Source organism: Paenibacillus hebaui (genome assembly GCF_051934385.1).
Taxonomy (GTDB): domain Bacteria; phylum Bacillota; class Bacilli; order Paenibacillales; family Paenibacillaceae; genus Paenibacillus.
In genome coordinates this window covers 980,414-1,038,084 of record NZ_CP196836.1, presented here as the reverse complement: position 1 = coordinate 1,038,084, position 57,671 = coordinate 980,414, and the positions used below count along the sequence as shown (strand labels likewise).

The following is a 57,671-nucleotide window of genomic DNA, read 5'->3' as shown; positions in this document are numbered from 1 at the left end:
TCAAACCCTGGGGATCATGCTGCCCCGGCCTGCTGAGGAACTGTTTCAGAACTACTTTTTCGGAGAGTTGCTTCGGGGAATCATTACGCATGCCACCCGCATGAATTATGAACTTCTGCTCACCACCGAAACATCTTCAAGCAGTGAATTGAATGCCATATCCCGCCTAGTCCACGGGCGACGAGTAGATGGAATTTTGCTACTTGGCTCCAAACGGGAAGATCCGATCATCTCTTTTTTGGAGGTGGAAAAGTTTCCCTTTGTACTGATTGGCCGCAGCGAAACACATCCCAATGCACCGATGGTGGACAATAACAATGTACAGACCGCATTCGATGCGACAACACATCTGATTGCCCAAGGACATAAACGAATCGGATTTGTGAGTGGTCCGCCGGATCTGACGTTATCTCATGATCGGATGTTAGGTTACCGAAATGCGCTTGAAGAAGCGGCCCTTGACGCCAACAGTGACTGGATCGTGGAAGGAGAATTCCTGCAGGAGAGCGGCTTCCGAGCCATGTCCTTGTTCATGTCGTTACCGGACAGGCCAACCGCCATTGTTGTCATTGACGACAATGTTGCCTTTGGTGTACTCCGCGCTTTAGCTGAGCTGGGATATAACGTTCCTGAAGATATAAGTGTTGTGAGCTTCAACAATATTGCCTTGTCGGAACTTGCTTCTCCTCCGCTTAGTTCCATTGATATCGGAACTTATCAGCTGGGCTACACCGCAGTTCAGGTACTGTTGAAAATTCTGCACGGCGAGCAGCTGCCCCAAAATCCGGTCATTATCCCGCACCGTTTGATTGTTCGGGATTCGTCCCTCTTTACACTGTCCGAGAATGTATAAACATACTTGTGCAAACGTTTGTCCTTATGATCTAATGTTCAACATCCTTACGCGTTTGTGAGTATGCAAAAAGGGGATGTCCCATAAGTCATACATGTGACGGGGGACAGCCCCTTTTAGCGTTATTTTGTTTTAATGAACCTAACACACGCTATTCACTCCCATTTTCCCTGATCTGAGATCCAACAAATCACAGAGACGTTATTTCGTCGATTCGGTCGATTTTTTAGATTTTGACACCGACTTATGACGGAATAGCGTTACTGAGGTTCGTTAACGCTTGGAGCAAGGAGGAATTCCTTTTGAGACACCCCCTTCTTTGCATGTTCCGGTTATGAACGCTGAATTTTAGTACGAGCTCCAACCTGCATCTGCCGTAATGACGGTTCCATTCAAAAGATTGACAACCATATTTATGTAAATACATTCCTGTAATTTCCGGTATTTATATGTTAGATTATCCAATGGAATAGAACAAAAGGAGGATGACATTACTTTTGAAGAAGTCGTGGATTATATCATTGATTACCAGTTTTGTTTTGCTTGGTGGAGCGCTTCTCTCTCCAGCCGCTTCTGCAAATGCAGTCAAAGTAGCAACCTCTACATATTCAGATCAGAGTTATAGTGAAGACGAAGATTATTTCAGCGAAGAATTGATGAGCGAGTCGGAATTGGATGAGGCAGAACAGGAGCTCACTAAAGAGCAAAAAGAATTCGAACAATACCTTGAACAGATATATGCTCTTGAGTCGTATGAGACTAAAGCCCTTGACGCGTTGGAAAGCGTCGGCTCACAGGTAACTTCAGCGAATCGCAAGTCTATGTATCTCAAACTTACGAACACGGTGATCCCCAATTATACGAAACTGGTATCCAAGGCAAAACAAATCAAGCCTACCAATCGAGAAATCAAGAAAATACATGCCTATTTCGTCAAGGGGAGTTACCTTCAGCTTGAAGGATACCTGTTGTACAAACAGGCCGTTTCCAAGAAAAAAGTGAATTACACGATACTGAAACAGGGCAGTGCCAAAGTAAAAGCCGGTGGCGATCTCATTAACCAATGCGAGCAGTTGTTATATGCTTATGCAAGAAGTATGGGGTATGGTTTCTAGCATAGTCCCTAATTCCATTCCAAAAAGCGACCATCCCCAAGTGATTAAAAGGGAATGGCCGCTTTGTTTTTTGTTATCAACCTGTAAAGATCACAACCCCAGCTTCTGCCCTTTCTCCAAACGCTGAATCTGTTGCTCCCCGGTATCTGCCAGTTCACGGAACTGGTTAATGGTCTCACGCATCCGAGGCAGTGCCTCCTGCTTATAGACACTAATCGAGTCGAGCGCAGACAACACATCCGTGAAAGCCTGCTTCATCGTATCGACCGAAATACTCGCCTCGTAAGCCTGTTTCTGAATGGCAATACCCTGGTCTTTCAGCATTCTGGACGTACCTACGATCAAATCGTTGGTCGTCCGGTTGAGCAGTTCGATTTTTTGCAATACAATCTTCTGATTGTAGAGCGCACTCGCCACGGTTACGGCAATTTTTAATGCCGAGATTGTGACGTTTTTAGCCCGATCCACACCGCGGATCAGCTCCTTATTGTTGCGAATGACGACTTCAATAGCCATAATGCCTTGCTGGTTCACCACCAGCATTTGCTGCAAATCCATAACCCGCTGACGCAGCGGGAACAGCACTTCTTCGGTGATGAAGCGGACTTTCTCCGGGTCCTCGTTACGCACCTTGGCGGCTTCGATTTGCGCGTCGATCGACTCATCCATCAGCACACCGAGCTGAATTTCCTTTTGCAGTCGTTTGGTCAGCTCTCGCAAGTTCTGCTGTTCAATCTCCAGTGTGGTGTTGTCGTTTCTCAAAGTCGCTCTGCCTTTGTCCAGAGAGGTCACGATGTCAGCGATGACCGCATCGGCCTTCTGATATTTCAGGAAATAGGCCCGCAGCGGATTGAACAATTTGCCAAGGAAGCCGGTTTTGGCGAAATCGACCACGCTTGGGTCGAGATCCTTCAGTTGCATATGCAGCTCGGTCAAGCCTTTGGCGACCTGACCGCCCTCGTCTCCCGTCTTGGACAGATGTCCAACAGAGACTTGAAGCAACGCGTTTTTCTCGGAAGAGGATCTCATTGTGTTCATGCCAAAGCCGTCAATGGATTGCAGAATCTCCTTGCGTTTCTCCAAAGATTCGAGATCCAGGGTCATGATCATCTCTACGTTGGCATTCGCGACTTGCTGCAGCTCCGCTACCTCGGCAGGTACAGGTTTTATTTCTTCCTCAATCACCTTCTGAATTTCCTTCTGGCTAGGTATTTCCATCGAAAACGACATCCATGTTCCCCCTTCACTTACGTGCTATTTAAATCGAATAACGAACTTTACACTAGGTCACTTCGAGTGCATGGTTACATCTGTACGTTGAAAAGGTTTCCGATTTTGTACACCACATCGTCGGTATCCGCATTAATGCTTGCCGCTTCGTTAATGCTGGAGATGCTCTCCAGCGCCTTGATGTCCGCATTGTAACCAATCGTGTAGATCGGCACTTTGTAGGTCTCGACCAGATCACGGATATCTTTCAGTGTATGGCCTTCGTTGGTCTCTCCATCACTCAGAACAAAGATCAACGGCTTCACATTGGGATCAGTCGCCATATAATCTTCCAGCATCTTCATCGCCACAACGATGCCATCAAAGGTTGCTGTACCGCCACCTGCTTGCAGGCTATCCACCGTACCCACAAACATGGATTGCTGGTTCGTATCATATTTGGCAATCGGCAGATTCACCGTTACTCCGCTAGAGTAGGAAACGAGTCCGATACTATTGTCTGTGCCCAGGAATTTCTGTCCCTTGCGCAATGATTCCTTGAGTCGGTTCAGCGGTTCGCCGGCCATGCTACCAGACACGTCGGTTACAAATACGGCTGCGATTGGTTTACTGCCGTTCTTTTTCTCTTTCCATACTTTCTGCGCAGACAGCAAGGTACCACCATCCACTGTTTTCAATTCAGATTTGTAATCCTGTAGTCCGTTGAATCCGAATTCCTCAGCCGACTGCTGATACTTCGCTTGGGTTACAAATTCGGCGTACTTCTTGATAATCTCCTGCTTGTTCTGCGGCAGTTGCCCCAGTGCATACAGCGGACTGTCATGTCTCACGCCAAAAGGGGTAAAGACGTATCCGCTTTTCAGATCTGCGGTGTTGACGTAAGTCTGGTATTCCAGTACAAAGGCGTCCAGTCGCCCTGACTTGGCTGCCTCACGCATCTGAATCGTTGTTGATGCTGTAAACGGTACATTGGCCTGGAACTTCTCAAAGCCCTGGATCGCCTTCTCTCCAAGCGGATTGGAACTGTCATACGTGTTCAGCGCAGTTACTAGAAAGTTCAATCCCGTGGAACTGGCAAACGGATCAGTATACCCCATTGCAAGCTCATTGTTGGCGATGGCTTCGGTCACGGTTTTTACATTCACAGAGCCGTACGTGTCGACCAGTGCATCATATTTTGCTTTGGAGATGACGATACCAGGAACATTCCCCACCAGTCTTTTGGACACCAGGTCTGTCTTTACACCGCTTGCGGCTACCATCTCGCCCCATAACTCATTCGAAGGGGTGTACGCATCAGGTACGTATTTGCCTGACTTGATATAATCGGCTGCCGTACCGGATGCGATATTGCGGATTTTTACCGATACCTGTTTGCCACCTACGGTAATGTTGGCCTTGTTGAATTCTTCACTCACCTCGGTTAACCAGCCATCCGCACCTGTACCTGCTTTCTCGATGGATGAAAAAATTTCTACATAATCATTCGTGGTATTCTCGACCGTCACTGGAAATTTGGAAATGTCCGGCAGTGATTCTGCCACATCGACCGGATCAAGATCAATCTGCCCCTTCACGGGTTCAGCCGTTGTCGGTGCAATGTCCGCATACAGTTTGCCTAGCTCTTTGCCTGCGTTCTCTGTGGTCACCTGTGTACTGGATTTACCAAAGTTCGATGTCAGCGTAATCCCTGCATATACCAGACCAAACACAAGTACCAACATCATGATCGATATGAAAAAAAATTTGCCCTTCTTCGCCATACGTACAACCCCTCACTGTCTGTATAATTTGGTGTGCTTGATTAATTGATCAATCTCCTGCATACAAGGCATCTGTTCGATATCTCCGGCTTCAAAGCTGTCCAGGCGGGAGATTTCCAGCATTAGCTGGTCGAGCTTCAAGAGGATTTCCTCATTGGTATGAAGCGAGTTTTTTACATAGCTCAGATAATCGTTATATACTTTAGTCTTTTCCTGGAAGAGCTTCTGGGGTAGTGTGGCGGATTTAGATTTCATCAGGTTGGCATACTCGGCTTCATCGAATACATTCAGTCGGTGAAGTACACTTCGGATGTTGAGGTATAACAGCTTCTCCACCTCAAGGGTGACGGAAGCAAATTTCTTGTAGCTCAGTTCCCCCGGATCAAAACGCTGATTCAGCACGTTCAGAAGGGTCTCTTTCTTTCTCTTCATACGGCTCAGTTGGGACAACCCCAGCGTAATATCCTCCTCCAGCACTTTAATACGTCGATAAAAGGATAACGCTTCCACATAATCTTCATGGGTTTCGATCTGTTTCACAGGCAAGACTACTGGCTGTCTGAACAATAAGGTGTAGCTTCCATAAAAGAGAGCAAGCACGCTGCCGAACAGACATGTCACCGAAAGCGCTGTTGTAAAGGCTCCCCCACTAAACCCCAGTCCGATGAATCCTGGCGAGAACAGCAGCACATCCATCACTACAACGCCGAAGATCAGTCCCAGCAGTTTTATGTACTTTATCATGTAAATCATCAGACCTCCTTTCACGTTATGTGCTGGACTTTTATGTCGATATTTTCCATTGGAACTTTATTTCATTGTACATGATGTTGTTGCATTCGGGTGGTTTAATATGGATATTCATAATATACGTGGCTTGGGCTTATCCCATCTCATCTTTACAGGGACAACGTGGAACCGATTTTGTAACCTCTGGAAATCGAGCCGTGTATGTGGAACAATCGGTGGGAGAAAAAGAAAAGTTATCAGGTAATACGTGGAAATGGATCGGGCGTGTCATTTTATATATCGGGCTTATTCGATAAAAAAAGAAAAACACCCCGACGCCAGCGCCGGAGTGATGATGATGTCGTATTCTTCTTACAAACTCCTTAAAGCCTGAATAAATTCCGAAGTGGAACCTCCAGTTCCGGATACAACATGGATTGAATCGTTTCTTGCTCGGTGAACAAATGACGGTTCTGATAACTGCCATCTTCCAATGTGTATACATGAACGGTCTGATTGCCAGGGTCAACAATCCAGTATTCATTCACACCATATTTCTGATACAGATTAAACTTTTCGTTAAAATCCTTCAGCGCAGTTGAAGGAGACAGCACTTCTATAATAAGAGACGGCGCACCTTGACAGCCATTCTTGGATATTTGGTCTTTGGAACAAACCACCGACAGATCCGGTTGTACCACATGATCAGGTACGTCATATTGTTCATTCTCGCTGAAATACACATCAAAGGGGACAACAAAAACGAAACATTTCCGATTCTGAAAAAAAGTACGCAAGGAGAAGTGCAGCTCACCCACAATAAACTGGTGTAATGAGGTGGGTGCTGGCGACATATTAAAAGGTTTCCCGTTAATTAATTCCCATGCCCCTTCCCATGTTAACCAATCCTGATAGCTATAAGTACCTTTATCATCGGGTTTTGCCACACTTCCAACCTCCTCTTTTACCTAATCCTTATTTTTGCTTTCATTATACCATTGTGTTCGCGCGTTTTCATACAATGCCTCTTTTTACGAAAAAACAGATTCCGCTTTGCTCCGGGTGGTGCGTACCTCTGTGACTTTCCCGGCGCAGCCCGTATCGCCCTTCGCCTGAAACGTCACCGTAACACTGTCTTTACCCGAAGTGACGGTCTCAGGGATATCATAGCTCACATAAAACACTTCACCGATCTTGTTCATATGAATTCGCTGCTCTCCGATGATGGTTCCATCCACGGTAATGCTGAATTGTCTGTCGTATAACGTACCTTCCCGATCAAACGGGGAATGATCCCCGCCCCAATAGCCCACGCACAGATAGTTGAATGTAGTCCGATCCACCCCCAGTTGGTAACTGAAGTAAGCCCCGCGGACGCCATAAGCCTCCCGCCACATATGCAGTTTGTTGCGGCTATCCGTGGTTGAACCGTTATGATGCTCCCCGCGGCAATTGCTATCCAGATGATGTCCAATTTCATCTTGCTGACCGTCCGGCTGAACCCTGTCGATGGTGATATCATTTAACTCCTTCTCCAGTGCATCCCCTTCATCGTTAAGCGGCCAATAGACTGTATAGAACTCATGATGCACATCATAGAAGGGAATCAGCTTCACCGGGTTGCCATCTGAGGTGACGTCCTTGCTGATCTCAAACGTCAACGTACTTGCATCCACCACCTTGATCCACTCGCGGATATCCTCCTGCTCTGTCCAGATCACAGGTACCGGTGCGGTTTTGGGATTCAGTGCCGTTTCGTCCACGATGGTATCCTCGGGCAGCCCTTCGCTTCCGAGTGCTCCTGCCAGTACAATCGGGCCGTACAGGAAGGCCACCTTGTGTGCATCATCCCGGGACGTGTATTGGTGGAGCGACATCGGCAGCGTGATCGTGATGACATCACCGGCGGTCCATGTGCGGTCGATGGAGAGATATCCGGGTTCCATCCGGGTATGCGGATGGCCCGAGTCCCCATTTACGGTTGCCGTCATGGGCTCCTGAAGCCAAGAGGGCACGCGTAGTTTAAGATTGGCCGAGGCGCTGCCTTCGGTGATCGTCAAGGTTACCTTTTCCGAATAAGGGAAATCGGTTTCAAGTTTCAGCGTTAATCCCTGGGATGCCCAGTCCAATCGGGAAGCGATATACAGGTTGACGTACAGATCCTGTTCATCCTCAAAATAGATCGCCTCGGCGTATTTGCCCGGGTTCTCCATGCCACTTCCTGTACAGCACCACCAGGCGGTGTCGTGCGTTCCATAGATTTTGTAGTGTCCTTGCAGAGTTGATGCAAAATACGTTTTGTTCCCCGTATCTGGGTCCTGTGCGCCCAGGATGTGGTTGTAGATAGCGTTCTCATAATAATCCATATAGGCACTGTCGTGGTTCCAGGCGTAGAGTTGTTTCGTCAAATGCAACATGTTGTGGGTACAGCAGCTCTCTCCGGTTTTGATGCCCAGACTTTCCATACCTTTGGCTTCATAATGCTCAGAAATACTCGTCGCACCAAATACGTAAGAACGATGATGAACCGTGGTATCCCAGAAAAACTCCGCCGCTGTCCGATAACTCTCATGGGTATGGTCCTGGTTGTAAATTTCGGCTGCACCGATGACTTTCGGGATTTGCGTATTGGCATGTTTGCCCTGAAGATCGTCCTGCTTGTATTCCAACGGTCTGAGAATCAATTGATGGGTGAACTTATTGGCTATCTCAAGATATAAGGCTTTGCCCGTGATCCCATACAAATGTGCAAATACTTCATTCATACCCCCGTGCTCGCTTTGAAGCATCGTCTGCATCTGCTCTTCTGTCATCGGCAGCAAACCTTCTACCGCCCAGTCAGCAAAACGTGTTACCACCTCAAGTGCCTGCTGATTCCCCGTTAGTTTATAAGCGTCAATGAGACCGCGGTAGATTTTGTGTACGCTGTACCAAGGCACCCAGTACTCACCGATGTTAAAGCCACCGATATTTTCCGCCCGAAAAGCCATGTGGAAAGGTTCTTCGGACAAACCGCCGATATAACCGCTACCTGTATGTTGTTGAATGGATGCAAGCTCACTGACGGCATAATCCAGAGTTTGTTTTAGCATTTCATTGCCTGTCGCCTGATAGGTTACAGCCAGGGCAGACAGATAATGTCCGAGAGAATGCCCACTGATGGTGCGTGCTTCCCAACCCGCGTAGCGTTCCTTTTTGGCAGGTAACCCGTGAACCTCAAAGCATGGCGCCAAAAAACGGTCAATGTCCAGCGATAACAAGTACCGTTCGCCCACCTGTTGTGATGTTTGAAAAACACCATTTAATAGATCCACATGCTCAGGTCCCAAAAAACCCTTCTTCGTTTCAATCATCAAGCTCACTCCTCCTTGGTATGTAGTCGAGATTTGGATATACTTTAGTGAATGTATAGAGGGTAAAATCCGTGTTGCGATTCATATGTTCCTTATGTCTAATTTCAGTATAAACCTTGAACATCCTCATATTATCAAATAAAATATAACTACATCAGACTCATAATCCAAGAAAAGGTGGAGAAATCCGACCTATGCAAAAGCCATTGGAACATTACCTGTGCGGCAAGTTCATATCCGAAGGCAACTGGAGCCACATCAAGCGCAGCATGCCTGTTCACGAGGTCATTTTGATGCTGGAAGGTGAGATGTACATTGCGGAGGAGGAAAAACCGTTTGTGGTTCGTGCAAACGATCTGCTGTTTCTGAGGGCTGGGCGCACCCATTATGGCTATCAGGTCAGCGATGCTCCCGTCAGCTTCTATTGGGTTCATTATGATTCGCTTGAGGAAGAGTTCGACCGCTATCCGACTCATGCGACCATTCAGGTTCCATCCACGGCTAATCAGCTGTTCAAGCAATTACTTCATAGTTCATCGTTCTCATCGGAAGAAGCGGATGCGGCATTGCTGCTGCTGCTCAAAGAACTGGAACGCAACACACAGGCAGACTATCGGCCCCACAATGCGGTCGTTGACCATATCTGCAAGTGGGTGGATATTCATCTCCACACAGACATTTCAGTGGGCAAAATTGCCGAGATTTTTAATTTTAACAAGGACTACATCTCCAAAATGGTGAAACGCGAGAAAGGCATTGGCCTCAAAACCTATATCCTTACGGAACGGATTCGCCGGGCCAAGCAGATGCTGCTCAATACCAATGCCAGTGTAAAAGAAATTGCAGGACAATGCGGTTTTTCGGATTACAAACTCTTCCTGCGCATGTTCAAACAATACGAGGGCAATACACCAACCGAATATCGTAACAATCTGTACTCCACACAGCTCAATCGCTTATGAAGCTTGTAATATACAAACATTGGATGTGCTTGTGGTTTGTGCAGATACATTAACCTATAGAATTTCATGAGTCATCTATAAAACATTTGAATAAATCTAAATACATCGGGTGTGTTAAAATTCAAGACAACGATATCTCTCAGCAAACCCATATCAGAAGGAGTATTTGAGATGACAACGGCAGTAACGATTCATCCCGCTACAGAAGCTGACCATGATGAGATTGTACATATTCTCGTTGAAAGTTACTCCGAGTATCGGGACACGTTCCAACAAGAGGAACAATGGCAACATTATTTGAAAGATATTCGAGAATCGCCGAGCAACCCTTATATCAAACAACTATGGGTTGCCAAAATCGATAATCAGATTGTCGGAACGGTTCAATTGTTTGAAACCGCACATAAGGCATACCCGAACTTCGAGTTGCCCATTGATTATCCGTTTATTCGCTTGTTAGGCGTTGATCCGAAGTGGAGAGGTCACGGCATTGCCAGAGAATTGCTTCAACAATGTGTTGAATCTGCCAAAGACATGGGCAAAAATACGGTGTATTTATATACGGGTGGCCAAATGGTCAACGCGATCCGGTTATACGAACGTTTCGGTTTTGTAGAGGACGCGGAATTCAGTTCCGAGAGTACTGGAGGCAAAGCGATCTGCTACCGTTACGATGCATAAGGATGGCAGAAGGTAGAAAGCGAGAACAGCGAATATAACCAAAGTAAGGTGTAATTAATACATAAAGGGGTGTCCCCTACGTCATAAGCATGACGGGGACACCCCTTTTGAACCGAGAAAAAATACGGTCAGAATAGCCTCAAAGTTTAACCGCTGATTTCCACCAGAATCTTCGCATGGCTCTTGTCTGTCATCAACAGCTCAAGCCCTTCCTGTACGATGTCGTCCAGCTTGATCTTTTTGGTGATCACCTGTTTCACATCAAGTGCTCCCTCAGCAATCAAGGAGATGACTTCAGGGAAGATATGGCGGTAGGCCAGCGTTGCTGTCAGATTCGCTTCTTTCACGAGCAGGTCGAGGAAATTCACCTGTAAAGGATTCGGAATAGCTGCGATGACAACAACTTCTTCTCCACCTTTTTTGACCACGGCTACGGCACTGTCCATCGTTGGCTGTACACCAGCCGCTTCATACGCCACGTCGATGCCACCCGATTGTTGCACAATCACTTCAGTTGCATTGACTTTGGCACTATTGACCGGAATTGCACCCAGCTTGGCTGCCAGATTTAAGCGCTCTTCGAACACGTCTACCGCATAGATTTCGGAGGCACCTGCTGCTTTGGCTGACAGGATCGTCAACAGTCCAATCGGCCCTGCGCCATACACGGCAACCTTCTGTCCCACTTTCAGTTTACTGTGGCGAACGCATGAAAAGTCACTGCCGTAGGCTCAACCAAGGCGCCCTCTTCAAAGGATACATCTCCATTGAAGAGAAAGGGTCCATGGAAATTATTGAGGATATCCGCAACAACAGAACCCATTTGGGCTTCATCGCCATCTACACCAAACAATTGCGGCAATTCGATGGACTTCATTTCAGCCCCATGTATTCGGGCAAACTGGTGGTATGCACTCATCATCTGTCTGAACTTGCCAAGCACAGCCGCATTACACCTGATCAATTAAAAGAACATAAACTCGCACTCTATCGGGACGGTTTCATCGAAGACTTCATCCAGGAGTTCACCTATGATCATGGACCTCTATCCATCCTGTTCAAAACGAATAATTCAGAAGCCATCAGCACGGTGTTACGGAACAATATTGCTGCAACTATTGGTCACGACTTCTCCTTTCACCAACATCCGTTGTGGAAAGAAGGCATCGTGAAGATGGTAGAGATTACTGCAATTGATCAGCCCGAAATGCAGATTGGCTTCGTGCAGACGGAATTCAAGGAAGCTGCCGTAGCCGCAGAAAGGTTCGCCCAACGTTTTAGACAGGCCATTGAGCTGGGTCATCTGTAATGGTTGAAATACCAAAAAAGTGCTCCACACTTTGAAGGAAGTTTTGGATGAGCATCCACTTCTCAAAGAACGGAACACTTTTTTGCCTTCACAGTCGCACAACACCCTATATTCTATACTCTTTTCTAACTACCTCTTGCGTTACTTTTGCTACACTTTACTCTCTTAACTATACTTCCACTTTTCTCACAGCTTCGCTCATCTCGTTTGTCTGCTGCTCCAGCATCGTGGAGGTCTGCGCCACCCTGTTGAACATGGCCGACTGCTCACGCATCAGGCGATAGATTTCATCCGAATGATCCGACACCCCGACTGAGATCTGGGAGATGGTGTTGACCGAGGCTGCCGCCTCTTCTGAACCTGCCGAGATTTCCTCTGCTGCTGCGGAGACTTCCTGAATGCGACGGGTCACCAGTTGGAACGCATCAACCACATGAGAGAATGCTTGCTCCGCTTCTGCTGTAATCGTAACACCTTGTCCAATCTCCTGTGCGGTAACCCCCATCTGGGAGCCAATCTGCTGCGATTCTTGTTGAATGCGAAACAGCAGATCTGAGATTCGTTCCATGGAAGTACTAGAGGCTTCTGCAAGCTTCCGAACTTCGTCCGCCACAACCGCAAAACCTTTGCCATGTTCTCCCGCATGCGCTGCTTCGATGGACGCGTTAAGCGCGAGCAGCTTCGTCTGACTTGCAAAATCACGAACCGTATGCAGTGCACCACCAATTTCCTGGGAGTAGTTGTTCAGCACCTGAACCATCCCTACAACCTCACCTGAAACAACCGAGATGCTCTCCATCTGTTTTTTCATCAGTGTCATGCTTTGTTTGCCGGACTCAGCCGTAGCAAGTGCACTAGATGCGGAATCCGATACAATCATCGAGGATTCGGATATATCTGTTATACCTTTTGCAATCTCTTCCATCGCATTCGCGCTATCGTTTGCACCCTGCTTCTGAGTATGGGCCCCTTGCCTAATCTGTTCGACAGATTGGTCAACCGTCTTGCTCATCTCAAGCATCTCTTCAGTACTGCGATTAAATTCTTTAATCGATTCTGATAAAATATCTGTTGTTACTGCTACACCTTCAACCATGTCACTCACAATCTTATTCAAGTTCCCGGACATATGTATCATCGCTTGGTAAGTCGTTCCAATCTCATCTTTGCTCCGCAAACGATATGACGTCAGAATTCGGTTGGCTTCTGCAAGTTCACCCTGTGCCATTCTCTCGACACTGGCCTTCAGCGGTTGAAGTGGACGCAGCCCCCTTACGATAACCCACATGACAATGACAATACCTGCAAGTGTGATCAATAACAACAAAGCATAGAAGAGAATACTCGATTTCATAATATCGGTCTGAATGTTTCCAATAACCGATACTGCCGTGTCGATTCCAATCACACCTGCCAGGTTACCATTACTGTCCAGCATGGGAGCATAAGAAGATATATAGTCGCCATACTCCTCATTGTTAATAATCGAGGAACTGGCTTTTTCTCCTTTTAACAACTTTTGCACAGCTTCTGCCGGGATATCCGTCACTTCATTAATCGGTGAGGCTTTAGCCGTATCCTTCATACCATCCACCATAATGAGGGGTGTACCTTTGTCATCTATTTTGACGAAATATACATACATTGCACCAATCCGTTCGCGAAAATCATCCAATTCATCACGAATCTTCAGGAACTCGTCATTCTCCTCGGGGTCCTTGGCAAACTCAGCATACGATGCGGTATCCAGCTTGTTCACATAACTCTGAGCAATTTGGATATTGTAACTCGAGATGGCCTCCTGCGCAGCTAGCTTCATATTGGCCACCTGTAACAGCATGCTACCAACGGCTATAATCGTAATGACCAGTGTAACTACGGCAACAATACTACTACCAAACGTTTTCTAAAAAAACCGACCATCCGCTCCTCTTCCTCTCCCGTGAACCCAAGCCTTTTTGCCTAGGCACTACCCAAAAACGACATGCTTGAAGCACTAAGTATGGGAAAATAGTAAACGAATATGTCGAATTAGGCAAGAAAATATTGGATTGCAAGATAACGCTATCATGACTGTGTTAGCCTAACTTTTGCACAAAAGTTGATACAAAAACACCGACAGTCCTCGACTGACGATGTTTTGAACTACAATTTACCGTTAACTCAAGCGAAGTTTGAGCTTAAAATTTGTCTACCACAGCCCCCAAAGTTACACCTCTCACATAAGGCTGTCCACTTAACACTTGGAGTTCTTTTGCTGTTCCTGTAAGCACTACTCCCAAAATACGAATATCACTCTCCTCAGGTTTGGACTTGTCTTTTTTTAAATAATTGTATATCCGGTTGAACTCGTACTGATATTGTCCTTTCAGTTGAACTCCCTGTTCCAAGGCTTCCAAGAAAGTTTTCTCACTCACTTCACTTGAATCGGGGTCCGAGTTCCCAAAGCCTTTTACCCAACCTTCTGGGTCCGGTGTTGCGTAACTCTTATTTCCATTGCCATCGATGTACGGATCATAAAATGCTTTGTTATCATACGTATCCACCCAATACCATGTCTGGGTTAACTCGGGAGGAAGCAGCTGCTTCACCTCTTTTAAAGAATAATCTTTGTCAAAGGATACTGCCATTTCTACAAGCTTATCTTGATTCGTTTCTTGAAGTAAGGGAAGATCATTCAGAACTTTATCATTATAATTTACTTTGGGAATGTAAAATAACATTTCTCTCTGCCCATTTAATCCATTGTAGCTACGTGTATACTCATAGCCTTGTTTTTTCATGTTCTCATCCTGCAACGAAACAGATGGTGACGTATTCCCCCCAAAGGAAACAAAGTTAAGAAAGGGAAACACTTGATAATTGATTTTTTTATCCGCCCAAGGGATGGGTACGCCCTCTATCACTTTAACGGTATAATACTGAAAGGTGCCATTCAGGAAACCGCTGTAATTGACCTGTCCTGTCTGCTTTGCATCGGGTCCACTAATGAGGTTCATGATCTGCTCGCTATGGTCTGCACGACTGTAACTCCAGCTTGTCAAATATTGATTGCCCAGCATTACTCCACAAAACGCGATTAAAGATACCAGGAGGGAAATCACAACTGTACGAATCGTCGTTGCCCTCTTTGCTTTCCTGACCATCTTGCTTATATTCACTGAATCACTCTCTTTATGTTGTCCGTTCATTTTATCTCACTCCTATACCTCTTTTTAAACTGCTGCCTCGCCTGATATAACGACGATTTGACATGTTCGGTCCGCATCCCGAGCAAATTCGCTATTTCTTGGTATGAAAGCTCCATCTCATATTTCATAATTAGAAGCTGCTTATGCAGTGGAGCAAGCTGACTGAGAACAGCCTCCACTTCCTCTTTCTTTTCCTGTTGTAGCAGAGCATCTTCAGGCAGTTTAGAATCCGGTATTTCCATGTCGTCTATCGGTACGGTATTCCATTTTTTGCGACGGCAAAGATCATAATAGCGGTTAATAGCAACTTTATACAGCCATGCACTTAGCTTGTCATTTTCAATTGAGTCTATATATAGAAAAGCTTTATAGACAGTCTCCTGCAATATATCCTCTGCATCAGCCGGATAAGCGCCAAGTCTAATCAAATAATGCCGGATTTCAGTTAGCTTTGGCTGTAACAATTCATTGATTTGTCCGGCGTCCATGCTTCACCACCTTTCACAGGTATAACGGACAGACATCTGAAATGTTAGAAGTTCCGAGAAAAATTTTCTTAATCCGATATTCTGTTAATTGTGTTTCGATGAAACGGGTACACTTATATACAAAGAAAAACCCCGACATAAACGTCAGAGTTTAGTTAATATTGTTAGGTTTAAGTTTGATTTTGTGGGTGATCACCCTTCATTTGTTCAATTTAAGTATCTTTTCAAACACTACTTTTATAGTGTCATCTATGAGAATAGTAAGACCTTCGACTTCAACCTCACTATTTTTTTACGAAACTTTTCACTGATAATTGTCAGTTTATCGCTCATGATTGTCTTCTTAAACTTATCCTGTTCTGTTTATATGGCTCAGATTATCGAGATCCGGATTCAGCACTGGGTAGCCCCTCTCTAAACAATTACATGAAACAAGATTTAATTTTATTTTCGATATCAATGTCCATACCGTAAACTTCAAAATACGAAGTATCAAATGGACGAATTTCTAACTCTGCCTCAGGATGTTGTAATCCTTCACTTTCTTCTGTTTCCGGTAATGTATTGGTATTCCATGCAATTTCTTTACCTTTCCTAATCCCGATGAACACTCCCGAATGGAACTGCACTATCTCTTCTGCTTTTTTAATCAGTTCATCTGTACTTAGGATTTCTGAATATGGTTTTGGGAACAATACTTCAGATGGTTGGTTACTGCTACCAAACACATCAAAAGCATACCAAGTAAAATTGGAAGTTTCATGTCGAATACAGGCTAGTATTTGAACAAGTTGTTTTCCCAAACAACCTATCTCACTTTGGAAATGCTCCCCACTTAATCTAAGAATAAATGTAGGTCTTTTAAGATAATTGTCCTCCAACTTTCCCACCTCCATTACTTAAAACTCCATGAGCCATCTTGAAAGACTGAAGGATGGTCATGTGGATTGGTATGATTCTGCGGACGACCATGGTCAGTCCAATCTGTACGTTTCACTGGAACACCATTCTCCCCCCACTCAAGGGTTTGGATATAATCCCCTTTTCTACCTTTTTGCCACCCAATCTGTGTATGAGGATTCATTGATTCAGGCACATGAACAGTTCCATTTATCATTTTTCCGTCTGTTCTAGGAAGAGGCATGATATTACCGCTAGCGTCCTTTGGAACATACTTTGGTGTTCGAGTTTCACCCGTCCCCTTACTAATCTCCTTCTCCACAAATCCAGAAAATTTTGAGGATTCTCTAGCCTTTTTACTTTTGGCAATGTTTTCAGTGACTCGCAAGCGTTGATCTTGAAAACCATTAAAGCCCCCCGTTATATTTCCTGTTCCGGGACGGGAAAAGGAATTGATTCTCGCTCCCCCTCCTGTAGATGTTAATAGATTATGTGGTTTAATCATTGAAGAAGCATAACCCCCTCCAACCATTAGCCCTCCCATACCGATCATATTCGCCCAGTGTTCACTGGACCAGGCATTGGTAGGAAAGGTGGCTTCACGGATCGTACCATGAATACCGAATGTAAGCCAATTGGCCGTATCATTGGGGGAATTGAATGCTTTATCCGCCCTGTCTACATAGCCCTGAACCAGACCACTAGGGATGCCGAATGTCCAATAATCCAAAAAACCGCCTACACTATCATATCGCTTCTGATATCGATCATCCGCAGATTGTATAAAGGCTTGTCCCAATTCGACCAAACTGTCGGCAGATTTCTGAAAAGCATTACGTGTATCAGCTGCTGGTGCCCTGCATTCATCCGGCGGTGGTGCTGCACAGCTTGGATCATAGGATTGCAGAGCTTGCTGATCTGCAAGTCTGAATTTCTCTGCATGCCCTTGAAGCTCTTTGGCAATGGACAGAGATAATGAAACAAAGTTATCCATGACCTTCTGCGCCACTATAAAATCATAATAAAACTTCTCCTTCGTGCTGCCATCCCACTGTCTTTCGATTTCGAATAAGTGTTGTTTCAGGATGCTGTTCATCTGAAAAACCTGGTGTTGGGCTGCTTCAAACTGTCTAGAGACGGATAACAGTTGTTCCGGGGTTACTTTTATCGTTGTCATGTGGTACCTCGTTAAAAAAAATATTCGTTGTTATATGAATCCAAAGAAGTAATCTGATTTATGTAAGATTCAAACGTACCTCTGGCCCTTTATTATAAAAGGAGCTCAGGTAATTTCGTAGCTACTCGCGATTTATTTATCTAGTTCGTATTACCCTTAATTCATCCATAATATAACAGTCCTATTTCAAACCTGCCCCCATTAAACCTCCTTCTTTCCAATAAAAAACACCTCAGCGCGAACGCTGAGATGTCTTGTTACTGCACATCTATTAAGATACTTCTACAAATACTAAACTGTCCGTCCATTCCTCTTCCTGAATCGGATCAGAGACCAGATAATCAGCACAGCAAGAACAGACAAGCAGATGCCAATGCTGAAACGATTGCCTTCATCGAACACAAACATCACTGCAATCACACTGAGACACAGTACCACCGCTCCAGTGATATAAGGAAATCCCCAGACTTTAAATGTCGGTTGAACTGGATATTTCTTCCGCAGTTTCAGCTGTGAAGACGCGATACATATCCACACAAGCATCACCACAAACCCCGGAACCGCCAGCAATATGCGGAACAGCTGATCCTGCGCGAACAATCCCAACATGGAACCTCCAAGCAAGACTACGGCACATACCAACAGTGTGTTAATCGGGCTACCGTTGCGATTTATTTGTGACAATGCTTTGGGGGCTTCTCCCCCCATCGCCATGGAGTGCATCATCCGGGATGCACCGTAAATGCCGGAATTTGCAGCAGACAGAACCGCTGTCACCAGAATAAAGTTCATAATATGGGCGGCTCCCGGGAGTCCCGTAGAGTTAAGTACTTGCACAAACGGACTGCTCTCCGGCCCCAGTTCATTCCACGGAATCAAACCACAGATGATAAGAATCGGTAACGTGAAGAACAAGATAATTCTCAACATAAAGTTACCCACAATCTTGGGCATCACCTTGTCTGCATTTTCCGTTTCGGTCAGTGTCAAACCAATCAACTCCGAGCCTCCATAAGAGAACATGACAACCAGCAATGCCGAGAAGATGGATGACCATCCATTAGGCAAGAAGCCGCCGGCTTGTGTGTAATTTTGCAGATAAGGCGTGTTGTCACTTGGAATAATCCCAAAGATCAGACCCGCTCCGAGGATAATAAAAATAATAATCATGGCGATTTTAATGCCTGCCAACCAAAATTCAAATTCCCCAAACACGCCTACACTAAGTAAATTAATCAGAATAATAAACACCGCGCACGCCAGACTCAGCATCCATAGCGGCACTTCCGCGAACCAATACTGCAAAAAGCTGCCTGCGGCAATCACCTCAATCACACAAACCGATAACCAGAGGAAACAATACATCCATCCCATGATAAAGGAAACTCTGCTGCCGAATGCTTCCTGCACAAAATCCTTCATATTTTTGTTCTTGTACACCGTGGCCATCTCCGCCATCGCAGCCATGACGACCAGCAGCAATAATCCTGCAAAAATGTAAGTTACAATGACTCCCGGACCTGCAAGTCCGATTGTTTCGGCGCTTCCTTTAAAGATCCCGGTTCCAATGACACCGCCCATCGCCATAAAGCTGATGTGTCTTGGTTTAAGTTTTTTCTGTAGTGTTCCTTCTGTCTGAGCCAATTCAAGTCCTCCTGATGTCAAAAACGTCTGTAATCTTCTTTGTTTTCATAAACATAATTTCCAGTATACCCTATTGTTCATGTATCAGCCCAGAAGTTCCTTATGGCCAATGCATCCCAAGTATATGGTGTCATAATCTATTTTTATACCCCACAATAGAATGAAGCAATCTGTTTACAACCCAAGTGACCATACCATACCCTATCCCATATATCATCCATGCGTCTGTATTTTCTCGAAGTGTAGACCAATCACTGGCGATAAACAACATCGGTAGCATAAAGGAAACACCCAGTGCCACCCGAACTTTAAGCCACTCCCGATAGTAACTGCATGCCCCAAGTACAACAGCAATGATGGGACATAGAACAAAGACAGCATAAAGGGGATTCACATCATCAAACCACCAATATAACATGACTTACTTCCTCCATTCTCTTCATAACATGATCCATCACCGCAAGTCATTTGACTTCATTCTACTCGTCATTCCTGTTTCATTATGTATGATTTGTTGCAGTTTTCACTTGGAGCGACTTGAATCGAATGATGCAAAATGCGGATGCCAAAAAACCATCAACCTGTATTAACAGAAAGATGGTTTCTATCTTATCAATATACTCTTTTTTCTTGAGATCCGATTACAATTCCTTTGTCATAAACGCACTGTTCGGGTCCAATATATAATCTGCGAAAGGTTCGCAGTACTCAAATCCGAAGTCTTCATATAGCTTCCGCGCCGCAATAAATGAATCCATCGAGCCCGTCTCCAGACTGATTCGCTTGTAGCCACGGTCTGTGGCGACATTCATAATATGTGCCAAAAGCTGTCTTGCTACGCCTTTTCTCAGATGAGCCGAAGCGGTACGCATTGACTTCAATTCTGCATGTTCCGGATTCAGTTCTTTCATTGCACCGCAGCCCAACAGGTCATGCGCTTCCCATGCACACCAGAATGTAATTTCAGGCTTCTTCAGTCCATTCAGATTTAACGCATGGATACTTTCCGGCGGCGAATCGGCTGCCATGCCTTGCAAATGCTCTGCAATTAATGCCTTTACTTGGATTCCGCTCAAATCATCCACTTTGATCTCCAAACATACCACTCCTGTCGACATTATTAATGTATCTATCACTGAATGTATATCGATAATTCTATATTACTACCATGTCAGGTTTCCTGACAACTACTTATACCCACTGAAATACTCTATTGTGATTCACCTATAATTTCCAGTATGATGAAGCTATCTGATGCCAAAGGAGACCCCTATGACACTAACGACGGATAACTTGTTTTATAGCAAACGATTAAAGATGACCCCGCCCCGTGCGGAAGACGTGCAGACGATGCTTCGATGGAACGAAGATCCAGAGTATTTACGAAATGTCGATACCGACATTGCCGTCCCCTATTCGGAAAAACAGTTGGAAGATGAGGGCGAAACGAAGAACAAGGAAGTGTACTTCAGACTGCGAACGCATGAAGAGGATACACTGATTGGCTTTGTCGTCATTCATAGTATTGAATGGAACAACCGTTGTGGGCAGCTTGCGATCGGTATTGGACTTGCCGAACATCGCAACCAAGGGTACGGAACCGAAGCGTTGAATCTTATGTTGCGTTACGCCTTTCATGAACTGAATCTGGATCGGGTAGGTCTGGACGTCATCGCATATAATGCCAAAGCAATCCGTTCCTATGAGAAGGCCGGTTTTCAGTTGGAGGGTCGGGCACGTTCAGCTGTATATCGCGATGGTAGGCGCTATGACCGCCTGATGATGGGAATTTTAAAACCGGAATGGGAAGCACACAATCAGATTCATACGGAGGAGGAACAAGCATGACCATGAATGCAGAAGTCACTGAGTTTATTGAACAGATCCAGGTGCCCTGGCAAGTTCAAGTCGCTGAACAATTGCGGCAGTTGGTGCATGATTCCATCCCTGACGTGCAGGAACGCATGCAGTATAAGAAACCTCATCTTTTGAAAAACGGAAAATACGCTGCAGTCATCTCACCATCCAAACAGGCCGTGTCCTTCACCATCTTTAATGCAACCGGACTTGATCTGCCAGATGGCATATTCGAAGGCCCGGAAGAACGCAAAACGATCAAAATTAAAGAAAAAGATACACCGGACTATGAGTGGCTGGCTCAACTTCTGAAGCAAGCATCTGCGGAATTGTAGAAAGAGTAGTGAGAATCATACGAATAGGTAGCAACTCGGGTGCGGGTGCTAACGAATCATACACACCTTATTTTGAGGGTACACTGGCATTTGATATTTTAACGAATCTCACCAGTCTTATGATTGAAAAGCCCCACGGTATTCTTCGAAAAACCTTGCATATGAGAGAACTAGCGTGTCTGCGATTCGTTAGAACACTACACTGATGCAAATTAGTCCAATAAGACGCGTTGAGTTCGTTAAACGCTTTAAAAGGCCAACCCGAGGTATCTCTGGTTGACCTTACGGAATATGTGGCTGACTGCCGTAGACATGTCTCAATGCATCCTGCGCCGGATACAAGGAGCATTCCGTTTAGTGCAAAACTTACGGGATGCCCCTTTTTGTTATATGCTGCTACTGTCATCACAACCTACACAGCCTGCTAAATCATAAGATAATGGCTTGATCATCAAGATTGCTGGTATGATACCGCAGTCATCTGACACGGCTCACAAATGAACATGTAATACATGCCATCCCCGTATTCCTCAACCTCGCTCCAGTCCAGTTGTCCAACAGCCCTCATCCTCGAAGAGCAGCATGGACAATTCGGATACTCCGCGTCCTGAACCCATCCGGGATGACCGCCAATCTGGGATGTAGAAGGCTCCATCGCCCACTCACTGGCATGGAACGCATGACGTGATGCAGTCGCAATTCGAAACTGCCGGCCTGCATCCGGTGCGAGCTTAACATAGTCGTCCGGGACAATCTCACCCACTCCCATCGGCATCACATTATGCGAACTCCAGAACGCTTCACCTGCTGAATCCATCTCCATATAAACTACGCCATAACAGCTGCATATAACGCAAGTCTGGACTTGAAGTTGCTCACTGTTCCAAGAAACGTCCTGCAATGCTGGATGCCGTACATCCAGATGAATTAAGGTCGTTAAAGCACTGCCACACCACTCACAGCTATTGGAGCTGGTCAACAGCATGGGGATCTGATCCCCAGTGGATGCCACAGTTGTCCCTTCATTCTCTTTTACTTTATATAGTGAATAACTTGGGGTAGTGAATAATTCCCTGTGCTGCCCGTCCTTCGTGAGCTCCCAGCCAGCTTCAGTGGTGTAATGCTCTGGTGTCACGTACAACTCGCTCGTCCAGGATGGCGGAGACTGTCTCCACTGCCAGAACTGCTGCACGACAACGTCATCGCCGATATAAGCAAGCATGAGCAATATATTGTTCCGATTCTCATCATCCGTGTTCACCTGTTGCAGCAGACGATCACGCACTTCCGTAGAAGCACTTTTATACAAAATTACAGGGTAATAAATCTTGTGCTCCAACAGTTCAGGAATCTGTGCAGACAACGAGATATCATGGTAACAGACCAAATATACCAGGATATCTTTGCCCGTATCCGCGTCCCCGTTACGAATAAGCTCCATCGCATAGTCTACTGTCCGCTCCTGTTGCTTCGCAGTCAAGGACAGAAATACCTGCTCTTTGGAATGTTTATAGGCGATGTAATTAATCAGCGGATCGTGGGCATGGCGTGTATGCATGATCTTGATAATCTCAACCGGATCAGTTACACCCTCATATAAGTTCACATCACGCCGATTCGCTTCCATGTATCTTTGATGCGCCTCCCGTTCCATCTCTTGCACACAAGGCATGCAGTATCCACCTGTTCTGGCAGCCGTTGCTGGCAGAATGGTATTTGGACACCCGTCTCGTACACATGGAATACGTTCTGTCATCCACGAACCTCCTTACCGTCTATAATCAAGAGTTAAACATTCATAGCATGTAGCCCGCTTCAAAGGACATACAGTCGTCATGCCACACAAAACACGCCACAACGTGACGTGCTTGTCTCATGTCCATATATTCATTACTCGTAACTTATTAAAAAAACAGATCAGTGATGTCCTAATTGGTCCTTAGTGAATTCATAAAAGGCAAGAGCATCTTCACTGCTGGCAAAGCCTGCCTGAGCCATTTTTTCACTGCCTCCACCTTTGCCCTGGTAAGCACCGAGATTACCTTTGAAGAAAGGTCCACAAGCCCATTCGGGCGGCTGTCCGTTCTGTGCCAGAACGACTTTGGCCTCCGAGATGCTGGCAAAGAGCACAAGTCCCTCATGGTCTGCCGTCAGCTTGGTTGCCAGGCTCTGCATATCCTTGAGCGATTTGTCTTCAAAAACCTGGGCAATGACCAGTCCTTGCCGAGCAGCCAAAAGCTCTTGTGCATAATACGTATCATTGGTGGTTTTGACCGCATTCAGCTCGGTTTGCAGCTGTTTTTGTTCGAGATCCATTTTCTCAATGCGCTCCAGTAACTCGTTCTTACTGGTCTTTAATTTAGCCGAGATGTTATTGAGTACGTTTTGTGCGGCTGTGAATTCATTCAGCGCCCTTGCTCCACATTTAAAATAAATGCGGGTGCTACCCTTCACTTTTTCGGTTTTCAACAGTTTGATGATGCCGATCTCGCCTGTTGCTGACACATGGGTCCCGCCGCAGGCGTTATACTCCACACCCTCAATCTCCACAATGCGGATGTCTTCCGTTACCGTAGGCTGCTTCACCAATGGTAGACGTGCCGCCTCCTCAGCATTAACCCATGAACTGTTGACGGGAGCGTTACGATAGATCTGGCGATTGACCTCTTGTTCAATGGCAGTCAGTTGATCGGTGCTGAGTTCCGCCGCAGCCACATCAATCGTCACATAATCGGTTCCGAGGTGAAAACTGAGCGTCATCGCATCAGTCAGTTTCAGCGTAATTGCCGATAATAAATGCTGTCCGGTATGTTGCTGCATAAGATCGAATCTTCGTTCCCAGTCAAGCTCACAGTGCACTTCATTCTGTTCTGGTGCACGCTCCAGCTTATGTAGCACCTCACCGTCCTCAGTGATCACATCAAGCACCGCAATACCGCCGATCTGCCCGAGATCACAAGGCTGTCCACCCCCATGCGGATAAAAAGCCGTTTCCGCCAGTGTGACATATGCGCCGTCTTCCTTGTCCACTCTGCCTGTAATCGTTGTATGCCACTCTCTGGTATAAGCAGAGTCATAATAGTTTTTTTGTGTCATTGATGATCCCGATCCCTTCTCGTTCAAATGGCTGCTTAACGATCTACACCTACTCTCCAGATTACACTATCTGGAACCGCCAAGCCAATTTATGGCATACAAGATCGCTTTCCATATCTAAAAGACCGCCCTGTGAGCGAAAATGCCTTTTGATCGAGAATGACCATTTTAACAAACAACTTTTTAATAAGCCTTGTAACTAATAGATCGCTATCGGCCCATAAGGACCATCAATAATTTCAATTTTCGTTTCAAAAATATCTGTTAAAATTTCTGGGTCCATCACTTCTTCTACTGTTCCAAAAGCGGCGATTTGACCATCTTTCATAGCACAAATTCGATCCGAATATTTGGCCGCAAAATTGATATCATGCATAACAGTCAGAATGGTTCTTCCAAATTCATTAGCGGCATATCTCAAATGCTCCATCATCCGAACAGAACGAGCAACATCAAGGTTGTTCAGAGGCTCGTCCAAAAGTACGTATTCCGTCTCTTGGCACAAAACCATTGCAACATAGGCTCTTTGCCTCTGACCACCAGAAAGCTCATCTAAATATCTATTTTCCAGATCAGTCAAGTCTAGAAAATCAATATATTTAGAAATAATAGCTTCATCTTCATCCGTTAATCTTCCCTTGGAATAAGGAAAACGTCCAAATCCAGCAAGTTGTCTAACTGTAAGCCTTGTGACAAAATGATTTTCTTGTCGTAAAACAGTTACAATTTTGGCCAGGTCGCTTGATTTAGATGTGGAAACATCCATATTGGCAACCTTAATTTGACCTTCGTCCAAATCCAAAAGTCTTCCGATCATTAGAAGTGTCGTCGACTTACCCGCACCGTTGGGTCCAATTAAAGAAGTAAGACCGGCTTTTGGAATATTAATATTCAAAGGGCCTATCTCTACCTCGGCTGCATATGACTTTTTGACATTATTGATCTGTATCATAAAGAACCCTTCCTTAAAATCACAATTAAAAATGTTAGTCCGCCAACCAATTCTATAATAATGGAAACAACACCTTGGGCATTGAAAACATGATTCATAATAAAGTATGCACCGGTTAAGATCACAAAACCTATAGCAAGAGCCATTGGGAAAACATATCTGTGATCATAGGTTTGCGCTGCCTGATAACTCAAAATGGCAACTAAAAATCCATAGAATGTAAGTGGTCCAACCAAAGCCGTTGAAATGGCCATCAAAATGGAAACCAGAACCAGCGTATAAATCACACTACTTTGATGTTTAGTTCCCAAGGAAGTCGAGACATCCTTACCAAGCGACAATACATTTAACCTCTTGGCATTAGCAAGCAGAAGGATTGCTGCAATGATGACAATTGGAATCGCAATCGGGAAATAGGCAGAATCCGCATTATTCACGGAAGCAAACAATCTTGCCTGTAAAATATCAAACTCGGACGGTGCAAGAAGTCTTCTCATAAACGAAGATACGGATCTCAGCCCAGTTCCTATAATAATTCCAACTAGAAGCAGAAGTTGTAAATTGCCGTATTTTCCGGAAAGCAGCCATCCATAAAGGATTAAACACATGATGACCATTGCAGCAACTTGATATAAAAAGGAATCAACACCGCTAAAATTCACAAATACCGTAGCACCAAGGAAAAATATAGTACTCGTATGAATGGTTGAATAAATAGCTTCAAAACCTAAAAGTGACGGAGTTATAATTCTGTTATTCGTAATCGATTGAAAAGCAACCGTGGATAAACTTTGGCAAATTGCAGCGATAAGCATTGAAACCAGAGCGACTACCCTTCTTGTAACAACAGGTATGAAAGAAGGAGAAGATACCGGGACCGGATTGTTATAAACCAGTAGTCCAACCGATGAAAAAACGCCCAAAACAATCAATGTTATCAGCAAAATCCAATAACGCTTTTCTTCTTTCTTGGTACGGAAGGCTCTAGCTGATCTTTTTTTAGGACGACGGCTAGAATCGATTTCGATATTTAGTGGATTTCTACTTGCTAATTCGCTCATCTTAGCCTCCTTGTTGACCTCCTTTGTCTTAACAAAATGACAATAAATACGACTGCACCCACTGTTCCAAGGATCATGGAGACAGGTATTTCAAAAGGCATGATAATGACTCGAGACAGGATGTCACACACAATGATGGTGCCCATCCCTAATAAGCACACCCATGGCAAATTGCTCCTGAGATCGTCACCTCTAAACATCGAAACGATATTGGGGACAATTAACCCTAGAAAAGGCAAGTTCCCAATGACAGCTGCAACGATTCCAACGGCTAGAGAAATAAGAGCAGTACCGAAAAGAATGATCCTGTCATAGTTTACTCCAAGACTGGTAGCGACATCTTCCCCTAATCCGGCTAAGGTCAACCGATCAGCAAAAACAAAAATAAGAATAGTAACCAATATAATGAGCCATAAATATTCATACCTGCCAATTTGAACAGATGAAAAGGAGCCTGCAAACCAGCTTTCGATATTTTGAGTCATTTGGAATACAAGCCCAACGAAAGTTGAAAATGCAGAAATGACTGCTCCAAGCATCATCCCAATAATGGGGACAACTAAAGACGAACGAAGTTTAACTTTCTTTAGAAACATAAAAAAAATCATCGTTCCTATAAAAGAAAAAATGATTGCGCCGGTCATTCTTAGCGTTAAACTCGGGGCAGGAAAGACCAGATAAATAAACATGATCCCCAGACCTGACCATTCCATTGTTCCTGTTGTGGTCGGTTCCACCAAGCGATTCTGTGTAATAAGCTGCATGACCAGTCCCGCCATTGCCATTGCGGCACCGGTAAGCATTAATGCAACAGTTCTTGGGACACGAGTGATGAAGAACATCTCCATTCCATCCGCTTGTCCTCGTATGTCATAGACTCCAATAAGCAGTGATGTAATGCCTAAAATAATTGTGGCTATAATCGCAATTATAAAAGGTATGGTCCATAACTTCTTGTGATTATGACGCTGGGGTTGAGAATTCTCAACCCCGGCTATTTTCGGTATTAAATTTTTCACCACTGCAGTATACTCCTTTTTACTGTTTAGCTAAAGCTTTCGTAAGGTTGTTAATCAACTCCAAGAAAGTTTCGATGGATTCATTAGTGTACGTATCGTTTGGAGCATAGACCAATTGCTTTTTAGTAATAGCAGTGGTGTTTTGCAGAGCAGGTGAGTTATCAATAACGTCCTGAGCCGGAACCGAACCTTCTTCAGCAGATACAGCTGCATCACGATCCAGTACGAAAATCCAATCCGGATTGCTTTGGGCGATCGCTTCAACAGAAATATCATCACCTTGATGATCAGAAGAAGATTTGTCAACTTCTAGCGCCGGAACCCAGCCGAAAATGTCATACAATGGTCCCCACACACGGCCAGAAAGGGGAGCCGAAAAACCGATGTTTCCACCAGAAACGACGACACTCATAATTTTATCTTCACCATTATAAGCGGCCTTAGCTTCTTCAATAGCTTTATCAAAATCAGCAATTAATTGGGTAGCCTCTTCTTGCTTTTCGAAAATTTTAGCTAGATTGGTTGTTGCACCTTTAAGACCATTAACAAAGTTTTCTCCAGGTGCTGCTGTTTCTTCAAGCTCAATATTAAGGTCAATAACTGCTGCATTAGGCACTAATTTTTTAATATCTTCATAGTAGCCAGCAAATCTTTGACCAACAATGACAAGGTCAGGCTGTATAGATGCCAATAGTTCAAGATTTGGTTCGCGATGATTTCCAATATTTTGTACCGATTCATCCGCCACATATGGTGAATCCGCAGGCATTACATCCTTCGGCGCTGCTGCTAATTTAACGCCCCAAGTGGACAGAGTCTCAAATGTTCTGTTATCCAGAGCAACGACCTTCGTTGGATTTACAGGAACAGTTACCGTTCCATGAGCATCCGTAATTTCAACTGTTTTAGCTGTAGCAGCATCGGAAGTTGCAGCCTCTGTATTAGCAGTACCAGAAGTAGCAGGTTCATTACTTGAACATGCTGCCAACACCAAAGTTAAAGCTGCAACCATGATAAACATTAATTTTGAAGAAATAGACTTTCTCATTTAATTTATATCCCCCTAGATTAGAAAATTTTTACTCACGCGCACAGTATTGTATTGGATAAAATCAGTATCATGTTATCTCCTCAGGCGTGATTTAGAGAATAATCTTAACTCCTTTTCATTGTAGTGCTGAGTGATAATACCAACAAATGATAGTGATAATCAATATCAATAGGTTATATTATACCAAGTTAGAAGGCATTTTCAACAACCTAATGGTTTTAATTCATGGCGAATTTATGAACCGAAATATAGCTGTATTCACCTGTTTATTCTAAAATCGCGGAGTATCTCTAATTTCTACTCTCCTCTTGGTATTCCATCATATGTATAGACCTAAAAAAGGCACACATAACGACGCCGGAGAACCGACGCCATTACCTGTGTCACTTTCTGCATATTGGCTGAACGTTTACTGAATCATTCTCTATTCCTGTATAATGTTGTTAATTTTATTTTATTTTGGCGGTAAAAATCATTAATATGATGAATATTTTATAGTCTTTTTGTCGGTAACTTTATAGTATAATGTCGTTTTTCATCATTAGTCTTCTTAAGGTTAATAAAAGAACAAATAAGCAGCTCGTTTATAAATTGCCGCAATATCTTGAAGAAATTATACAATTGAACCTCGGGATTAAAGAAATTCCGAAAAAAATCTTTTTGGCCCCAACCAAACATTTTTCGTGCTCTAGCGATATCTGACTTATCATTATCTCTATTTAGGGCCATGAAATAGTCTATTGGTTTTTCTATAATCTTTTTAGGCTCCTTATTCCTCTGAGGTAAAATACCTTGCGAAGAAAAATATATGCTGTATTTGAGAACTGAGTATTGTGTGGTATTTAGAAGAGAAGCAATATCTTTCGCATATTCCCCTTTAATCAACAACGGCAGAATCTGATCCCCTGCACGTAAAAAGGATTCACTGCACTCTGTCCATTTGTTTTCTTCTTTAATGAAACCATATTTCACAAAACAAACAGCACACAAATGCACATGAAGATATCGCACACCATTCCATGTTACAGGCGGTTTGTTAGAACGGATCATTGTAGTACTCGTTTGATATGAACTACACCAAGGTGACTGACATAAAGGTGTTTTTTTGGATTGAGCTTGGTATTTTTGAACCGAATCTATGAACTTCTCTGGCAGCTCGGTACTAATAAATTCCGAGAGAGTCACTCCACTCTCATCAATTACTTTCAGTATTTGAGCAAGAGTTGCTTTATAGCCCTCTCCCTTTTGTATATAAGATAAAAATCTGCTTTTAGCGTCATTACTCAGTGTTTTAAGCCTAAACATATAGAAATCGTCTTCTCTTTGATTATAATAATAAAGTATAAGTAGAGTGAGATATTTGCTTTTATCCTCAACGCCACTTGGATTTAGTTTGGTTTCTAATGTTAAGAGAGTACGCCAAATTTCATACTTCTTTTTTTGAGCATTATAGTAGTTCGTATCGAGAACAAAGTCAGATGATTTCTGCTTGAATAGTTTTTCGCCGCAAGAATAGCATTGCACTTCAACTAAAGATGGATTTATATAAGGTTGATTTTGTTGGCAAGATGGACATTGAGAAGTCAACGGAATACCATGCTTATCACATACTTTTAACTCTTTAATTTGCCAGAGTAAATGATAGCAATTTTTCTCCTTTAAGCACATCGGGCAAAAGCAACGATAGGTATGATTGAAAACATTTAAAATAAAGCTCCGATAATAATTAGAATTCTGATCTTCTTCATCTAAGAATGTTTCAATTACATTTTCGAGCGAAGCACCTTTGAAATATCTTCTGTCTATTTGGAGCAGTAATGATAATTTTCGTAGATCAGTCACAACTCTAGGATATAAATCAATATGAGGGCTTCTTGAGTTTTTGATTTGTGAAATCTTTAACAATTGCTCATATCTTATTTTATTTCGGACAGCTGTGCGTAATAAAAAGGATGAGAATGCTTCTCCCTCATATGGAATTGTCTTAATTGTTAATGTCTCTTCTTCCATAAAACACCTCTTTTGAAAATATAATATTTCTAATAATAAACAAATTGCTCAAGATGCACAAAGAACCCATATAAATGAATCGACCTTTACGTCAATTCATTTATATGGGTTCTCTCAATTATAGACGCGTTTTTGTCTGATATACGTATTGATTTCTGGCGCATAACTACATAACTGGCTCTGACTATATCCAAGAAGTTGATACACTTCATTCATCTTCATGTGGACGTGCCATCTATCTTCAAAAAAAGTATCTATCTCTGCTTTAAGTGCTCTTATTTTATGCTCATAGAGTAGCTTTTTCTGATGTTGTTTCATGGCATCAATATATTCTTTCAATCCCCATTTGGCTAAGGTTTGCATCGATACTCCAACAGCTTTTAGTAGAACAGGATTAGTTATTTTCTGATTCTTATCCAATAGTTCTTCGCACACTGACATTAATAAACGTACGGTTTCAATTTTATTTTTTCTGGGAGGCCTTGCATTCACTTTCTCTAATATAGCGCGCATGACATGTATATGATATCTATAACAAAAATAATGTTCTTCGGTTTCCCAACAGCCCCACTCTTTTATTTTTGCAATTTTAATCCCATCTTGGATACCCTTGAGAAAAGCATCTATACGTTCTTGTTCATAGATATAACTACGATCACTTCCTATACCTCTAACTGTAAAATAAGCTCTTATTCTTTTATTTTTAGCTAAAGAAAAACCCGTGTAAGTAGCAATTTCTTTCCAAGTTAAATCTTGTATAGGTTGGTCCACCAGTGTCGAATATCCACGGACAAAATCAGAACGTTCTCTAAGTTTGCCTCCATTTATAGCGTATTCACAGCCACATTCATGACAATATACATAGAAATCTAATGCTCGATTTTGATTGTATTTAAATCCACTCTTTGTGGAACGTAATGACCCTGTTTGGGCATATGAACTACACCATAAAGCACTACATGAATAAAGGTTGATATCCGGTTCAACGTTTCGATGACTAATTCGTTCTTTGTAGTCCACTGGCACTTCTAAATTAGAAAGCTCGTTTATTGAAATTTCAGTATGATACAAAAAGTTAAGAATAACGTTAAGATGAATAGATCTTTTGGTGGACATTGTACCTCGAGCATGCTGAAGTAAATTTTTATAGGATATTCCGATTATGTCCCGTTCTAACAACTCAGTAACCTTGGGGTTAAGCGAAGCCACATAGATTATTTTTCGGGCTAAGTCTTTGCTACACATGATTGCCGAATTGAAACGGATGAGTTCCTTCATGATTTTAACTTTGCCAAAACTTTCGTTTATGCACGGCTCTTGGATAATCTTTTCTTCTGCCACCTGACTCGCCAATCTGCTTTTGCAATATGGGCAGAAACCCAGGAGATAAATTGAAGAATACATTAGCTGCTTTTTGCATTTCATGCAAGACTGCAATAAAGCTGTTCGATGTTTCTGACAATAATCCATTTCTTGAAATCTCCACAACAATGGATATGTCGCTCTTTCCTCTAGACACTGGGGACAATAAGCTAATGTTTTGCGGATTAACCCTCTCATCACACGACTATCTTCAGGCTTACTACCATCTGAAAACTGTGTCAGTATATTGATAAAACTCATCTGACGCAATACACCCTTGGCTAGAGAAAGATGTTTCTCGAGAAGATTTAAATTGAGTATGTTTTCTGGGACATAATCTAATTTTGAAATATCAGATAAGTGAATGATGGTTGAGGCGCTTCTCCGATAGTGCTTCATGAACCATTCTACTCTTGCTCCATTACCGTGTGCAGCACGTATAATGAAGCTACTAAGTGCCTCACCCTCATAAGGTATGACCTTCACAGTTAATGTAAGTTCCAGTCTAACCATGTCTTTCTCCGTTCATTACGTGTAGATTTCAATCGTGTAGAGACTTAAACCAACATCCGATCTGTAAGATCTTCTGCAAGGGCTTTAGACCCCGAAATACCTTTGATATACTTTAGAGGACCATCTGTTGACCAATCTATACCCTTCAATTTTTCAATCCTTTTGGGTATCATCTTATAATCGATACTTCCGTCTTCATTGATACAACTTTCAATGAGATCCGAGCCCGTTAGAAACCTTACTTTCTATAAAAGAAAAGTTTGGCATAAGCGTGGATTGGATGGTAAGCACAGACACTATAATCCATCAAGATATAGAAACTGTTACGGATGCACAAAAAAACAGCTTGGTATCGAAAATATTCAAACTCATCACCGAAGAAGCACATCAGGTATCCAAGGAAGCTAATCGTGAAATTCAACCTGCGGAAATCTCCCTCTCGCTGAGTAAACACATTAATTCCCTCTTCGCATCCGTTTCTATTGATTCTGAAGAAAAAATGATATTCAATAAGTACAATCTCCTTCCTCCTAAAGACAAAAAAGAGATACATGCCATAATAGATATGAAATATATTGCAAACTATCAAGTGTAAAAAGAAAAGAACCAGTTGCACATTAAAGTGCATTGGTTCTTTTTTGTTTTAAAAATCATTAAATGAAATTTTTCTTTTACAGACGTCGCACTCTACTTCAATAACCAGACCAATCCCCGTAGGAATGAATGTATAAGCAAAATTTGCTCCTAATACGTCGAGAGGTATGCATGAGTCCCATTCTGCAATCTCTGTTTCCATTTGATTTGTAATTTCGAAATTTAACAATGCATTCCCTCTCTCTTACATATTCAAAGGTTAATTATTCTATATTCATATAACATTACGGCTTATATTAACAAATGCTTTTTACGAACATAATTAACCTTCTTCAAATGAAGTACCCATAGGATTTAAAACCAGGAGACTAAAAGAATATAGTCGTTTAGATTCCTTACTCTTCTTATTATTTTTTGCAAATTGAATCGTGATTAAAATCGTGATTAAATTTGACTGATTTTGCTATGTTATCAAAATCTCCATATATACTTTCCAAATTAATCCCTAAAAAATTAAGCTCATTTAGTATATCCTGATGGTTTCGAATCCTTATAATATAATCTGGATTTATCGATTGATAACTTAAAACTGTAAATTGATATTGTTCATCCATTTTCGATAAATAGGGCTGATAAATGAAAAGTCCCTTCTGATTAACAATTCTATCAAATAGATCGGGCGGTTGATAAGTAAAATAAATATCGAGGTCTAGATTAAGCTGCTGATCTCCACATTTATATTGAATTTGAAGCAAATTGATTAATAAAGCAAGATAAACTCTTGCAACTACTCTCTCAGTCGTATAATGAATAGATTTATCCAAATAATAAGTCTGAGAGCGTAAATAGTCTTATAAAGCTTAGAGAGGAGCTTGGGGATATGAGTGATAAAAAGATATTAGTTTTGGGAGCAACCGGACAACAAGGAGGTGCGGCCGTTAGGCATCTAATCGCCGATGGCTGGAAGGTTCGTGCATTTGTTCGCGATTTATCAAGCGATAAGGCCCTGAAACTATCCCAACTGGGAGCCGAGCTTTTTTTAGGTGACATGACTGATCTTGCCTCGCTCGATACCGCTATGCAGGGGATTTATGGTGTATTCAGTGTTCAGGCGTCGAGCTGGAACCCAACTCTCGAAACCAATGCCGATGAGAGACGTATTGGGAAGGCTGTAGCTGACGCTGCCCTAAAGGCGAACATCCAGCACTTCATTTATACATCGGTTGGCGGTGCAGATGCGCAATCCCGATATCGGGATATGCAGAAATGGGATATTGAGCGGTACATTCTTTCACTCGATGTGCCGGCTACCATATTGCGTCCCGCCACCTTCATGGAAAACTTCTCAGACCCGATGACAGCCGGCGTGCAGAACGGGACAATCGCACAAGCCTTCAAGCCAGATAGAGTGATCCCACTCGTAGCTGTGGACGACATCGGTGCTTTCGTCGTTTTAACACTTAATAGCCCAGACAATTATTTGGGTAAAACAATCGAAATTGCTGGCGACGAGTTAACACCCTTGCAGATTGTCGAGGCCATAGGCCATATAACTAACCGAACCATTCCTTACGTTCAAGTTCCGATGGACGCGTTGCGTCAGCATAATGAAATCTTGGCCGGCGTGTTTCAATGGCTAAACGAAGAAGGCCACGAGGTCGATATTTCTGTTGTACGCAAGGCTTTCCCCAAACTTACGGATTTCAATACCTGGGTGGAAAAGCAAGGAAAAGCGAAGTTTGAGGCATTGTTTCTTACAGAGCTTGCATGAGATTGTTTGTTAACAGGTCTGGCATTCGAAGACCTTAGTGGTAGCCATCGGCTTAATTAGCTTAACGAAAAAGGAGCAGCTGCCAACCGGCAAACTGCTCCATGCTGTTTTGAATTAACAATTCCAGTTAGTTGAATGCCTCAATAGAATTAAATGCAAACATTATTTCTGCTTCACAAACCAATTCATTGTTTATCATTGCGATGCCTGTTCCTTTCACAATCTGTCCCTTGGTTCGGATCACTTCGAATTCAAGATGGAGCCGATCCCCTGGTTTTACTTGCTCTTTGAACCGACAATTATCAATACCAGTCAGTAACCCAATCTTATGGTTATTGCTCACATTGGACATAGTCTTAAATATCAACCTGTATTAGCATACCGGTATGATTTAAATCTTCGTTTCTCTAACCTTAAACTGTGAACCCCAAAGGGATACGAACTTGTACCGATAAAACAAAAAAACGGTCAGCTGCTTTCTTAATTGTATTGATTTACCGTGGCCCGTTAGTTGAATAAAAGCGCCAATTACAATGCTGGCTGCTTTCTTTGTTTTATTGTGCTATCGTTTCCCGATAGGGTAATCGTTTAGCATCCTTGAGTGAATAGTGCAGAATAAATTCGATTCCACTTCTCCTAAGTTTATTCTTCCCTTTGAATACCAGGAGTTTTCATACAAGCATTTTTCTGGTAAATTATTCTCGTTAACAGTCAATATTATATCGTCTACTTGAGGAAAATGATCTAGGACGAAAAACAATTCATCGCTAATTTCGCATAGCCTTTTCTCTGATTTATCCTGTTGATAGAAAATGCCCGTAAGATAATTGCTTTATCACCATTGGTAAACTCATGAACTTCTTCATTAGTAAATTAGAATGCATTGGATACTAGATTCTTCAACATTTTTGCATCTGGTGACCATCCGTGTAGAGCTTATTCGGTAACGGTTCCTCCATCTGAATGTGGAACTCGACTTTCTTTTTTGCAGCCATTGATTGAAAAATCCGATACAAGCTCTCAAGCTCTCTTTGATATCATCCAAATAAATAGTTGATAATGACCAGCTTCAGTTTATGATAAATCCAAGATCTCATCGATAAGACGTAGAAGATCATTTCCAGAATTGTGAATCGTTCGTGCAAACTCCACTTGCTTCGGATGCTAGGTTTTCATGCTTGTTTTCCGCTAATATCTGGGGCGAAATCAGTACGCTGTTGGTCTAGGAAACCGCAAACGATAGCTATTACAAAGGCTCTCTTTTTTTACCTCTAATCTGGGTTACATCAACTTTGATGATCCAAAATAAGGTGGCCATGTATTAAAAAAATGCCGGTAAAATCCTTTAAGGATTCACTGGCTTGATAAAGAATGATGTTATCCAGAAATAACAGGTAATTTGATTTCAAAAGTGAACGCCGTACCGCCTTCATTGGACTCCTCGATCCAAATCCGTCCATCCATCAATTCAACCAATTGTTTGCAGATCGAAAGGCCTAATCCGGCTCCCTCATATTGTTCACCGTCAGCCTTGGCATGAACTTGAGTGAAGGAACGGAACAATCGGCATATTTGATCGCTTCGAATCCCGATGCCTGTATCCTTCACTGTGAAGGATACGTTTGCTTGGTTAGGATTATCTTGAATCGAGATCAATCTAACCGTAGTGTTCACTTCTCCCTTCTTTGTAAATTTAACAGCATTTCCTACTAGATTAACTAAGATCTGCCGAATTTTATGCTCATCACCTAGTAACACCATCGGAATAGCTGAATCAATTTCATGGTTTAAATCAATCCCTTTATTTTCGGTTTGAGCCATAAAGAGCTGGCAGACCTCTTCTATACAGGAATGGATACTAAATGGTTCAATATTTAGTTCCATTTTACCTGCGTCCATTTTCGAATAATCCAAGATATGGTTCAGTAGGACAAGCAGGGATTTACCGCTAGTCTGAATGATGTCAACATATTCGCTTTGTTCCTCGGTCGGCTCAGTCGAATGGAGTAAGTCAGCGATCGCCATGATCCCATTCAAAGGGGTGCGGATTTCATGGCTTAAGACCGCTAACAGTTCAGATTTCTCTTTACTTAATTGATGAATTTGGCGAGAGGCCAAACGCAATTCCATTTCATCCATGACGATTTGAGCCAAATTCTGAAGAATATCAAGTTCCTCTTCCGTGATCGTACGTGGCTGGAAGTCCAGTACACACAACATACCCAAGTTATAGTTGTCGTGGGTCTTCAGAGGCACACCCGCATAGAAACGGAGTCCAAATTCTCCAGATACCAAAGGGTTGGTTAAGGATCGTGGATCTTTCAGGGCATCACTAAGAACATATGGCACATTTTCAAGAATGGCCGACGCACAAAGTCCGGGATCCCGGTCGATCTCCTGCACATCCAATCCGTGATGGGCTTTAAACCATATTCGATTCGTATCTACTAAGCTCACGATTCCAATAGGAGCTCTTAATAGTTGAGAAGCTAGGGCCGCGATTCTGTCGAAAGATCCATCCGGAGGAGTATCCAAAATCTGATACCTTCTTAGAACATCAATTCGCTCTTGTTCAGTTTTTTGAGACGGTTCAGATTGAATAGTCATTGGTTCATCCCTCCTAATATTTTTTATAGCAAATGTCCTAAGTGGTCGGAAATTTTTCCGTATTTCTGATTTAATAGATATAAAAATGGGGAATAGGAGGGTATATACCTATCCTCAGGGGAAGTATAATTATTGATTGCTCCGCATGAGATCAACAGAATATGAAAGATGGTTTTTCCATAGATTCCAGGCCCTGTATCTATTTCTATCCGGATTTCCTGTTCGCGAAATATCGACCATTATCCAGCTTAGTGAAAAACAATTTTATCATATATATAAAGATGTATAAACAAAGCGGATTAGACTGGCTTCAATCTAATCACGCTGCTCCACGAAAATTAGAACCCGAACAAGAAGACCTACTCTTTCTATTCATTCAAAACCATCGACCTTCGGATCTTGGGTTATCCTCGAATTCCGAATGGACACTACATTTGGTAACAGTTTGGATTGAACGGGAGTTTAAGAAATCATACTTAAAGCGAGGCGTGGCACATCTTCTCAAGCAACTGGGGTTACGTACTCTAAAACGTGGGTAGCTACGAGAGGCAAACCCCGCATTTTTTGAGAATATCCCCAAGCTTCCCCCACTACCGATATTAATGCATAAATCGCCAGAAGAAAATGACTCTCAAGTGCTCTTTTTGGAATCTATTTTTAGGGTGTATCGTTCTGGAAAATTGGCAATTATATTGGATTCGTCCATCCATCTGGATCCCACCTTTATTGCTGAATATCAGGACGTCGTAGACTAAATTTATTTAGACAAAGTAGATAAAGCTGCTCTGAAATGAACTTAATTACCCTTTACTTCAAATCTTCTCTTCATTATCCTATAAAACATTGATGAGTTCAAAAGCAACATATTCCCTATAAAAAACCAAAAGACATGTTTATGGTCAACTATTGGCCATAAACATGTCTTTCTTCGATAAACGAATATAATCTTCAGCTTCGTCGAGTTCCGCCAAGGATAGCGCACAGAATAAATACTACAACAATGGCCCCTAAGCGATAATATTGCCTATAATCCCACCGGGAACGTCACGTCCCACTAGCACTCCACTGGACATTCCAAGTACCGGTCCTGCATGATTCTCATCTTACATCATCATGGTCCGTGCTTGTAGTGACGTCGTGCCATGCAGTTATTTCTTGTTCCAGACGTTTGTTTTTTTCTCTATACGCTTCGAGAGCATCATTACCCAGGAGCAGATGGACCGGAGGTTGTTCTGCATTCGTCAACTTGACAATAGCTTCTGCCAGTTTCATCGGATCGCTAGGTTGGTTTTTATTGTAATGAGAAGCGAAGTTCTCCATTTCACCAGAGATACCCACATAATCGGAAATGACCCGGTCTGCCCGAAGCAACGATGAACCATCCAGGAAATTGGTTCGGAAAAATCCTGGTGCGACAGCCGTCACATAAATGCCTAATGGGGCGACCTCCAGAGCCAGTGATTCGGTAATTCCTTCTACAGCAAACTTTGTGGCACAGTATATACCAAAACCAGTATAGCCGGTCATGCCGGTTTCAAAATTTTTCTTAACTTTATCGGATCCAGTCTCCTCCACTGCACCTACCACTCCGTAGCCGGCGTTATTTAAGAGCACATCGATTCGGCCGGAAACGTTCAACTGTTCGATTCGCAGACTGAGATCTCAGTAATCCCTTCCTGAAATGTTATATCGATCTTGATTATAAAAGAAAATATACATACTCATTTGCTGTTCAACCTCCGTTTTTACTTTATTTTAGTAAATTTTTTAGATGATAGAAAGAAAAAGAAAATTCAGGCATTCTCTTCCTGGTATTCATTAAGCTATCCTGCCCGTTAGTTCAATAAGATAGATGGACAGTATCGTCCGGGTCTGAACCAGCTGATCCCCATACTTCCCCATCAACGCGATAACCGCCACCACTCCATTGAAGCAAGTAGCCTCCAGTACTCATACCTTGTGTGAAACCTTCTTTACTATTTATCCAATCTAAAGTTCCCCGGCAGCAATCGTTATAGCAAAATACACTTTACTAGTATCTAAGTGCGTTAAACTAACATTCACTTCATGACTACTATTGTTCTTCATTAGCAGTTTTATATGTATAAATCCTGGATTTACGGAAAAGGGTTGCTGTACCGTTGCGCCTCCAGAAGCAATATAGTGGGAGGGTTTGCTCTCTTGTTCGCTTAAAGAATTAGAAAGGGTTGTACGTGACATATAGAAGCGGGAACGCTCTTGCACAATTTTTTAAAATTTTCGAGAATGCGCCCACAACCACCTATCGACATTATCATTTCCTTTCGATTGATGTAGCGTTTATTTGCCACGCCGAGGTATAATAATTTTCGGCATGAAAACTAGACGAGGTGATTAGAATGGAAAGATTATATGAAATTCTTCATTTTAACCAAGAGTTTGTTGAGGATAAGGAATTTGAGAAATATCAAGGAACTCGTTATAAGGATAGGAAAATCGTTGTCGTAACCTGTATGGACGCAAGGCTTGTCGATCTACTCCCCAAAGCGTTGAATATAAAGGAAGGTAATGCCAAAATAATTAAAGATGCGGGCGCAATTGTTTTACATCCGTTCGGCAGTGTTATGCGAAGCATTATCGTAGCTATCTATGAATTAAAAGCCGATGAAGTGTTTGTAATAGGTCATCATGATTGCGGCATGGGTGCAATCGACCCAGATGGAACCATAAACAAAATGAAGGAACGAGGTATTTCGTCCGATAAGCTTGATACACTAGAAAGTGCAGGAATCGATTTGCATAAATGGCTCCATGGCTTCGACAGCGTGGAAGAATCAGTTAAATCTAGTGTTAAGACGGTTAAGCATCATCCGCTTCTACCCGATAACGTTCCGGTTCATGGTCTTGTCATCGACCCGAATACAGGGAAACTTGACTTGCTTGTTGACGGGTATAAGGATAGCTAACCTGTATTGACACAAGTTTGATCACTTGAATGTACAATAAATAGTGGTTTTCTGTTTATGACTGCTACTACTTCCCAATGGAAGGTTTCTGGAACATATTTTCTTGAAGATCATTTGGACGAGGTCTTTGTCTAACTGATCTTCAATAACTTTATAATACATCTGTATCAATAAATCATCTGCCCGAACAAATAATAAAGACCGCGTTTCTATGATTAACTAGCCGGGACTTTCTCCGGTCTTTCTTTTAACCTTGTTCCGTTTCAGTTCACACGTTGATCGGCTGCCTCCTTGGTTTTATTAAGCTATCGTTTCCCGTTAGTTCAATAAGAACCTAAAAATTCTGTTTGAAGTTCTGTCTCTATAACCTTCTTTTCGAAGGAAACACTATACGCCTTAGCGTTAGGTCTTGAGCTAACTATTTTACTAATTCCTTGTTCTTTGTAATGAATAGCAACCCCATCATCTGTAGCAATCCCTGATTGAATTTTTTTTGATTCAATAAGTTTGTGATATGCAGGTCTTCTTTCTATTTCTCCATCGTAATGCGGACAATTACTCCCCTTTAAAAAACTCAAACATTTTATTGGTTCAAGTCCATCCCCATACGAGTCAGTAACCCCTTCTTCAAACCAACAAATGGAACCTGCACTTAACCCAGTTAAAATAACGCCTTGATTCCACGCTTTTCTTAAAATACTGTCTAAACCCCATTCTTTCCACAAAGCTAAAAGGTTTTTAGTGTTTCCTCCACCAACATAAACAATATCCTTCTCTAAAATAAAGCTCTCAAAATCCCTTGTCGGAGGTTCAAATAAAGATAAATGAGATGGTTTACAATCTTGCTGATTAAAAAAGTTATAATACCTTGATATATAATTATCAGAATCTCCACTTGCAGTAGGGATGAAGCAAATTTGCGGCTTAACTTTCTTTGCTTGTTTTAATATATACAAATCTAACAATGGATTATCTGGTTCCATTGAGAATCCTCCACCACCAAGAGCAATTATTTGTCTCATCTATGTACTCCTTTCATAAAAAAGTAATAAGTAATTAGTTCTACAAATAATAAACAACCCCTCTTTCAACTAACCTGCCCGTTAGTTCAATAAGATAGATGAACAGTATCGTCCGGGTCTGAACCAGCTGATCCCCATACATCCCCATCAACGCGATAATCGCCACCACTCCATTGAAAAGCAAGTAGCCTCCAGTACTCATACCTTGTGTGAAACCTTCTTTGCTATTTATCCAATCTAAAGATTCCCCGGCAGCAATCGTGAATAGCAACTTTAATGGGACCATGTTCTTATTTCCCGACAGAAGCTCTAGCTTCTTTTGATGCCGCTTCAGCTGAAGGTGAATATGAGCAGGTAACTCAGGATTACAAAGAGCTCACTGGTCAAAGTTCGATGAGCATCAAACAGTTTTTAGCAGCGCACCAGAATGGCTAGGACATTACCTTTCATAAAAAAGACGAGGGCAGAAACTCCGCTCTCGTCTTTTTTACAATCATATCTTCACTTGGCTTTGATTTGTAATTCGTTTGCATTCGTATTAGTCTTTGCTTCCAAGTTTAGCAGTTGAACAAGATCTCAATCCCAAAGAATATGAAGTTGTTTCCCTTCTATCGCAATTACCTAAGTAACCTCTTGTTTTGAGCCTTTTGGAAATAATGAGGTACCGTTCGCTTCATTGACTTTAAGTGAAATGTAGCGAGTATCCCTTTTATGATAATGGCCTTTTTAGCTTGATTCCAACTGACGTCGAATTGTCTCTAGGTACTACATAATAATGCTGTTATATCCTTAAATTTAAATATATTTTTCTTTTATAAAATCAATATTACCAGAACGACTTTCTATCTTGATAAAAACATGGTATTAGTTTCATATATTTCGCATCATAAATCCCAAAATAAAAAAACGACATTATACCACAAAGTGCAGCATCACTAAGTAACGCTGCACTTTGTAGAGAAAACACTTCATAATTTTATATTTTTCATTGAATAATTAGAGTTTTTACGAGTTTGCCGACATCATTAGATAAAACTACCGACAATATACTATAAAGTTACCGACATTATAATATAAAATAAACAGTTTCCCAGACAAACCCATAGATCAATCTTATTTCATCGCCTCAGATAGCTCTGTGAAAATAACACCCAGCGCATAAGCGCCAGCGTCAGGGTAGCCCAGACTACGATCGCCGACGGTACCCGCACGGCCCATACGTGCCACGATGTCTTCGGTTTTCTTCGCACCTTCAACGGCTGCTGCTGCACCTTTGGCAAAGGCTGTTTTGAAGTCATCTCCAGACTCCGCACTTTGCGTCCAGGAATCGGCACACGGAACAAGTGCATCGATCAAGGTTTTGTCGCCTACAACGGCACCACGTCCGAAAGAACGCTCTCCCGTGGATTGAATGCCTTGCACTGCCCCTTGTAACATTTCAGCAAATTCAGCAACGTTCAATTGCTGTTTATCCCCTACAGCTTTGCCAGCCGCACGGAATGCCGAACCCCAGATTGGACCGGATGCGCCGCCACAATATTCCATGATGACTAAGGAACATGCATCAAGGAATGAACCGATGTCTTTTTTATCTTCGTTAATGATGTGATTCCATTCGCGTTTTAACTGACGGAAGCCTTTCGCCACACTCATACCGAAATCGCCGTCACCTGCATGGGAATCCAGTTCACAGAATGGTACTTCATTCTTGATGATGATCTCACCCATTTTATCAATCAGATAGACGACATTGTCCAGAGAGAATTGATTGTTGCTGATCACCGCAGATGTTGCAGGCGTCTCCACTTCGTAAGATACCGGAGCGTCTTCACTCACAACGGCTTCCAATGCTTCGGAATACGCCACTTGTGCTACTGGTGGACCGGATACTTTAAACGCTGGTGTGTCACTTTCCTTGAACAACAGGGTTTTCAGTTCATCATCCAGTTTCAGGATCGTAACCGATGCGCCCGCCATATCGATACTTGTCATGTAATTGCCTACAAACGTTGTAGCTACCTGCAAACCTGTATGTCCCGCAAGCTCACGCTGAACGGAATTGTTGAGCAGGTACAGTTCTTGCAAAGGTGTTGCGCCAAAACCATTCACGAGCACCGCAATCTCAGCGGAAGCATCATTGTCCAGCTTCATGTCTGCCAGCAACGCTTTGACCATACGCCCTGCCAATTCATCCGCAGACACGATTTTCTCACGGCGAATACCTGGCTCACCATGAATACCTACGCCAAATTCCATCTCATCTTCAGCAATTTCAAAGGTCGGTGTGCCTTTGGCTGGCACGGTACAGGATGTGAATCCGAATCCAATACTGCGCACGTTCTGAGCTGCTTTCTCGGCAACGGATTTCACGTCTGCCAGACTACGGCCTTCTTCGGCTGCTGCTCCGGCAATCTTGTGAACCAGTACAGTTCCGGCAACGCCGCGGCGTCCAACGGTATACAGGCTGTCCTGCACAGCGATGTCATCCTCAACCCGTACATATTGCACGTCAATGCCATCTTCCGCTGCCAGATGCGCTGCGTTTTTGAAGTTCATCATGTCGCCACTGTAGTTTTTGATGATCAAAAGCGTACCCTTGTTGCTGGCTGTAGCCTTGATCGCCTGGTACACCTGGATTTGGGAAGGAGATGCGAATACATCTCCACATACCGCTGCATCCAGCATGCCTTTACCCACATAACCTGCATGAGCTGGTTCATGTCCGCTGCCGCCGCCGCTGATCAGGCTGACTTTATCGACCTGAATCTCTCTGCGCTTGATGACTTTATATTTCTTCAGGAATTCCAGCTCCGGGTGTGCGAGCGCAATCCCGTTGCACATTTCCATAACAACATGTTCTGCTTGGTTAATGATTTTCTTCATTATTTTGCCTCCCGGCGAGCTGCTTTGTACTCACGGCCCATGCGATCAGCCGCTGCAATGGCAGCAGCCACTTCAGGAACGGTGATCGGGAACGGCATCGCGTGAATGGATTCCTCCGGAATGCAAGCGATCTCTGCAACTTTCAACAACTCTTCCTGACTAATCGTATCTACACCGATATCCGCCAAGCTAACAGGCAGTCCAACTGCGAGACAGAAGTCCATGACTTCGTGCAGCTCTTCCGTTGGTGCATTTTCGAGGACGAGTTGTGCAATCGTACCGAACGATACTTTTTCACCGTGGAAGAAGTGATGTGTACCCTCCAGAACAGTCAAACCGTTGTGGATCGCATGTGCTGCGGCCAGACCGCCACTTTCAAATCCAAGACCGGACAACAGTATGTTGGTCTCAACGATGTTTTCCAGCGCTTGGGTTACGACGTTGCTATCACTCGCTACTTTCGCTTTCGCTCCGTCAGTCAGTAACATTTCATAACACAATTTTGCCAGCGCTAATGCTGCATTCGTACCAACTGCAGATGGTGTATATCCTTCGCGGGAACCCATTGGCAGACTTGCGTTCACACGGGAATAGGATTTCGCTGTTGCTCTTGCTTCGAAGTATGTAGAGAGCGCATCTCCCATACCGGATACCAGGAAACGTGTTGGAGCGTTGGCGATTACCGTTGTATCCACGAGTACCACACTTGGGCTTTGTTTGAAATAAGCGTAGTCATCAAAGGCACCATCCGGTGTGTACAATACAGCGGAGTGACTTGTTGGTGCGTCTGTTGCCGCAATCGTTGGGCAGATGATCAGTGCTTCGCCTTCAGCTACACATTTGGCAGCATCAATGGCTTTACCGCCACCGAGACCGATCGTAGAGTGACATCCTTTTTCCTTTGCAATCTCTTGCAGACGCGCAACTTCCTCACGGGAACATTCCCCTTTAAAACCGCTTTCAATAAAAGTAATATTGAATTTCTCAGCTGTTGCATCCAGCTTCGCCTTTACACGCTGTACATCATCCGGATGTGCAATCAGCAAGGCAGATTCTCCGAAGGATTTAACAAAGTACCCCAGGTTGAACAACTCATCTTCGCCTTGTACATATTTGGTTGGGCTGATAAATGCTTTTCTCATATTAATATATGCCTCCTATAGATTATATAATGTCATTAACAGATTACTGCACATCTACTCCGTCGACAGAACAACCTGGTGCGATTCTTAGTTGAACTTTAAGTGCGTGTTCAAAAAGTCTGTTTTTCAGAACCGAGAAGATGGAATGAAGCTAGAAATGGAGTAGCGGAGCGTAGGGAAAACGACGTGAGCAACGGACATTTCGGCTGAATTTCAACTTCGATGCTGATGATGCCGCTAGGCATGATTCGTAATCAAAAGCGGACTTTTTGAACAACCTCTAATACATTAAATTTTAATTGCTCACAATTAATTTAAATATAACTCATACATGTGAGGGTTACAGTGGACTTTGATAACAAATTATTATAATTTGCAATCGTAATTTCTTGCTTTTCGACGGAATCATGGTATCTTATTGTCATGAGATGGTTGATTTTTGACCTCATATCCTACATTACCCGCAGGCATTACATCTTAATATGTACAACTTGCTAACTTTTAACGGACGAAATCCTGAATCAGATTAGCTATGGAGGTTTCACCCAATGATTAAAGAATATCTGCATATTAATAAAATTTTGGACCTGGATAAATGGAAGCGCCTACAAGATTCTCTTGCAACAGTTACCAAACTCGCGATCCTCACCGTTGACTATAAAGGCATTCCCGTAACCAGTCACAGCAGCTGTCAGGCCTTCTGCCAGAATGTACGCAAAGACCCCGAGTTGCTCCCCTACTGCCAAAAATGTGATTCGCGCGGCGGTCTGGAGGCAGTTCGGTTGAATGAACCTTATGTGTATCTATGCCATTTCAATATTATTGATATCGCGATTCCGATCACGATCGATGGCAAATATATCGGTGCCGTGATGGCAGGACAAGTGAAACTCGCTGATCCAGAGAAGGGAAGCGACCTGGAACAGATTGTCACGTCCAAGAACGTGCCCATGCATGCAGCGAAGCTTGAGGAATTAAAGGACGATTATGCCCAGCTGCCTGTGATGTCCTATGAAGAGATTGTGAAAATCTCCAACATGTTATCCCTGCTCTGCAACTACATTGTGGAGGAAGCGCTCAACAAAAATCTGCTGGTCGAGATGTTCGAGAAAGCCTCGGGAAATCAGGAGGCGCCCAACCTCTCCACCATTCTGCCCGGTTATTCCATTCGCAATATCGAGTCAATCAAAAAAGAGATGACCAACGCCATCGCGGATGCGTATCTCAAAAACAGTCCAAGCGATATGGAAAGCGCAAGTCCGGTGCTCCAGCCTGCTTTTGAATACATTCACAGTCACAAGAGTGAGCAGGTTTCGCTCAAACAAATGGCCGAACTATGCCACCTAAGTCCAAGTTATTTCAGCAGATTGTTTGCCAAGGAAACGGGTGAGAACTTCACTACCTACCTGGCACGTCTCAAAATCAAGTGGGCCAAGCAATTGCTGGAGGTCACCGACATGCCCGTATCACAGATCAGTGATGAACTGGGGTTTAATGAATCGGGATATTTTATCAAAATATTCAAAAAGTTCGAGGAGATTACGCCCGCCCTCTATCGTAAATACTTCCAGGAAAAGATTCACTGATATCTTTTTCGTATCACAGATGGGACTAAAAGATATTTTACCTATTAATCTGCCATTGCTACAATGGAGTCCAGATTACTTAGGGAGGCGACATCGATGGAGTATCGCAAATTAGGAAACAGTGGATTAACCGTCAGTGAAATTTCACTGGGCAACTGGATTACGCACGGAGCGCAAGTGGATGATGGAATAGCAGAAGCTTGTGTGCGGGCCGCTTTGGACGCAAGTATTACTACATTTGATACGGCAGACGTATACTCGAATACCAAAGCAGAAACCGTATTGGGACAGGCTCTTAAGGATATACGAAGAGAGAGCATTGAACTGTGCACCAAAGTCTGTCACCCCACCGGATCAGGTCACAATGACCGCGGGCTTTCCCGCAAACATATCATGGAAGCCTGCAATGGTTCATTACAACGGTTACAGACCGAATATATCGATGTCTATTACGCTCACCGTTATGATTATAATACTCCCCTGGAAGAGACGTTTCTGGCATTTGCCGATCTCGTTCGTCAGGGCAAAGTACACTATATTGGCATAAGTGAATGGAACGCGGATCAGATTGCACGAGGAGCCGCATTGGCAAGGGAACTTCACGTCCCCTTGATTGCAAGCCAGCCCCAGTATTCGATGTTATGGCGTGTTATTGAGCAAGAAGTCGTGCCCGCAAGCAATCAAGTAGGTCTGGGACAGATTACATGGTCTCCTCTTGCTCAGGGCATACTATCAGGCAAATATACACCTAACGAAGCGTTGCCCATCGGATCACGTGCAGCTGCCGAGGCAGGAGCACCCTTTTTCAACAAACTGGCTGGTCAGTGGTTACGCGAAGAGGTTCTTACCGCTGTGCAACAGCTTGTACCATTGGCCAAAGAGGTGGGTCTAACCCTCCCTCAACTCGCCGTTGCCTGGGTTCTCCAGCATCCATATGTCAGTTCCGTCATTATCGGTGCATCCCGGCCGGAGCAAGTATTGGAAAATGTAAAAGCCTCCGGTGTGAAACTGGATCAGGAGATCATGTCTCGCATCGACAAAATACTAAACCAGTGGATTGAACGAGATCCAGGCAAGACGGGATAGTTTCTTTTTTTTACTACACACAGCTTACTAAGTTGAACTAATCACTTACACGTTAACGAAGAGGACAGAAAAAACCTGAAAAAGTGGAGCTAAAAGCTTTCTGCAAGAAAGCTACTTCGAAAGCATACGCTATCCCCAGATTTTCCCCTTGAGAAAAGGATATCGAAAAAATCTGGTGATAACAGCGATTGGAAGGTTACTCCCCTTCAACACATTCATCTACAATGTTCATAAAACGGGAGACCACTTCCTGATTCATATCCGTCCGCCATGCCGTGTACAACGGTACGGAGGGCGGTTTTTCTTGTAATGGAAGAAACACAATACCCTTCCGCTGGAATACATCCACCGAGGAGGGAACAATAGAAATGCCCATGCCCGCTGCAACGAGATTCACAATCGTATACATCTGGATCGCTTCCTGCGTAATTCGAGGGTCTACGCCATGTGCTCTACAGTAGTCCAGAACCAGTCGATGAAATGGAGATCCCAGATGTCGTGGAAATAAAATAAAATCTTCATCTGCCAGTTCTCGAATCGACACCTGGGTCTGAGAAGCCTTCGGGTGATGATCTGGCAACACGGCAATCAATGTTTCCATCTGACAGGCCCGGAACGAGACATGCCGAGTATCTTCCTGATACCGCAGAAATCCAATATGGATCTGTCCGTCTTCCAGTGCCTGTAATTGTTGGGACGAGGTCATCTCACGTAATGTCAGTTCAATCTGTGGGTACGCAGCACGAAATTTCCTCAGCACATCCACCATAATACTCCCCGAAGCTGAATCCACAAAGGCTACGGTTACATGCCCGATGATACCTTGATCTGCCTTTTGCGTAAGCTGGATAGAACGATCGAGTTGGGCCATGATGAGTCTGGCCTGTTCCAGAAACACAGCACCTGCCGGCGTGAGACGAACCATTTTTTTCGTGCGTTCCAACAGCTTCACGCCAAGCTCCTCCTCCAGATTCTGAATCTGCTGGCTCAGCGGGGGTTGCGTCATATTTAATTTCTCCGCTGCACGGTGGAAATGAAGCTCTTCCGCCACGGTGATAAAGTATCTTAACTTTCGGATATCCATAAGCCTATTGCGCATCCTTCCGTCTGCCCTATTATTTCATCTGTTCCTGAACCCAGATTGCGGACTCAGCCAGCATCGTCATTAATTCATTAAAATCTACGGCAATCTCCCGCAGAGGAATTTCCCCTGCATCGTGAATCAACATCAGTACCTTGCCCGAGGTCTGATCCAGTATAGCCATGCTTCCTTCGCCAAATCCACCAATCGGGAAAGGCTGTAGATCAGCTGGCAGCTCGTATTCCTTCTCAACTTCACGGTACACTTCCAGAAACTCGGGATAGGCCCAGTCCAATTCTTTCACCGAATATAAGGCAGGATCTCCGAAGTTACATGCACCGAATTCGAGCAAAAGTGCGCGATACGCTGTGGGCAGTTTCACGTTATGCTTTCGCTCAAAATCCTCAATGCTCTGTTGTGTTTCAGGAGTACATCCTTCTCCCATTGTTGTATCATAAGCTTTCACCATAAGATCACGAATCGGTTCCAATTCTATTGATTCCACTTGAACTCCCCCTATAAATACGTGTTCAAAAAGATCGGTTTTCAGTACCGAGAAGATGGGATGAAGCTAGAAATGGAGTAGCGGAGCGTAGGGAAAACTACGTGAGCAACTACAATGTTTCCGAAGGAAACAACCTTCGCAAGCATCTACTTATTTCGGCTGAATTCCATATTCGATGCTGATGATGCCACTAGGCATCCTTCGTAATCAAAAGCGTACTTTTTGAACTCCCCCTTTAAGGTACCTTTCGTCACTTGTCTATCTTTCCTTGCAAAAAACGGCTGAATCAGGGCTTTCGCCACTGATCAGCCGCTGTATACTCAATAGTCCTGCTTAAAGCGCAACACCTGTTACCTTCTATTCCAGAATGCCTGTCTTTGCTCTACCCAACAAGCGAGTCGGGCATTGAAATCAACTTGTTATCTCACCTGTTTACGCAACTCTTGATCCAGCCATTCCAGCGCTGACCGGAGCTTATTCTGGGGAACCTGCTCATAACGATCGCCCGTAGAAAATTCAAAGGCGCAGCTGTTCCCACTCGTCTTGTTCAGATATGAAGTAATTCCTATGCCATGCTGCTGAGCCATTTGCACAAGAATCGGTTCAACTTCGTCAGAAGCGAGCGCAATATGCACATGGAACATATTCGATACCGGTACCTCGGGCAATGTATGTATCCCGTGACACGCATTCAATAGGGAGGCCAGCTTTTGAGCCTGTTCGTAATAACACTCCATTTTGCCAACCCGTTCATTGAAATAATACTGGGAACTCAGAATATACGGATACAGGCCAATCAGATCGCCGCCGTACCGCCGCTTCCATACTTTCGATTCCTGCATCACATCCGGATCTCCAGCCAATATCGCCCCCGCAATGCCCCCAATGCCTTTGTAAAAGGACACATACACCGTATCAAACAGACTGCAAATCTCGGCTGATGTCTTCTGGTAATATGGAGTGATCTCAAACAGACGTGCTCCGTCCAGATGCAGCTTAATCCCGCGTTCACGACAATAGGCCGATATCGCTTCCAGCTCTTCATACGCTGGCAATTGCCCGCCAATCTCGCGTTGCGGCAGTTCCAACAGCAGGCAGGCAATGTCCTGGTCGAGCGCTTGTACATCTTCCAATCGAATTAATCGGTCCTTGTCCACGAGCAAAATCGATTCAATCTGATGCAGCTCTTTCAATCCGTCTTCCTCATGGATTTCCAGATGACACAGAGGGTGGTAAGCCACTCGCTTTACTGCTTTGCGGTCACACCAGATACGTAATGCAATTTGCTGCGCCATCGTTCCACTTGGGAAAAACACAGCCGATTCCTTGCCCAGAACGTCAGCCATCTGCTGTTGAAACTGGTCAATGATTTGCCCGTTGCCGTAATGATCGCTATCCTGTTCCCCGTCTGTATGCTCCAGCACTTCCTGAAGCACTTTGACTTTACGGCTGCCATGACCACCTACGATGTACACGGCCTGACGAAAGGCTTCCGATAATGTTAACGGAGTATCCTTCAAGATCACTCACTCCTTATAGTGCGTGTTCAAAAAGACCGGTTTTCAGTACCGAGAAGATGGGATGAAGCTAGAAATGGAGTAGCGGAGCGTAGGGAAAACTACGTTAGCAACTACAATGTTTCCGAAGGAAACAACCTTCGCAAGCATCTACTTATTTCGGCTGAATACCATATCGATGCTGATGATGCCACTAGGCATCCTTCGTAATCAAAAGTGGACTTTTTGAACAACCTCTTATAGTTCTGGTTCTGTAATGATCTGCACCAAGGCGCTCAGCGCACTAGATATATGTTCACCACGGGAATACACAAATCCTACTTCCAAGAGGCAATAGGGATCAGGCAAAGACATCACCGTAACCTCGCCTCTTAACTCTGCTTTGGCAACCGAAGAACGCGGCAGCAATGATACTCCGAGCCCAGCAGATACACCATGCAAGATCGTGTCCAGTGTTCCATATTCTATGACGCTCAGCGTGTCGATACCCTGATCTTTCAGAAAGAATTCCGCCTGAACCCGATGTGTGCAGCCTATCTCAAAAAACAACATCGGTTTGGACAATAACGCGTTTAATTCATGCACTCCAGGTTCAGCGATCAGCACTAATTCCTCGTCGTACATCTTCATATAGTTCAGCTCAGGATGATCGATCGGGCCATAAATTAAGGCTCCATGCAATTCATGTTGAATGACCTTCTGATTCAGCTCATGGGTTCCACCTGTGACAAGCGAATACTGTACCTCAGGGTAGCATGAACCGTATTCAGCCAGTAACGGCGTCAGGAAACTGGATGCTGCTGTCTCAATGGCACCCAGACGAAGCATTCCTGCCGGTGGGTTACCCTCTTGCGTGGCCTGCTCTGCTTCATATAATAATTGCAATATTCTGTCCGCATACCCAAGCAGATTTTCACCCGCCGGTGTAAGCGACATGCCTCGATTGGAACGGCGAAACAGCGGCACCTGCAGCTGAGTTTCCAACTGTTTGATCCTTGTTGTCACATTCGACTGCACATAATTGAGTGCAAGCGCAGCTTTACTGATACTGCCCTCGCGGGCCACCGCCTGAAATATTTTCAAATCACCTGCATCCATGCCCTGATCACCTGCTTATCGTTATATCGTCACTCTGCATCATCCGATTCATGCAAAATGCTTATCTATTATTTTAAATGATACTGACATTCATTTTTGTTCATTTTACGTGAATCTGCTCCATCTGTACAATGAGGCTCAGTAGTGAAGTCTGGCTACACAGACAGGAGGAGTATTGAACATGAAAGCTATTGTCCATTCAGGCCAGAGCGGCCTTGCAGGTCTTCAATATACAACATCAAATGCCCACTCACCCGAATACGGTGAAGTACAGATCCAACTAAAATCCGCCGGAATCAACCATCGTGATCTGTTCATTATGGCAGGACGCACCATTCAGGATACTGTGCTCATTCCGGGTTCCGATGGGGCTGGTATCATCGTAGAGATCGGCGAAGGCGTAAGAGGATTCACAGTAGGTGATGAAGTCATTATCCATCCAACGCTCGGTTGGGAAAACGCATCTGATGTGCCAATCGTACCCGATATCGTCGGTGGTCCTACGCATGGAACGTTGGCGCAATATATAACACTTCCCGCTATCAATGCCCTGCCTAAACCATCCTATCTATCCTGGGAAGAAGCAGGCGTGTTGTCGCTTTCGGCTTTGACAGCCTATCGCGCCTTATTCACCCGTGGCGAACTTCAAGCTGGGGAACATATCCTCATCCCCGGCATTGGCGGCGGAGTAGCGACCTATGCCCTGCTCATGGCTGTAGCCGCTGGTGCGCAGGTGACCGTGACCTCCAGAAGTGAAGCCAAACGAAGTGAGGCTCTGCGCTTGGGCGCTACCCGTACACTGGATAGTCATGCCGATTGGAGTTTGCAGAATGATTTGGAACCTGTGGACATCATCTTGGATAGCATCGGACAAGCCATGTTCCCGAAATATTTTGATATCATTAGACCAGGTGGACGCATCGTGATGTACGGTGCAAGCTCGGGAGATGATCTGACTGTTCCGATCCGCTCCATCTTTTTCCCGCAAGTTAGCCTGATTGGCACCTCCATGGGCAGCCGTGAAGAGTTTGTCCAGATGCTGCAATGGGTGGAGCAACATGACATACATCCTGTAATTGATGGTGTTTATCCGTTGCAGGACACAACAAAAGCGTTCGAACGCATGGAAAAGGGAGAACAGTTTGGCAATCTGGCTATAATTATGAAGTAACATCTGTTTTAAGATGGACCTTCATGAATTGGTGAAAATTGATTTTACAATAATGGGGTGAATGCATCTGACCCGTCTCGCTAAACGAACCGCAATTATTCTTGTCGCTATTATGCTTATGGGCCAAATTCCTATGTTGAAAGAAAGCTTTGCCCGAGGGGTAACAACGTTATATGTGAACATAAAGTACCCCGAAAGCTCCTTTCAATTCAAGGATTTCATCTATGAATCTCATTTCGGGAGCTATTTCATTTCTTATACTGATCAAGACGGAAAACTCATTAGTCTAGTGCTTGAACCGAAATTTTTGCCGATTATCGTTACATATGATCCATTGGACCAGCCTATGACAGACTAGTTTGTTCACGCTATGAATCATTCAGGAGGTATGGATATGTCCAATCATTTGCATTTAATCGAATTGGTTCGTAAGCTCATGAATGCCGAGGGAACCGAAGCGGAACTGGATGACATACTAACGGAGCTACAGCAGCAGGTGCCCCACGCAGAGATCAGTAATCTGATTTTCTGGGATGATCGAGACCTGACACCCGAACAGATTGTAGAAGAAGCGTTGGCTGCACGTCCGATCAATCTTCCGCCCCCGTCCTAAGGTCACATCTTACTCTCTTTTCATATAACAATTATCACAAATCCAACGCCAAACCTCGCCATCTTCCAATATTTCGTTATAATGTAAACAAGACATCAGGATATTGGAGGCGAATTATGGAAACGGAAGCTTTACGCAACGTCGAAAAACTGGCGATGAAGAAACACAAAATTTACAAGCAAAGCTTAATCAGGTATCTTGCACGATCCATGCTCGCCAGTATGTTCATCGGGTTTGGCGTCATCGTGGCGTTTAAGACGGGTAATTTCTTTTATATGGAGGATTCCCCCTTTACATACCCCATGGCTGCACTTACGTTCGGTGCGGCGATTATTCTGATCGCTTATGGCGGTGGTGATCTGTTTACCGGAAATACGTTCTATTACACGTATGCCGCACTACGCAAAAAGCTCCGCTGGTTCGAGGTAATCAAGCTGTGGATTGCGAGTTATAGCGGAAACCTGATGGGGGCGGCGGTATTTGCCCTGTTAATCTATCTGACGGGATTGTTCGACTCGTCTCAGGTGAACGGTTTTCTGTTAAGCGTGGTGGAGCACAAGATGGAAGTTCCGACCATGCAGCTCTTTTTCCGGGGAATCCTGTGTAACTGGCTCGTATGTATGGCGTTCTTTGTGCCCATGTTCATGAAAGAGAATGGGGCCAAAATGTTCGCCATGATGCTTTTTGTCTTCTGCTTCTTCATTTCGGGCTATGAGCACAGCATCGCCAATATGTGTACGTTCGCGATTGCGCTCGTGTTGAACCATCCGGGGACCATCTCGTTTGATGGGGTTATTCACAATCTGGTTCCAGTAACGCTGGGTAATCTGGTCGGTGGCGTGCTGCTGATGGGCTTTATGTATTATGCAGTGAACAAACCATTTCTGGATGAAGAGACGCATTAATCTTTGGCAAAAAAAGATCTCCTCCCGGCCCGGTCAACTGACCGTGGCCATCTGGTAAGGAGAACCTCAAGCAGCCCGGCAGCCTTCTTATCCTGTGTGATGAAGGCTGCCGGGCTGCTTCTCTGCCAGACGGGCTTAGTAGTAATCCCGCCACGGGGTATATTCAATATCGTTGTCGCCACGCGTGACCACGATCATGTTCTGGATTTGGCCCGTCTCCTTGTTTGTCCGGTAGATCATCGTACGGGTCTCCCCTTCCTCCGGAACGGAGAACAGAAACTTGTCCGCAACGAGGGACGAACCGATCCCTGTCGCATGCTCTGTAAAGGCAGAGCCCGTCTTGCTTGTGAGCAGCAGACCGATGCCGTAGGCTGTAGCCGTTTGTGCCACTTTGCCAAAGAGATGCTCGCCTTGACTGGTCGTATGCGTTTGCTCCGAATACTTATACTTTTCCGTATCCTTGCTATAGTCCACCACATTGCCCTGCTTGTCCAGACTGATGCTGGTCGTTTCGCCCTTCTCGCTTTTCACCTGATACATACCCACGATGGAATCCTCGGTAATTTTCACCGTCTTGCCCGTGTTCGGGTCCGTCTGGTAGATTACATCTTCATACTGAAGCCGAATGATGTTCATGCTGGCCTGAATCTGCTGCGCCAGTTCTTCGTCACCCATCTCCTTGGCTTTCTTCAGCATTTCCTCATAGTTTTGGTATTTCTCGGCGTCCTTCTCATTCCATTCATCCATGTTCTCCGGTGGGCCTGACGTTTTGTTTAGACCTTCGCCTTTATTTTTACTCATGCTTGATAGTGCCTGTGCTGCGGTCAGCGCCGTCATAAGGGCCTTGTTCACCGCATCTTCATCCGTCGTGCGGAAACGCTCAGCGATCTTCTTCATTTCCGATTGAATAGACAGAACCCGTTCCAGAACGGACTTCATCGTGCCTTGTGCCGTTGAATAATCGTTATAAAAACGCTCCCGCTCCATCCCGTCCCAGTTGCTGCGCATGAAACTCATCTTACTGTCCAGTGTGGACATGAATCCTGATAATTGCTGATGCGCCTGTGCAAACTGTCCGCTGACCGTCTCCAGTTGTTCCGGTGTCACCTTGATCTGTGTCATCCTGCACGCTCCTCTACGTGGTCATTTATATCTCATGGTCAACCGATCATATCACTCAGCCTGCTCCTGTTTGATCTCCAGATGCAACAGCGGAAACGGATTACCGGAACCATCCAATTCGGACCGCCCCGTGTGTTCAAATCCCATCTTCTCATAAAATCGGGCTGCCCCACTATTCTGCTCGTTGACATCCACCTTGAGGTGACGACCTTTGATTTTGAAGGTATGATCTATTAAAAGTCGACCCAGACCCTGTCCGTGTTGGCTCGGATCTACAAACAACATCTCGATAAAGTTATCATCCAAACCGATAAAACCGACGGGTTCCTGATCAGCATTCAACGCTACCCAAACTTCAACTTGCCTATGCTGCAACACATCGCTCACCACTTTTTTATAGAACTGAATGTGATGCTCCTCCAGAAAAGTATGAGTTGCCCGGACAGCTCTCTCCCAGATTTCGTCCAGCTTGCTGTGATCCTGTTCCCGATATGAAACGATTACCATGTCCAACGTATTCTCCTTTTCTAGTAAAAGGTTATGTAAAAATCCGATCCTGAGATCGGATTTGTTCAATACATCAAATTTTAAATAACTCTACGTGTATTTTACCATGTCCACCATTCAATCTGTACCCATAATTTCCAATCTTGAGTCAACTTTCTACCGCCATTTTCGAATTCCAGCGGAACGTTGCTGCCGATTGGGAAGGCAATGAGTATCGAAACGAATTCCCATTCCCATTCATGACTACGTTAAAGGAAACCTCTTCCTCTCCCGTGTTAGCTGCAATGAGCACCATCGTTCCATCCGGATTGCGGAAGGCTACGTTCTCGATCTTGCCCTGTTCTTGCGTGGAATCAATCCTTACGGCTCCTGGACGTACATAACGGCTGATGTGCCCCAGCGCATAATACTCTACATTTCTAGTGATTTCACCGCTCTTCGGGTCAACCGTCACTACACCACGGCAGTTCTCACATCCACCATTCGTTGGGCCACCTTGTGGATCAAGTGCGATGTTCCAGAGCAATATATTCTTCGCCCAGTTGCGCGGAGCACCAATCATGAGGTTGGACATCTGCCAGCTTAGATTCTCTCCAAAATCGGGACTCCACTCCCCACCGCTGCATTCAGTAAAATAGATATTTTTGTTTGGGAAGTGGTCATGCACTTCCGACATGGCAGATGGATCACCTGCATAACAGTGGAAGGCCGATCCATCGATATATGCAGCAGCCCGCTCATCATCAAGCACGTTGCTTGTATATTCGACTGCCTGATCCCAGTTATGGTCATACGTGATGATTCGTGTGTCCAGTCCCGCATCTTTCAACGCCGGACCAAGATAATCCCGGATAAACTTGGCTTG

At 44.0% G+C, this 57,671-nt stretch carries 53 protein-coding genes and 1 pseudogene (2 of these 54 running past the window's edge); 17 read left to right on the top strand and 37 right to left on the bottom strand.

The window, feature by feature from the left end; genetic code table 11:
• On the top strand, positions 1 to 853 hold the 3' portion of the coding sequence (locus ACR32F_RS04590; RefSeq protein ID WP_440116584.1) for a LacI family DNA-binding transcriptional regulator. It extends 176 nt beyond the left edge of the window; only the last 853 of its 1,029 coding nucleotides appear in the window; the start codon falls outside the window, past its left edge; its stop codon occupies positions 851 to 853.
• Positions 854 to 1,338: 485 nt separating this feature from the next.
• A complete protein-coding gene (locus tag ACR32F_RS04585) occupies positions 1,339 to 1,968 on the top strand; it encodes a hypothetical protein (protein WP_440116582.1) in 630 nt (209 codons plus the stop codon).
• Positions 1,969 to 2,058: 90 nt separating this feature from the next.
• Here the strand turns inward: ACR32F_RS04585 and ACR32F_RS04580 are convergent, their stop codons facing one another.
• The 5 genes from ACR32F_RS04580 to ACR32F_RS04560 all read right to left on the bottom strand — a co-directional run bounded on the left by ACR32F_RS04580 (position 2,059) and on the right by ACR32F_RS04560 (position 9,043).
• A complete protein-coding gene (locus ACR32F_RS04580; protein ID WP_440116580.1) occupies positions 2,059 to 3,198 on the bottom strand; it encodes a toxic anion resistance protein in 1,140 nt (379 codons plus the stop codon).
• Between the two features lie 74 nt (positions 3,199 to 3,272).
• Positions 3,273 to 4,961 carry a VWA domain-containing protein gene (locus tag ACR32F_RS04575; protein WP_440116578.1) on the bottom strand — a complete coding sequence of 563 codons (1,689 nt, stop codon included), beginning with the start codon at positions 4,959 to 4,961 and terminating at the stop codon, positions 3,273 to 3,275.
• Positions 4,962 to 4,973: 12 nt separating this feature from the next.
• Positions 4,974 to 5,705 carry a hypothetical protein gene (locus ACR32F_RS04570; protein WP_440116576.1) on the bottom strand — a complete coding sequence of 244 codons (732 nt, stop codon included), beginning with the start codon at positions 5,703 to 5,705 and terminating at the stop codon, positions 4,974 to 4,976.
• 368 nt (positions 5,706 to 6,073) lie between these two features.
• The gene (locus ACR32F_RS04565) at positions 6,074 to 6,637 is read right to left on the bottom strand and encodes a Uma2 family endonuclease (RefSeq protein WP_440116574.1); all 564 of its coding nucleotides are present in this window, start codon (positions 6,635 to 6,637) and stop codon (positions 6,074 to 6,076) included.
• Between the two features lie 84 nt (positions 6,638 to 6,721).
• The gene (locus ACR32F_RS04560; protein ID WP_440116572.1) at positions 6,722 to 9,043 is read right to left on the bottom strand and encodes a beta-L-arabinofuranosidase domain-containing protein; all 2,322 of its coding nucleotides are present in this window, start codon (positions 9,041 to 9,043) and stop codon (positions 6,722 to 6,724) included.
• A gap of 194 nt (positions 9,044 to 9,237) precedes the next feature.
• On the opposite strand from ACR32F_RS04560, the gene ACR32F_RS04555 reads away from it, so the two are divergent.
• Positions 9,238 to 10,005 carry an AraC family transcriptional regulator gene (locus tag ACR32F_RS04555; protein ID WP_440116570.1) on the top strand — a complete coding sequence of 256 codons (768 nt, stop codon included), beginning with the start codon at positions 9,238 to 9,240 and terminating at the stop codon, positions 10,003 to 10,005.
• Positions 10,006 to 10,176: 171 nt separating this feature from the next.
• Positions 10,177 to 10,686, top strand: coding sequence for a GNAT family N-acetyltransferase (locus ACR32F_RS04550; protein ID WP_440116567.1), 510 nt, complete (start codon positions 10,177 to 10,179; stop codon positions 10,684 to 10,686).
• 146 nt (positions 10,687 to 10,832) lie between these two features.
• On the opposite strand, the gene ACR32F_RS04545 is transcribed toward ACR32F_RS04550, so the two are convergent.
• Positions 10,833 to 11,354 carry a zinc-binding dehydrogenase gene (locus ACR32F_RS04545; RefSeq protein WP_440116565.1) on the bottom strand — a complete coding sequence of 174 codons (522 nt, stop codon included), beginning with the start codon at positions 11,352 to 11,354 and terminating at the stop codon, positions 10,833 to 10,835.
• A 116-nt stretch (positions 11,355 to 11,470) separates the two neighbouring features.
• Here ACR32F_RS04545 and ACR32F_RS04540 point away from each other — a divergent pair, with 116 nt between their 5' ends.
• Positions 11,471 to 11,995, top strand: coding sequence for a LysR substrate-binding domain-containing protein (locus ACR32F_RS04540; protein ID WP_440116563.1), 525 nt, complete (start codon positions 11,471 to 11,473; stop codon positions 11,993 to 11,995).
• A 169-nt stretch (positions 11,996 to 12,164) separates the two neighbouring features.
• Here ACR32F_RS04540 and ACR32F_RS04535 read toward each other — a convergent pair whose 3' ends face one another.
• The 8 genes from ACR32F_RS04535 to ACR32F_RS04500 form a co-directional block, all read right to left on the bottom strand.
• The gene (locus ACR32F_RS04535) at positions 12,165 to 13,814 is read right to left on the bottom strand and encodes a methyl-accepting chemotaxis protein (RefSeq protein WP_440116561.1); all 1,650 of its coding nucleotides are present in this window, start codon (positions 13,812 to 13,814) and stop codon (positions 12,165 to 12,167) included.
• Between the two features lie 361 nt (positions 13,815 to 14,175).
• The gene (locus ACR32F_RS04530) at positions 14,176 to 15,186 is read right to left on the bottom strand and encodes an anti sigma factor C-terminal domain-containing protein (RefSeq protein WP_440116559.1); all 1,011 of its coding nucleotides are present in this window, start codon (positions 15,184 to 15,186) and stop codon (positions 14,176 to 14,178) included.
• Positions 15,183 to 15,674 (bottom strand): RNA polymerase sigma factor, encoded by a 492-nt coding sequence (locus ACR32F_RS04525; protein WP_440116557.1) that lies wholly within the window; start codon positions 15,672 to 15,674, stop codon positions 15,183 to 15,185. Before ACR32F_RS04525 ends, ACR32F_RS04530 begins: the two co-directional genes overlap by 4 nt.
• A gap of 422 nt (positions 15,675 to 16,096) precedes the next feature.
• Positions 16,097 to 16,570, bottom strand: coding sequence for a hypothetical protein (locus ACR32F_RS04520; protein ID WP_440116555.1), 474 nt, complete (start codon positions 16,568 to 16,570; stop codon positions 16,097 to 16,099).
• Positions 16,570 to 17,751: a WXG100 family type VII secretion target gene (locus ACR32F_RS04515; RefSeq protein ID WP_440116553.1), complete on the bottom strand. Its 1,182-nt coding sequence runs from the start codon at positions 17,749 to 17,751 to the stop codon at positions 16,570 to 16,572. Before ACR32F_RS04515 ends, ACR32F_RS04520 begins: the two co-directional genes overlap by 1 nt.
• A 291-nt stretch (positions 17,752 to 18,042) precedes the next feature.
• Entirely contained in the window at positions 18,043 to 19,395 is a 1,353-nt protein-coding gene (locus tag ACR32F_RS04510) for an amino acid permease (protein ID WP_440116551.1), read from the bottom strand.
• Positions 19,396 to 19,525: 130 nt separating this feature from the next.
• On the bottom strand, positions 19,526 to 19,813 hold the full coding sequence (locus ACR32F_RS04505) for a hypothetical protein (RefSeq protein ID WP_440116549.1): 288 nt from the start codon (positions 19,811 to 19,813) through the stop codon (positions 19,526 to 19,528).
• 223 nt (positions 19,814 to 20,036) lie between these two features.
• Positions 20,037 to 20,492 (bottom strand): GNAT family N-acetyltransferase, encoded by a 456-nt coding sequence (locus ACR32F_RS04500; protein ID WP_440116547.1) that lies wholly within the window; start codon positions 20,490 to 20,492, stop codon positions 20,037 to 20,039.
• Between the two features lie 175 nt (positions 20,493 to 20,667).
• Here ACR32F_RS04500 and ACR32F_RS04495 point away from each other — a divergent pair, with 175 nt between their 5' ends.
• Together ACR32F_RS04495 and ACR32F_RS04490 are read left to right on the top strand one after the other, a co-directional pair.
• On the top strand, positions 20,668 to 21,243 hold the full coding sequence (locus ACR32F_RS04495; RefSeq protein ID WP_440116545.1) for a GNAT family N-acetyltransferase: 576 nt from the start codon (positions 20,668 to 20,670) through the stop codon (positions 21,241 to 21,243).
• A gap of 2 nt (positions 21,244 to 21,245) precedes the next feature.
• Entirely contained in the window at positions 21,246 to 21,587 is a 342-nt protein-coding gene (locus ACR32F_RS04490; protein ID WP_440119685.1) for a DUF1801 domain-containing protein, read from the top strand.
• 451 nt (positions 21,588 to 22,038) lie between these two features.
• Here the strand turns inward: ACR32F_RS04490 and ACR32F_RS04485 are convergent, their stop codons facing one another.
• From ACR32F_RS04485 to ACR32F_RS04450, 8 genes are all read right to left on the bottom strand, one after another.
• Positions 22,039 to 23,343 carry a DUF1963 domain-containing protein gene (locus tag ACR32F_RS04485; protein WP_440116543.1) on the bottom strand — a complete coding sequence of 435 codons (1,305 nt, stop codon included), beginning with the start codon at positions 23,341 to 23,343 and terminating at the stop codon, positions 22,039 to 22,041.
• Between the two features lie 161 nt (positions 23,344 to 23,504).
• Complete coding sequence (locus ACR32F_RS04480) at positions 23,505 to 24,683, bottom strand: alanyl-tRNA editing protein (RefSeq protein WP_440116541.1); 1,179 nt, start codon at positions 24,681 to 24,683, stop codon at positions 23,505 to 23,507.
• A gap of 199 nt (positions 24,684 to 24,882) precedes the next feature.
• Positions 24,883 to 25,635 carry an iron ABC transporter ATP-binding protein gene (locus ACR32F_RS04475; protein ID WP_440116538.1) on the bottom strand — a complete coding sequence of 251 codons (753 nt, stop codon included), beginning with the start codon at positions 25,633 to 25,635 and terminating at the stop codon, positions 24,883 to 24,885.
• The gene (locus ACR32F_RS04470) at positions 25,632 to 26,696 is read right to left on the bottom strand and encodes an iron chelate uptake ABC transporter family permease subunit (RefSeq protein WP_440116536.1); all 1,065 of its coding nucleotides are present in this window, start codon (positions 26,694 to 26,696) and stop codon (positions 25,632 to 25,634) included. The genes ACR32F_RS04475 and ACR32F_RS04470 overlap by 4 nt, the downstream gene beginning before the upstream one ends.
• Entirely contained in the window at positions 26,693 to 27,703 is a 1,011-nt protein-coding gene (locus ACR32F_RS04465) for an ABC transporter permease (protein ID WP_440119683.1), read from the bottom strand. Before ACR32F_RS04465 ends, ACR32F_RS04470 begins: the two co-directional genes overlap by 4 nt.
• Before the next feature lie 31 nt (positions 27,704 to 27,734).
• Positions 27,735 to 28,763 carry a siderophore ABC transporter substrate-binding protein gene (locus ACR32F_RS04460; RefSeq protein ID WP_440116534.1) on the bottom strand — a complete coding sequence of 343 codons (1,029 nt, stop codon included), beginning with the start codon at positions 28,761 to 28,763 and terminating at the stop codon, positions 27,735 to 27,737.
• Between the two features lie 495 nt (positions 28,764 to 29,258).
• The gene (locus ACR32F_RS04455; RefSeq protein WP_440116532.1) at positions 29,259 to 30,776 is read right to left on the bottom strand and encodes a TniQ family protein; all 1,518 of its coding nucleotides are present in this window, start codon (positions 30,774 to 30,776) and stop codon (positions 29,259 to 29,261) included.
• Positions 30,777 to 30,890: 114 nt separating this feature from the next.
• Positions 30,891 to 32,651 (bottom strand): TniQ family protein, encoded by a 1,761-nt coding sequence (locus tag ACR32F_RS04450; protein ID WP_440116530.1) that lies wholly within the window; start codon positions 32,649 to 32,651, stop codon positions 30,891 to 30,893.
• Between the two features lie 271 nt (positions 32,652 to 32,922).
• Between ACR32F_RS04450 and ACR32F_RS04445 the strand changes: the two genes are divergently transcribed.
• Both ACR32F_RS04445 and ACR32F_RS04440 read left to right on the top strand, forming a co-directional pair.
• Positions 32,923 to 33,246: a hypothetical protein gene (locus ACR32F_RS04445; protein ID WP_440116528.1), complete on the top strand. Its 324-nt coding sequence runs from the start codon at positions 32,923 to 32,925 to the stop codon at positions 33,244 to 33,246.
• 879 nt (positions 33,247 to 34,125) lie between these two features.
• Entirely contained in the window at positions 34,126 to 35,016 is an 891-nt protein-coding gene (locus tag ACR32F_RS04440; RefSeq protein WP_440116526.1) for an NmrA/HSCARG family protein, read from the top strand.
• A gap of 127 nt (positions 35,017 to 35,143) precedes the next feature.
• Here ACR32F_RS04440 and ACR32F_RS04435 read toward each other — a convergent pair.
• A pseudogene (locus ACR32F_RS04435) lies at positions 35,144 to 35,353 on the bottom strand (3-hydroxyacyl-ACP dehydratase FabZ); the annotation flags it as partial.
• Between the two features lie 1,040 nt (positions 35,354 to 36,393).
• Complete coding sequence (locus tag ACR32F_RS04430; RefSeq protein ID WP_440116524.1) at positions 36,394 to 37,623, bottom strand: GAF domain-containing sensor histidine kinase; 1,230 nt, start codon at positions 37,621 to 37,623, stop codon at positions 36,394 to 36,396.
• 145 nt (positions 37,624 to 37,768) lie between these two features.
• Between ACR32F_RS04430 and ACR32F_RS04425 the strand changes: the two genes are divergently transcribed.
• Both ACR32F_RS04425 and ACR32F_RS04420 read left to right on the top strand, forming a co-directional pair.
• Positions 37,769 to 37,912, top strand: a complete 144-nt coding sequence (locus ACR32F_RS04425; RefSeq protein ID WP_440116522.1) for a terminase gpP N-terminus-related DNA-binding protein — start codon at positions 37,769 to 37,771, stop codon at positions 37,910 to 37,912.
• Positions 37,905 to 38,162, top strand: a complete 258-nt coding sequence (locus ACR32F_RS04420) for a winged helix-turn-helix domain-containing protein (protein ID WP_440116520.1) — start codon at positions 37,905 to 37,907, stop codon at positions 38,160 to 38,162. The genes ACR32F_RS04425 and ACR32F_RS04420 overlap by 8 nt, the downstream gene beginning before the upstream one ends.
• 559 nt (positions 38,163 to 38,721) lie before the next feature.
• Here ACR32F_RS04420 and ACR32F_RS04415 read toward each other — a convergent pair.
• Complete coding sequence (locus ACR32F_RS04415; protein ID WP_440116518.1) at positions 38,722 to 39,198, bottom strand: SDR family NAD(P)-dependent oxidoreductase; 477 nt, start codon at positions 39,196 to 39,198, stop codon at positions 38,722 to 38,724.
• Between the two features lie 803 nt (positions 39,199 to 40,001).
• Here ACR32F_RS04415 and ACR32F_RS04410 point away from each other — a divergent pair.
• Positions 40,002 to 40,568 carry a beta-class carbonic anhydrase gene (locus ACR32F_RS04410; protein ID WP_440116516.1) on the top strand — a complete coding sequence of 189 codons (567 nt, stop codon included), beginning with the start codon at positions 40,002 to 40,004 and terminating at the stop codon, positions 40,566 to 40,568.
• A 21-nt stretch (positions 40,569 to 40,589) separates the two neighbouring features.
• Here ACR32F_RS04410 and sda read toward each other — a convergent pair whose 3' ends face one another.
• From sda to ACR32F_RS04385, 5 genes are all read right to left on the bottom strand, one after another.
• A complete protein-coding gene (gene sda / locus ACR32F_RS04405; protein WP_440116514.1) occupies positions 40,590 to 40,739 on the bottom strand; it encodes a sporulation histidine kinase inhibitor Sda in 150 nt (49 codons plus the stop codon).
• A gap of 152 nt (positions 40,740 to 40,891) precedes the next feature.
• Positions 40,892 to 41,590: a Type 1 glutamine amidotransferase-like domain-containing protein gene (locus ACR32F_RS04400; protein WP_440116512.1), complete on the bottom strand. Its 699-nt coding sequence runs from the start codon at positions 41,588 to 41,590 to the stop codon at positions 40,892 to 40,894.
• Positions 41,591 to 41,630: 40 nt separating this feature from the next.
• Positions 41,631 to 41,876: a hypothetical protein gene (locus tag ACR32F_RS04395; protein WP_440116510.1), complete on the bottom strand. Its 246-nt coding sequence runs from the start codon at positions 41,874 to 41,876 to the stop codon at positions 41,631 to 41,633.
• A gap of 827 nt (positions 41,877 to 42,703) precedes the next feature.
• Positions 42,704 to 44,473 carry a dihydroxyacetone kinase subunit DhaK gene (gene dhaK / locus ACR32F_RS04390; RefSeq protein ID WP_440116508.1) on the bottom strand — a complete coding sequence of 590 codons (1,770 nt, stop codon included), beginning with the start codon at positions 44,471 to 44,473 and terminating at the stop codon, positions 42,704 to 42,706.
• Entirely contained in the window at positions 44,473 to 45,615 is a 1,143-nt protein-coding gene (locus ACR32F_RS04385) for a glycerol dehydrogenase (protein ID WP_440116506.1), read from the bottom strand. The genes dhaK and ACR32F_RS04385 overlap by 1 nt, the downstream gene beginning before the upstream one ends.
• 548 nt (positions 45,616 to 46,163) lie before the next feature.
• Here ACR32F_RS04385 and ACR32F_RS04380 point away from each other — a divergent pair.
• Together ACR32F_RS04380 and ACR32F_RS04375 are read left to right on the top strand one after the other, a co-directional pair.
• On the top strand, positions 46,164 to 47,201 hold the full coding sequence (locus ACR32F_RS04380; protein WP_440116504.1) for a PocR ligand-binding domain-containing protein: 1,038 nt from the start codon (positions 46,164 to 46,166) through the stop codon (positions 47,199 to 47,201).
• Between the two features lie 96 nt (positions 47,202 to 47,297).
• Positions 47,298 to 48,287: an aldo/keto reductase family protein gene (locus tag ACR32F_RS04375; RefSeq protein WP_440116502.1), complete on the top strand. Its 990-nt coding sequence runs from the start codon at positions 47,298 to 47,300 to the stop codon at positions 48,285 to 48,287.
• A gap of 196 nt (positions 48,288 to 48,483) precedes the next feature.
• On the opposite strand, the gene ACR32F_RS04370 is transcribed toward ACR32F_RS04375, so the two are convergent.
• The 4 genes from ACR32F_RS04370 to ACR32F_RS04355 all read right to left on the bottom strand — a co-directional run bounded on the left by ACR32F_RS04370 (position 48,484) and on the right by ACR32F_RS04355 (position 52,488).
• Positions 48,484 to 49,371, bottom strand: coding sequence for a LysR family transcriptional regulator (locus ACR32F_RS04370; RefSeq protein WP_440116500.1), 888 nt, complete (start codon positions 49,369 to 49,371; stop codon positions 48,484 to 48,486).
• A gap of 31 nt (positions 49,372 to 49,402) precedes the next feature.
• Positions 49,403 to 49,873 (bottom strand): SMI1/KNR4 family protein, encoded by a 471-nt coding sequence (locus tag ACR32F_RS04365; protein WP_440116498.1) that lies wholly within the window; start codon positions 49,871 to 49,873, stop codon positions 49,403 to 49,405.
• Between the two features lie 419 nt (positions 49,874 to 50,292).
• A complete protein-coding gene (locus ACR32F_RS04360; RefSeq protein ID WP_440116496.1) occupies positions 50,293 to 51,393 on the bottom strand; it encodes a threonine aldolase family protein in 1,101 nt (366 codons plus the stop codon).
• Positions 51,394 to 51,627: 234 nt separating this feature from the next.
• A complete protein-coding gene (locus tag ACR32F_RS04355) occupies positions 51,628 to 52,488 on the bottom strand; it encodes a LysR family transcriptional regulator (RefSeq protein ID WP_440116494.1) in 861 nt (286 codons plus the stop codon).
• Between the two features lie 181 nt (positions 52,489 to 52,669).
• Between ACR32F_RS04355 and ACR32F_RS04350 the strand changes: the two genes are divergently transcribed.
• The 3 genes from ACR32F_RS04350 to ACR32F_RS04340 all read left to right on the top strand — a co-directional run bounded on the left by ACR32F_RS04350 (position 52,670) and on the right by ACR32F_RS04340 (position 55,177).
• Positions 52,670 to 53,659 carry a quinone oxidoreductase family protein gene (locus tag ACR32F_RS04350; RefSeq protein WP_440116491.1) on the top strand — a complete coding sequence of 330 codons (990 nt, stop codon included), beginning with the start codon at positions 52,670 to 52,672 and terminating at the stop codon, positions 53,657 to 53,659.
• A 394-nt stretch (positions 53,660 to 54,053) separates the two neighbouring features.
• Entirely contained in the window at positions 54,054 to 54,272 is a 219-nt protein-coding gene (locus ACR32F_RS04345) for a bacteriocin immunity protein (RefSeq protein ID WP_440116489.1), read from the top strand.
• 116 nt (positions 54,273 to 54,388) lie between these two features.
• On the top strand, positions 54,389 to 55,177 hold the full coding sequence (locus ACR32F_RS04340) for a formate/nitrite transporter family protein (protein ID WP_440116487.1): 789 nt from the start codon (positions 54,389 to 54,391) through the stop codon (positions 55,175 to 55,177).
• A gap of 135 nt (positions 55,178 to 55,312) precedes the next feature.
• Here the strand turns inward: ACR32F_RS04340 and ACR32F_RS04335 are convergent, their stop codons facing one another.
• From ACR32F_RS04335 to ACR32F_RS04325, 3 genes are all read right to left on the bottom strand, one after another.
• Positions 55,313 to 56,299 carry a WXG100 family type VII secretion target gene (locus tag ACR32F_RS04335; protein WP_440116486.1) on the bottom strand — a complete coding sequence of 329 codons (987 nt, stop codon included), beginning with the start codon at positions 56,297 to 56,299 and terminating at the stop codon, positions 55,313 to 55,315.
• A 51-nt stretch (positions 56,300 to 56,350) separates the two neighbouring features.
• Positions 56,351 to 56,806, bottom strand: a complete 456-nt coding sequence (locus ACR32F_RS04330; RefSeq protein ID WP_440116484.1) for an acetyltransferase — start codon at positions 56,804 to 56,806, stop codon at positions 56,351 to 56,353.
• A gap of 148 nt (positions 56,807 to 56,954) precedes the next feature.
• Positions 56,955 to 57,671 carry the end of a glycoside hydrolase family 30 protein gene (locus ACR32F_RS04325; protein ID WP_440119681.1) on the bottom strand. It continues 855 nt past the right edge of the window, so 717 of the gene's 1,572 nt are visible here — the last part of the coding sequence; the start codon falls outside the window, past its right edge; its stop codon occupies positions 56,955 to 56,957.

Bases quoted from the DNA above. Each gene is read 5' to 3' on its own strand.
- ACR32F_RS04515 (WP_440116553.1), bottom strand. From the start codon at position 17,751: ATGACAACGATAAAAGTAACCCCGGAACAACTGTTATCCGTCTCTAGA.
- ACR32F_RS04385 (WP_440116506.1), bottom strand. From the start codon at position 45,615: ATGAGAAAAGCATTTATCAGCCCAACCAAATATGTACAAGGCGAAGAT.
- ACR32F_RS04400 (WP_440116512.1), bottom strand. From the start codon at position 41,590: ATGAGACAAATAATTGCTCTTGGTGGTGGAGGATTCTCAATGGAACCA.
- ACR32F_RS04470 (WP_440116536.1), bottom strand. From the start codon at position 26,696: ATGAGCGAATTAGCAAGTAGAAATCCACTAAATATCGAAATCGATTCT.
- ACR32F_RS04570 (WP_440116576.1), bottom strand. From the start codon at position 5,705: ATGATAAAGTACATAAAACTGCTGGGACTGATCTTCGGCGTTGTAGTG.
- ACR32F_RS04560 (WP_440116572.1), bottom strand. From the start codon at position 9,043: ATGATTGAAACGAAGAAGGGTTTTTTGGGACCTGAGCATGTGGATCTA.
- ACR32F_RS04495 (WP_440116545.1), top strand. From the start codon at position 20,668: ATGACACTAACGACGGATAACTTGTTTTATAGCAAACGATTAAAGATG.
- dhaK (WP_440116508.1), bottom strand. From the start codon at position 44,473: ATGAAGAAAATCATTAACCAAGCAGAACATGTTGTTATGGAAATGTGC.
- ACR32F_RS04460 (WP_440116534.1), bottom strand. From the start codon at position 28,763: ATGAGAAAGTCTATTTCTTCAAAATTAATGTTTATCATGGTTGCAGCT.
- ACR32F_RS04330 (WP_440116484.1), bottom strand. From the start codon at position 56,806: ATGGTAATCGTTTCATATCGGGAACAGGATCACAGCAAGCTGGACGAA.
- ACR32F_RS04345 (WP_440116489.1), top strand. From the start codon at position 54,054: ATGTCCAATCATTTGCATTTAATCGAATTGGTTCGTAAGCTCATGAAT.
- ACR32F_RS04355 (WP_440116494.1), bottom strand. From the start codon at position 52,488: ATGGATGCAGGTGATTTGAAAATATTTCAGGCGGTGGCCCGCGAGGGC.
- ACR32F_RS04585 (WP_440116582.1), top strand. From the start codon at position 1,339: ATGACATTACTTTTGAAGAAGTCGTGGATTATATCATTGATTACCAGT.
- ACR32F_RS04540 (WP_440116563.1), top strand. From the start codon at position 11,471: ATGGAAATTATTGAGGATATCCGCAACAACAGAACCCATTTGGGCTTC.
- ACR32F_RS04395 (WP_440116510.1), bottom strand. From the start codon at position 41,876: ATGGTCCCATTAAAGTTGCTATTCACGATTGCTGCCGGGGAATCTTTA.
- ACR32F_RS04520 (WP_440116555.1), bottom strand. From the start codon at position 16,570: ATGGAGGTGGGAAAGTTGGAGGACAATTATCTTAAAAGACCTACATTT.
- ACR32F_RS04505 (WP_440116549.1), bottom strand. From the start codon at position 19,813: ATGTTATATTGGTGGTTTGATGATGTGAATCCCCTTTATGCTGTCTTT.
- ACR32F_RS04350 (WP_440116491.1), top strand. From the start codon at position 52,670: ATGAAAGCTATTGTCCATTCAGGCCAGAGCGGCCTTGCAGGTCTTCAA.
- ACR32F_RS04480 (WP_440116541.1), bottom strand. From the start codon at position 24,683: ATGACACAAAAAAACTATTATGACTCTGCTTATACCAGAGAGTGGCAT.
- ACR32F_RS04335 (WP_440116486.1), bottom strand. From the start codon at position 56,299: ATGACACAGATCAAGGTGACACCGGAACAACTGGAGACGGTCAGCGGA.
- ACR32F_RS04550 (WP_440116567.1), top strand. From the start codon at position 10,177: ATGACAACGGCAGTAACGATTCATCCCGCTACAGAAGCTGACCATGAT.
- ACR32F_RS04555 (WP_440116570.1), top strand. From the start codon at position 9,238: ATGCAAAAGCCATTGGAACATTACCTGTGCGGCAAGTTCATATCCGAA.
- ACR32F_RS04530 (WP_440116559.1), bottom strand. From the start codon at position 15,186: ATGAACGGACAACATAAAGAGAGTGATTCAGTGAATATAAGCAAGATG.
- ACR32F_RS04420 (WP_440116520.1), top strand. From the start codon at position 37,905: ATGTATAAACAAAGCGGATTAGACTGGCTTCAATCTAATCACGCTGCT.
- ACR32F_RS04580 (WP_440116580.1), bottom strand. From the start codon at position 3,198: ATGTCGTTTTCGATGGAAATACCTAGCCAGAAGGAAATTCAGAAGGTG.
- ACR32F_RS04380 (WP_440116504.1), top strand. From the start codon at position 46,164: ATGATTAAAGAATATCTGCATATTAATAAAATTTTGGACCTGGATAAA.
- ACR32F_RS04575 (WP_440116578.1), bottom strand. From the start codon at position 4,961: ATGGCGAAGAAGGGCAAATTTTTTTTCATATCGATCATGATGTTGGTA.
- ACR32F_RS04440 (WP_440116526.1), top strand. From the start codon at position 34,126: ATGAGTGATAAAAAGATATTAGTTTTGGGAGCAACCGGACAACAAGGA.
- ACR32F_RS04370 (WP_440116500.1), bottom strand. From the start codon at position 49,371: ATGGATATCCGAAAGTTAAGATACTTTATCACCGTGGCGGAAGAGCTT.
- ACR32F_RS04425 (WP_440116522.1), top strand. From the start codon at position 37,769: ATGAGATCAACAGAATATGAAAGATGGTTTTTCCATAGATTCCAGGCC.
- ACR32F_RS04525 (WP_440116557.1), bottom strand. From the start codon at position 15,674: ATGGACGCCGGACAAATCAATGAATTGTTACAGCCAAAGCTAACTGAA.
- ACR32F_RS04410 (WP_440116516.1), top strand. From the start codon at position 40,002: ATGGAAAGATTATATGAAATTCTTCATTTTAACCAAGAGTTTGTTGAG.
- ACR32F_RS04485 (WP_440116543.1), bottom strand. From the start codon at position 23,343: ATGACAGAACGTATTCCATGTGTACGAGACGGGTGTCCAAATACCATT.
- ACR32F_RS04375 (WP_440116502.1), top strand. From the start codon at position 47,298: ATGGAGTATCGCAAATTAGGAAACAGTGGATTAACCGTCAGTGAAATT.
- ACR32F_RS04450 (WP_440116530.1), bottom strand. From the start codon at position 32,651: ATGGTTAGACTGGAACTTACATTAACTGTGAAGGTCATACCTTATGAG.
- ACR32F_RS04535 (WP_440116561.1), bottom strand. From the start codon at position 13,814: ATGAAGCTAGCTGCGCAGGAGGCCATCTCGAGTTACAATATCCAAATT.
- ACR32F_RS04340 (WP_440116487.1), top strand. From the start codon at position 54,389: ATGGAAACGGAAGCTTTACGCAACGTCGAAAAACTGGCGATGAAGAAA.
- ACR32F_RS04430 (WP_440116524.1), bottom strand. From the start codon at position 37,623: ATGACTATTCAATCTGAACCGTCTCAAAAAACTGAACAAGAGCGAATT.
- ACR32F_RS04455 (WP_440116532.1), bottom strand. From the start codon at position 30,776: ATGGAAGAAGAGACATTAACAATTAAGACAATTCCATATGAGGGAGAA.
- ACR32F_RS04490 (WP_440119685.1), top strand. From the start codon at position 21,246: ATGAATGCAGAAGTCACTGAGTTTATTGAACAGATCCAGGTGCCCTGG.
- ACR32F_RS04475 (WP_440116538.1), bottom strand. From the start codon at position 25,635: ATGATACAGATCAATAATGTCAAAAAGTCATATGCAGCCGAGGTAGAG.